The sequence below is a fragment of the Pseudomonas lactucae genome, assembly GCF_016937615.1.
Lineage (GTDB): Bacteria > Pseudomonadota > Gammaproteobacteria > Pseudomonadales > Pseudomonadaceae > Aquipseudomonas > Aquipseudomonas lactucae.
Genome location: NZ_JAFHKI010000088.1, coordinates 1 through 57,671, shown reverse-complemented (window position 1 = coordinate 57,671; position 57,671 = coordinate 1). Strand labels below are relative to the sequence as shown.

41 protein-coding genes, 1 other RNA gene, 9 pseudogenes and 1 riboswitch are annotated in these 57,671 nt (G+C 61.7%); of the genes and pseudogenes, 17 read left to right on the top strand and 34 right to left on the bottom strand.

The window, feature by feature from the left end:
• The 4 genes and pseudogenes from JWR98_RS16880 to JWR98_RS16865 form a co-directional block, all read right to left on the bottom strand.
• Window positions 1–866 (bottom strand): annotated as a pseudogene (locus tag JWR98_RS16880) (efflux RND transporter periplasmic adaptor subunit).
• A gap of 10 nt (window positions 867–876) precedes the next feature.
• Window positions 877–1,077 (bottom strand): DUF1656 domain-containing protein, encoded by a 201-nt coding sequence (locus JWR98_RS16875; protein ID WP_003171907.1) that lies wholly within the window; start codon window positions 1,075–1,077, stop codon window positions 877–879.
• A complete protein-coding gene (locus JWR98_RS16870; RefSeq protein ID WP_205490593.1) occupies window positions 1,067–3,244 on the bottom strand; it encodes an FUSC family protein in 2,178 nt (725 codons plus the stop codon). The genes JWR98_RS16875 and JWR98_RS16870 overlap by 11 nt, the downstream gene beginning before the upstream one ends.
• Before the next feature lie 10 nt (window positions 3,245–3,254).
• Window positions 3,255–4,766 carry an efflux transporter outer membrane subunit gene (locus JWR98_RS16865; protein ID WP_205490590.1) on the bottom strand — a complete coding sequence of 504 codons (1,512 nt, stop codon included), beginning with the start codon at window positions 4,764–4,766 and terminating at the stop codon, window positions 3,255–3,257.
• Window positions 4,767–4,948: 182 nt separating this feature from the next.
• Here JWR98_RS16865 and JWR98_RS16860 point away from each other — a divergent pair, with 182 nt between their 5' ends.
• The 5 genes from JWR98_RS16860 to JWR98_RS16840 all read left to right on the top strand — a co-directional run bounded on the left by JWR98_RS16860 (window position 4,949) and on the right by JWR98_RS16840 (window position 9,366).
• Complete coding sequence (locus JWR98_RS16860) at window positions 4,949–5,917, top strand: LysR family transcriptional regulator (RefSeq protein WP_078731632.1); 969 nt, start codon at window positions 4,949–4,951, stop codon at window positions 5,915–5,917.
• Between the two features lie 112 nt (window positions 5,918–6,029).
• Complete coding sequence (locus JWR98_RS16855) at window positions 6,030–7,004, top strand: 2-hydroxyacid dehydrogenase (protein ID WP_205490588.1); 975 nt, start codon at window positions 6,030–6,032, stop codon at window positions 7,002–7,004.
• A gap of 119 nt (window positions 7,005–7,123) precedes the next feature.
• On the top strand, window positions 7,124–8,026 hold the full coding sequence (locus JWR98_RS16850; RefSeq protein ID WP_078731630.1) for a chemotaxis protein CheV: 903 nt from the start codon (window positions 7,124–7,126) through the stop codon (window positions 8,024–8,026).
• A 3-nt stretch (window positions 8,027–8,029) separates the two neighbouring features.
• Window positions 8,030–8,512 (top strand): GNAT family N-acetyltransferase, encoded by a 483-nt coding sequence (locus JWR98_RS16845; protein ID WP_078731629.1) that lies wholly within the window; start codon window positions 8,030–8,032, stop codon window positions 8,510–8,512.
• A gap of 110 nt (window positions 8,513–8,622) precedes the next feature.
• A complete protein-coding gene (locus tag JWR98_RS16840; protein WP_205490586.1) occupies window positions 8,623–9,366 on the top strand; it encodes a YkgJ family cysteine cluster protein in 744 nt (247 codons plus the stop codon).
• Between the two features lie 5 nt (window positions 9,367–9,371).
• Here JWR98_RS16840 and JWR98_RS16835 read toward each other — a convergent pair whose 3' ends face one another.
• Both JWR98_RS16835 and JWR98_RS16830 read right to left on the bottom strand, forming a co-directional pair.
• Window positions 9,372–10,151 (bottom strand): transporter substrate-binding domain-containing protein, encoded by a 780-nt coding sequence (locus tag JWR98_RS16835; RefSeq protein ID WP_078731627.1) that lies wholly within the window; start codon window positions 10,149–10,151, stop codon window positions 9,372–9,374.
• Between the two features lie 166 nt (window positions 10,152–10,317).
• Entirely contained in the window at window positions 10,318–10,551 is a 234-nt protein-coding gene (locus JWR98_RS16830) for a hypothetical protein (protein ID WP_078731626.1), read from the bottom strand.
• Between the two features lie 216 nt (window positions 10,552–10,767).
• On the opposite strand from JWR98_RS16830, the gene JWR98_RS16825 reads away from it, so the two are divergent.
• The 5 genes and pseudogenes from JWR98_RS16825 to JWR98_RS16805 all read left to right on the top strand — a co-directional run bounded on the left by JWR98_RS16825 (window position 10,768) and on the right by JWR98_RS16805 (window position 18,718).
• Window positions 10,768–11,934 (top strand): efflux RND transporter periplasmic adaptor subunit, encoded by a 1,167-nt coding sequence (locus JWR98_RS16825; protein ID WP_078731625.1) that lies wholly within the window; start codon window positions 10,768–10,770, stop codon window positions 11,932–11,934.
• Window positions 11,931–15,019: pseudogene (locus JWR98_RS16820) on the top strand (multidrug efflux RND transporter permease subunit). Before JWR98_RS16825 ends, JWR98_RS16820 begins: the two are co-directional and overlap by 4 nt.
• 9 nt (window positions 15,020–15,028) lie before the next feature.
• Window positions 15,029–15,706 (top strand): heavy metal response regulator transcription factor, encoded by a 678-nt coding sequence (locus JWR98_RS16815; protein ID WP_003171890.1) that lies wholly within the window; start codon window positions 15,029–15,031, stop codon window positions 15,704–15,706.
• Entirely contained in the window at window positions 15,696–17,060 is a 1,365-nt protein-coding gene (locus tag JWR98_RS16810; RefSeq protein WP_205490584.1) for a heavy metal sensor histidine kinase, read from the top strand. Before JWR98_RS16815 ends, JWR98_RS16810 begins: the two co-directional genes overlap by 11 nt.
• Window positions 17,061–17,224: 164 nt before the next feature.
• Window positions 17,225–18,718, top strand: coding sequence for a sensor domain-containing diguanylate cyclase (locus JWR98_RS16805; protein WP_078731623.1), 1,494 nt, complete (start codon window positions 17,225–17,227; stop codon window positions 18,716–18,718).
• A gap of 108 nt (window positions 18,719–18,826) precedes the next feature.
• Here the strand turns inward: JWR98_RS16805 and lpxC are convergent.
• The 18 genes and pseudogenes from lpxC to rsmI all read right to left on the bottom strand — a co-directional run bounded on the left by lpxC (window position 18,827) and on the right by rsmI (window position 38,362).
• Window positions 18,827–19,737: pseudogene (gene lpxC, locus JWR98_RS16800) on the bottom strand (UDP-3-O-acyl-N-acetylglucosamine deacetylase).
• A 112-nt stretch (window positions 19,738–19,849) separates the two neighbouring features.
• Window positions 19,850–21,055 carry a cell division protein FtsZ gene (gene ftsZ / locus JWR98_RS16795; protein WP_017526184.1) on the bottom strand — a complete coding sequence of 402 codons (1,206 nt, stop codon included), beginning with the start codon at window positions 21,053–21,055 and terminating at the stop codon, window positions 19,850–19,852.
• 74 nt (window positions 21,056–21,129) lie between these two features.
• Entirely contained in the window at window positions 21,130–22,392 is a 1,263-nt protein-coding gene (ftsA, locus tag JWR98_RS16790) for a cell division protein FtsA (RefSeq protein WP_003171883.1), read from the bottom strand.
• Window positions 22,393–22,407: 15 nt separating this feature from the next.
• Complete coding sequence (locus JWR98_RS16785; protein ID WP_003171882.1) at window positions 22,408–23,277, bottom strand: cell division protein FtsQ/DivIB; 870 nt, start codon at window positions 23,275–23,277, stop codon at window positions 22,408–22,410.
• A gap of 3 nt (window positions 23,278–23,280) precedes the next feature.
• On the bottom strand, window positions 23,281–24,249 hold the full coding sequence (locus JWR98_RS16780) for a D-alanine--D-alanine ligase (protein WP_078731622.1): 969 nt from the start codon (window positions 24,247–24,249) through the stop codon (window positions 23,281–23,283).
• Window positions 24,246–25,691, bottom strand: coding sequence for a UDP-N-acetylmuramate--L-alanine ligase (gene murC / locus JWR98_RS16775; protein WP_078731621.1), 1,446 nt, complete (start codon window positions 25,689–25,691; stop codon window positions 24,246–24,248). The genes JWR98_RS16780 and murC overlap by 4 nt, the downstream gene beginning before the upstream one ends.
• Window positions 25,684–26,754 (bottom strand): undecaprenyldiphospho-muramoylpentapeptide beta-N-acetylglucosaminyltransferase, encoded by a 1,071-nt coding sequence (gene murG / locus JWR98_RS16770; protein ID WP_003171878.1) that lies wholly within the window; start codon window positions 26,752–26,754, stop codon window positions 25,684–25,686. Before murG ends, murC begins: the two co-directional genes overlap by 8 nt.
• Entirely contained in the window at window positions 26,744–27,967 is a 1,224-nt protein-coding gene (gene ftsW / locus JWR98_RS16765) for a putative lipid II flippase FtsW (RefSeq protein WP_003171877.1), read from the bottom strand. Before ftsW ends, murG begins: the two co-directional genes overlap by 11 nt.
• Window positions 27,964–29,309: pseudogene (gene murD, locus JWR98_RS16760) on the bottom strand (UDP-N-acetylmuramoyl-L-alanine--D-glutamate ligase). The gene ftsW and the pseudogene murD overlap by 4 nt, the downstream one beginning before the upstream one ends.
• A gap of 6 nt (window positions 29,310–29,315) precedes the next feature.
• Window positions 29,316–30,398, bottom strand: a complete 1,083-nt coding sequence (mraY, locus tag JWR98_RS16755; RefSeq protein WP_003171875.1) for a phospho-N-acetylmuramoyl-pentapeptide-transferase — start codon at window positions 30,396–30,398, stop codon at window positions 29,316–29,318.
• Window positions 30,398–31,768, bottom strand: a complete 1,371-nt coding sequence (locus JWR98_RS16750; protein ID WP_205490582.1) for a UDP-N-acetylmuramoyl-tripeptide--D-alanyl-D-alanine ligase — start codon at window positions 31,766–31,768, stop codon at window positions 30,398–30,400. Before JWR98_RS16750 ends, mraY begins: the two co-directional genes overlap by 1 nt.
• Window positions 31,761–33,224 carry a UDP-N-acetylmuramoyl-L-alanyl-D-glutamate--2,6-diaminopimelate ligase gene (gene murE / locus JWR98_RS16745; protein WP_078731616.1) on the bottom strand — a complete coding sequence of 488 codons (1,464 nt, stop codon included), beginning with the start codon at window positions 33,222–33,224 and terminating at the stop codon, window positions 31,761–31,763. The genes JWR98_RS16750 and murE overlap by 8 nt, the downstream gene beginning before the upstream one ends.
• Complete coding sequence (locus tag JWR98_RS16740; protein WP_179119883.1) at window positions 33,224–34,966, bottom strand: peptidoglycan D,D-transpeptidase FtsI family protein; 1,743 nt, start codon at window positions 34,964–34,966, stop codon at window positions 33,224–33,226. The genes murE and JWR98_RS16740 overlap by 1 nt, the downstream gene beginning before the upstream one ends.
• Window positions 34,966–35,259 carry a cell division protein FtsL gene (gene ftsL / locus JWR98_RS16735; RefSeq protein WP_003171871.1) on the bottom strand — a complete coding sequence of 98 codons (294 nt, stop codon included), beginning with the start codon at window positions 35,257–35,259 and terminating at the stop codon, window positions 34,966–34,968. Before ftsL ends, JWR98_RS16740 begins: the two co-directional genes overlap by 1 nt.
• A pseudogene (gene rsmH, locus JWR98_RS16730) lies at window positions 35,256–36,202 on the bottom strand (16S rRNA (cytosine(1402)-N(4))-methyltransferase RsmH). The gene ftsL and the pseudogene rsmH overlap by 4 nt, the downstream one beginning before the upstream one ends.
• Window positions 36,199–36,654: a division/cell wall cluster transcriptional repressor MraZ gene (gene mraZ / locus JWR98_RS16725; protein WP_003171868.1), complete on the bottom strand. Its 456-nt coding sequence runs from the start codon at window positions 36,652–36,654 to the stop codon at window positions 36,199–36,201. Before mraZ ends, rsmH begins: the two are co-directional and overlap by 4 nt.
• A gap of 352 nt (window positions 36,655–37,006) precedes the next feature.
• Window positions 37,007–37,360, bottom strand: an RNA gene (gene rnpB / locus JWR98_RS16720) — RNase P RNA component class A.
• A 96-nt stretch (window positions 37,361–37,456) separates the two neighbouring features.
• Complete coding sequence (gene rsmI, locus JWR98_RS16715) at window positions 37,457–38,362, bottom strand: 16S rRNA (cytidine(1402)-2'-O)-methyltransferase (RefSeq protein ID WP_179119880.1); 906 nt, start codon at window positions 38,360–38,362, stop codon at window positions 37,457–37,459.
• A 176-nt stretch (window positions 38,363–38,538) separates the two neighbouring features.
• Between rsmI and JWR98_RS16710 the strand changes: the two genes are divergently transcribed.
• The 4 genes from JWR98_RS16710 (at window position 38,539) to JWR98_RS16695 (ending at window position 41,985) form a co-directional block, all read left to right on the top strand.
• Window positions 38,539–40,350 carry a penicillin-binding protein activator gene (locus JWR98_RS16710; RefSeq protein ID WP_205490580.1) on the top strand — a complete coding sequence of 604 codons (1,812 nt, stop codon included), beginning with the start codon at window positions 38,539–38,541 and terminating at the stop codon, window positions 40,348–40,350.
• The gene (locus JWR98_RS16705) at window positions 40,350–40,721 is read left to right on the top strand and encodes a YraN family protein (RefSeq protein WP_003171864.1); all 372 of its coding nucleotides are present in this window, start codon (window positions 40,350–40,352) and stop codon (window positions 40,719–40,721) included. Before JWR98_RS16710 ends, JWR98_RS16705 begins: the two co-directional genes overlap by 1 nt.
• 92 nt (window positions 40,722–40,813) lie before the next feature.
• Window positions 40,814–41,407, top strand: coding sequence for a phosphoheptose isomerase (locus JWR98_RS16700; protein WP_003171862.1), 594 nt, complete (start codon window positions 40,814–40,816; stop codon window positions 41,405–41,407).
• On the top strand, window positions 41,404–41,985 hold the full coding sequence (locus tag JWR98_RS16695; RefSeq protein ID WP_078731612.1) for a BON domain-containing protein: 582 nt from the start codon (window positions 41,404–41,406) through the stop codon (window positions 41,983–41,985). The genes JWR98_RS16700 and JWR98_RS16695 overlap by 4 nt, the downstream gene beginning before the upstream one ends.
• Window positions 41,986–42,055: 70 nt before the next feature.
• Here JWR98_RS16695 and JWR98_RS16690 read toward each other — a convergent pair whose 3' ends face one another.
• The 7 genes and pseudogenes from JWR98_RS16690 to JWR98_RS16660 all read right to left on the bottom strand — a co-directional run bounded on the left by JWR98_RS16690 (window position 42,056) and on the right by JWR98_RS16660 (window position 52,916).
• The gene (locus JWR98_RS16690; RefSeq protein ID WP_078731611.1) at window positions 42,056–42,826 is read right to left on the bottom strand and encodes a YiaD family glycine zipper/OmpA-like lipoprotein; all 771 of its coding nucleotides are present in this window, start codon (window positions 42,824–42,826) and stop codon (window positions 42,056–42,058) included.
• A 211-nt stretch (window positions 42,827–43,037) separates the two neighbouring features.
• Window positions 43,038–43,682: an MBL fold metallo-hydrolase gene (locus tag JWR98_RS16685; RefSeq protein ID WP_078731610.1), complete on the bottom strand. Its 645-nt coding sequence runs from the start codon at window positions 43,680–43,682 to the stop codon at window positions 43,038–43,040.
• A gap of 144 nt (window positions 43,683–43,826) precedes the next feature.
• Window positions 43,827–46,556, bottom strand: a complete 2,730-nt coding sequence (locus tag JWR98_RS16680) for a winged helix-turn-helix domain-containing protein (RefSeq protein WP_205490578.1) — start codon at window positions 46,554–46,556, stop codon at window positions 43,827–43,829.
• Window positions 46,557–46,798: 242 nt separating this feature from the next.
• Window positions 46,799–48,162 (bottom strand): annotated as a pseudogene (locus JWR98_RS16675) (DUF1329 domain-containing protein).
• Window positions 48,163–48,205: 43 nt separating this feature from the next.
• The gene (locus JWR98_RS16670; RefSeq protein WP_078731607.1) at window positions 48,206–50,065 is read right to left on the bottom strand and encodes a DUF1302 domain-containing protein; all 1,860 of its coding nucleotides are present in this window, start codon (window positions 50,063–50,065) and stop codon (window positions 48,206–48,208) included.
• Between the two features lie 331 nt (window positions 50,066–50,396).
• Window positions 50,397–52,079 (bottom strand): fatty acid--CoA ligase, encoded by a 1,683-nt coding sequence (locus JWR98_RS16665; protein WP_205490577.1) that lies wholly within the window; start codon window positions 52,077–52,079, stop codon window positions 50,397–50,399.
• A gap of 204 nt (window positions 52,080–52,283) precedes the next feature.
• A complete protein-coding gene (locus JWR98_RS16660) occupies window positions 52,284–52,916 on the bottom strand; it encodes a LysE family translocator (protein WP_078731605.1) in 633 nt (210 codons plus the stop codon).
• An 85-nt stretch (window positions 52,917–53,001) separates the two neighbouring features.
• On the opposite strand from JWR98_RS16660, the gene JWR98_RS16655 reads away from it, so the two are divergent.
• The 3 genes from JWR98_RS16655 to JWR98_RS16645 all read left to right on the top strand — a co-directional run bounded on the left by JWR98_RS16655 (window position 53,002) and on the right by JWR98_RS16645 (window position 55,841).
• Complete coding sequence (locus JWR98_RS16655; RefSeq protein ID WP_205490575.1) at window positions 53,002–53,967, top strand: 2-hydroxyacid dehydrogenase; 966 nt, start codon at window positions 53,002–53,004, stop codon at window positions 53,965–53,967.
• Between the two features lie 30 nt (window positions 53,968–53,997).
• Window positions 53,998–54,996, top strand: coding sequence for a class I SAM-dependent methyltransferase (locus JWR98_RS16650; RefSeq protein ID WP_078731603.1), 999 nt, complete (start codon window positions 53,998–54,000; stop codon window positions 54,994–54,996).
• 50 nt (window positions 54,997–55,046) lie between these two features.
• Window positions 55,047–55,168, top strand: a riboswitch (yybP-ykoY riboswitch).
• An 88-nt stretch (window positions 55,169–55,256) separates the two neighbouring features.
• Window positions 55,257–55,841, top strand: a complete 585-nt coding sequence (locus tag JWR98_RS16645) for a TMEM165/GDT1 family protein (protein ID WP_005784895.1) — start codon at window positions 55,257–55,259, stop codon at window positions 55,839–55,841.
• Between the two features lie 142 nt (window positions 55,842–55,983).
• Here JWR98_RS16645 and JWR98_RS16640 read toward each other — a convergent pair.
• The 3 pseudogenes from JWR98_RS16640 to JWR98_RS16630 form a co-directional block, all read right to left on the bottom strand.
• A pseudogene (locus tag JWR98_RS16640) lies at window positions 55,984–56,801 on the bottom strand (M48 family metallopeptidase).
• 126 nt (window positions 56,802–56,927) lie between these two features.
• Window positions 56,928–57,549, bottom strand: a pseudogene (locus JWR98_RS16635) (SOS response-associated peptidase).
• 36 nt (window positions 57,550–57,585) lie between these two features.
• Window positions 57,586–57,671: pseudogene (locus JWR98_RS16630) on the bottom strand (putative signal transducing protein); the annotation flags it as partial.

Here is a 57,671-nt window from a genome sequence, read left to right as displayed (position 1 = left end):
TCAAATGTGGGAGGGGGCCTGGTCAACGATCACCGTGCAAGTAATCCCCGCCGCCAACAACACCCCGTCCGGCACCTCATCAATATGAATCCGCACCGGCACCCGCTGGGCCAATCTCACCCAGTTGAAGGTCGGGTTCACATCCGCAATCAACTCGCGGCTCTGCGGGTTATCGCGGTCGTAGATGCCACGGGAAATGCTTTCCACATGTCCCTTGAGTGTCTCACCGCTCATCAATTGCATATCGGCTTTATCGCCGACCTTCACATGGGGCAACTTGGTCTCTTCAAAGAAGCCATAGACCCAGAACGAGTTCATATCCACCACGGCCATCTTGGCTTCGCCGATGCGCGCGTAGTCACCGCGATGCACGTTGAGGTTGGTGACATAACCGTCTACCGCCGCCAGCACTTGCGTGCGTTTCAGGTTGAGTTCGGCGGCTTCCAACTCGGCCAGTGCGTGCTGGTAATCCGCCTGGGCCGAGTCGGCGATGTTGCTCGCGTCGTCGCGGTTTTCCCTGGAGATCACCAGGGCATCGAGGTCGGCGCGGCGGTGGGCGTTGAGTTTGCGCATTTCCCAGGTGGCCTTGCGTGAAGCGACCAACGACTGCGCCTGTTTGACAGCGATGCGGTAGTGCTCGGGGTCGATCTGCATCAGCAGGTCGCCCTTTTTTACCAACTGGTTATCGCGCACCGGCACGTCAACCACCACGCCGGTGACGTCGCCGCCACGTTGATGATATCGGCGCGCACGCGGCCGTCGCGAGTCCAGGGCGTCTCCATGTAGTGCACCCACAACGTGCGGCCAATCCAGATCGCCAGGGCCAGTACAAGCAAGGTGGCGAGCAGGCTGAAAAACTTTTTCATCGGGGCATTCTCAACGGTAGACGCTCAGCGCCAGGGCGCCGAACAGGCAAACGAACAAACTCAGGCGCAGCAACGCCGGGTGCCAGAAAAAACGGTACAGGTCGAACCCGGCCAGGAAACGGTCCAGCGCCCAGGCCAGCACTGCGGCGATCAGGAACATCAGGGTCATGGTCGGCATGTACAGGCCGTGGAACGCGATTTCACGGGGCATGCGGGGCTCCTTTGAGGGCCGCCAACGGCGATTGCGGATCGAGCAACGAGGTGCGGATAAAGTGCAGGTAGCTCTTCACCCGGCGCAGGGCCGAGGTGTCGAAGTGCGGGGCGAAGGGTTCGTCGGTGGCTTGCACGCGGCTGATCGCATGGTCGACGGCGATCAGCCCACGCTCCAGATTGCTGGCGCTGGGTTGCAGGAACAGCCGCACCAATGAACGGCCCATCACCCGGATCGCCTGGCGCCACGGCTGGGATTGGGCATAGGCCGGATGCACCGGCAAGATCGCCTGTTCCTTGCGCAACTCGATGATCGCGTGGCCGACTTCCAGCACCACGAACATCCAGCGCAACAGGTCGCGCTGCACCTGCGGCTGGCCGACGGCGAGGCCGTAGGCCTGGTGCAGCAGATCACGGGTACGGCTCTCGAAGCTCGACGTCAGGCCCTTGAGCTTGCCGCTGATCGCGTACACCACTTGCTCGCGCAGGTCCTGCTCCAGGCGGCGCCACAACCAGCGGCTGTTGGGCGGCAGGATGATCGCGCCGGCGGCTGCGCACACCAGCATGCCGAGGACCATGGCGATGTAGTCGTTGATAAAGGCGTAGGGGTTGTAGACCGTCAGGTTGTCCGGCACTGAACCGGTGCTGAAGAAGATCAACAGGCCCACGCCGACACCGGCGTATTGCGGGCGCGACGCGAGGAAAGCACCGAGGATGATCACCGGCGCGAGCATCACGCACAGCAATGGGAAACCGTCGATCAACGGAAACACGAAGAACATCTCGACAAAGCCCACCAGCGCACCGATCAAGGTGCCGCAGGCCATCTGGAACGCCATGCGCTTGGGGTTGGGCGTGGCGGCGGACAGACCGACGGTGGCGGCGGCGATCAACGTCATGGTGGCGCCGCTGGGCCAGGCCGTGGCCACCCAGTAACTGCCGAGCACGATCAGGATAAACGACGCACGAATGCCCGAAGCGGCACAGGCCAGCCAGTTGGTTTTTGGTGTGTAGGGCTCGTCCCAATCTTCCCGCGCGTGGGAGTGATCGGCCAGGGAGGCGTGGGTTTGCGCGTAGTTGTGCAGGTCATCGACAAAGCGGTACAGCAACTCGTAGGCGGTATGAAAATCCAGTTGCTCGGCGTCGCTGGGGTTGCCCTGCTGGAAGGCCGTGCGCAGGCTGCGCACCGTAGCGGGCAGGCCGTCCTTATAGGCGCTGAGTTGGCTGACCAACCGCGCGGCGTCGGGGCTGGTGAGCGCGCGGCCGGAAAAACCGTCGAGCACTTCGGCCAGGTCTTGCAGGCCCGGTTTGATCGCGGCAACCACATGATCAGCCGCGTCGCTGCGCAGCCGTTCCAGCAACTGGTGCAGGGCATTGAAGCGTGTGGTGATGCTCATGAATTCGCTGTTGAGGCGACTGAGCCGCCCGTTGCGCCGCCGCATGTGCGGGTCTTCGAACACGGTGATGCTGCGCAGCCCTTCCAGGCCCACGGCTTCGGCGATAAAGCGCACGTTGCTGGCCTCGAACCCTTCGCGCTGGCTGCGACCGCGCAGGCCGTCGGTGACGAACAACGCGAACACGCCAAAGCGCTGGTACAAGGCGTTGCGCATGGCGGCGCTGGCGGTTTGCGGCAGGATCGCCGCGCTGACCAGCGTTGCGCAGAGGATCCCCAGGGAGATTTCCAGCACGCGCCACACCGCCGCCATGAACGCGCCGTCCGGATGGGCCAGCGCCGGCAAACCGACCATCGCCGCCGTATACCCGGCCAGCACAAAACCATAGGCGCGAAAGTTGCGGTTACGCGTGGCGCCGGCCGTGCAAATGCCCACCCAGATCGCCAGCGCGCCAAGGAACAATTCGGTGTTCTGCGCAAACAAGGCGATCAGCAACACCATCACCGCCGAGCCCGCCAGGGTACCGAGGAAGCGATAAAAACTCTTGGCGAACACCTGGCCGCTTTGCGGCTGCATCACGATAAACACGGTGATCATTGCCGTGCGCGGTTGCGGCAGTTCCAGGCGCATGGCCAACCACAGGGTGAGAAACGCCGCGATCAGCACCTTGAAGATATACAACCAGGTCACGCCGTCGCTGCGTGCCCAGTCGAAAAAACCACGGCGCCACTCAAGGGCATACAGCCAGCGCAGCGGTGCAGGCAAGGGCGTCATCGCAACCTACTCAGTGATCGAACACGGCCAGCGCCGCCGGGGTTTTGCTCGGAAGGGTCCGGGCATCTTGGGGTACGTCCCTGCCGGCATCGAGGCCGCCGCCCAAGGCCGTCACCAGTTCGGCATGCACACTCAGGAGCGCCGCCTGTACCTGCTGTTCGATCTGTTGTTGGCGAAACAGCAGGGTCTGGGCGTTGAGCACATTCAGGTAATCGGTGAGGCCGCGCTGGTAGGCGACCGTCGCGATGTCATAGGTTTTCTGCGCCGAGGCCACCGACTGCGCGGCGAACAACGATTGCTTGTCCATCGATTCGCGGCGGATCAACTGGTCGCTGATGCCCTTGAGCGCATTGACCAGGGTCTGGTTGTAGCGCGCCACGGCGAGGTCATAGCCCGCGCTGGCTTCACCCAGCTCAGCCCGCAGACGGCCGCCGTCGAAGATCGGCAAGGTAATCGCCGGGCCGACGCTGTAGTTGAATTTTTTGCCCGCCAGAAACGCCAGCATGCCGCCGCCGGTGGCCATATAGCCGAGGCTGCCGACCAGATCGACGTTGGGGTAGAACCCTGCATGAGCCACGTCGATTCCGCGCGCCTGGGCCGCGACTTGCCAGCGGCTGGCGACCACGTCCGGGCGCTGGCCGAGCAATTGCGCGGGCAAGGTCGCCGGCAGTTTCAATGGCGCGGCCAGAGACAGGCTCGGGCGTTGCAGCTGCGCGCCCTGCCCCGGCCCTTTGCCCGCCAATGCGGCCAACTGGTTGCGGCTCAGGGCGATGGCTTCGTCGAGGGCGTCCAGTTGGCGATGGGTCTCCGGCAACGGGGTTTCGGCCTGGCTCACGTCCAAATGCGTGCCGATGCCGGCGTTCAGGCGTTTGTTGGCCAGATCGAGGATCTGCTGTTGCTGGGCGAGCGTCGCGGCGACGATATCGCGGTTGGCGTAGTGTAACGACAGCTGGATATAGGCGCGCACGACGTTGTTCTGCAGTTCGAGCTGGGCCTGGCGCGCGTCGGCGACGCTCATGTGCGCCAGGTCCACGGCACGCTCGGTGGCGTTGCGTTCGCGGCCCCACAGGTCGAGCGCGTAGCTCAGGCCCAACGACGAATTGTTGTCCCAGGTGTTGGCACCGCTCAATTCGCCGGGGCCGTAGAACTGATCCTTGGGCCAGTTGTGGCGCTTGAGGGTGGTGTCGCTGTTGATCTGCAACGACTCGGCCGACTCGGTAACCCCGGCCATGGCCCGCGCTTCACGCACCCGCGCGGCGGCCATGGCCATGCTCGGGCTGTCGCGGGTGGCCAGCTCGACCCAGCGGTCGAGTTGCGGGTCGCCGTAGGCTTGCCACCACTGGGCGGTGGGCCAATGGGCATCCTGGGCGGCGCTCTGGATGGCTTCGTCGGTGGCCAGGGTATTGGCGTTGAGGGCCTGGCCCTGGGGGGCGATTCCTCCGGTTCCGATGCAGCCGCTGATAGCTAACGTTAAAGCCCAAACACTGAGAGTCTTCAGCTCTCTGCTGATGCGACGCGGCACGGCAAGCGAATTCCTGAGGTGGTGATGCACGGTAGGTGGCGCAATTCTAGGCGGCGGCATGGGGCACGATAAGCAGGTATTCCTGTGATTCTTTATTACCGTTCAGGCGATAATCCATTGGTAGGGATCACTGGTCGGCGTAACTTTCTGTCACAATTTGCTATCTCCCCAGAGAACACTCCATGGACACCTTGCAAAACATGCGCGCCTTCAGTTGTGTGGCCGACGCCGGCAGCTTCACCGCCGCCGCCGCGCAACTGGACACCACCACGGCCAACGTCTCGCGCGCGGTCTCCAATCTGGAGGCCCATCTGCAAACCCGCTTGCTCAACCGCACCACCCGGCGCATTGCCCTCACCGAGGCGGGTAAACGCTACCTGCTGCGCTGTGAACAGATCCTCGCCTACGTCGAAGAAGCCGAAGCCGAGGCCAGCGACGCCCACGCACGCCCCGCCGGGCAGTTGAAAGTGCACACCATGACCGGCATCGGCCAGCACTTCGTGATCGACGCTATCGCTCGCTACCGCCGTACCCACCCGGACGTGACCTTCGACCTGACCCTGGCCAACCGCGTGCCGGACCTGCTCGACGAGGGCTACGACGTGTCCATCGTGCTGGCCAGCGAGCTGCCGGATTCGGGCTTCGTCTCCCAGCGCCTGGGTATCACCTACAGCATCGCCTGCGCCTCGCCGGATTACGTCAAGGCCAAGGGCTGCGCGCACCGTCCCCATGACCTGCTCAACCATGCCTGCCTGCGCCTGGTCAGCCCGGTGGTTCAGTTGGACAAGTGGACCTTCAACGGCCCCGAAGGCCAGGAGAGCGTGGCGATCAACACCTCGCCCTTCCTGGTGAACTCGGCGGACGCGATGAAAACCGCGATCACCAGCGGCATGGGCGTCGGCCTGTTGCCGGTGTATGCAGCCATCGAAGGCCTGCGCAACGGCACGCTGGTGCGGGTGATGCCCAACTACCGCTCCCAGGAGCTGAACCTGTATGCCATCTACCCGTCACGCCAGTACCTGGATGCGAAGATCAAGACCTGGGTGGAATACCTGCGCGGTTCGTTGCCGGAAATTCTGGCGGCGCATCAGGCGGAGTTGGTGGCGTATGAATTGAGCGGCAGTTTGGGTGGGGCGCGGTTGTCGAACTGACTGATGTCTACCAGACGATAGAGATCAAATGTGGGAGGGGCAGTGTCCTGACAATTGTCGGCAGGAATGTTAGCGTGCTTGGCATTCTTCCGTAGTCGATGAGCCGCCTGCCATGAAAAAGACTGTCCTCGCCTTCAGCCGTATCACTCCGCCAATGATCGAACGCCTGCAACAGGATTTCGAGGTGATCGCGCCCAACCCCAAGCTGGGTGACATCAATGCGCAGTTCAACGAAGCCCTGCCCCACGCCCATGGCCTGATTGGCGTGGGACGCAAGCTGGGCCGGGCGCAACTCGAAGGCGCGAGCAAACTGGAGGTGGTGTCCAGCGTATCGGTGGGCTACGACAACTACGACGTGCCGTACTTCAACGAGCGCGGGATCATGCTCACCAACACCCCGGATGTGCTCACCGAAAGCACCGCCGACCTGGCCTTTGCCCTGCTGATGAGCAGCGCACGGCGGGTGGCGGAGTTGGATGCCTGGACCAAAGCCGGCCAGTGGAAAGCCAGTGTCGGTGCGCCGTTGTTTGGCAGCGATGTGCATGGCAAGACCCTGGGCATCGTCGGCCTGGGCAATATTGGCGCGGCCGTGGCCCGTCGTGGGCGCCTGGGCTTCAACATGCCGATCCTGTACAGCGGCAACAGCCGCAAGGTCGAGCTTGAGCAGGAACTGGGCGCGCAGTTTCACAGCCTGGAGCAGTTGCTGGCCGAGGCGGATTTCGTCTGCCTGGTGGTACCTTTGAGTGACAAGACCCGCCACCTGATCAGCACCCGTGAGTTGGCGCTGATGAAGTCCAGCGCGATCCTGATCAACATCTCCCGCGGCCCGGTGATAGACGAACCGGCGCTGATCCAGGCCCTGCAAAACCAGACCATTCGTGGCGCCGGGCTGGATGTGTATGAGCAGGAGCCATTGGCCGAGTCGCCACTGTTCCAACTGAGCAATGCCGTGACCCTGCCGCATATCGGCTCGGCGACCCACGAAACCCGTGAAGCCATGGCCAACCGCGCCCTGGACAACCTGCGCAGCGCCCTGCTGGGCCAACGCCCGCAGGACCTGGTGAACCCGCAGGTGTGGAAGGGCTGACACACACTCAATGTGGGAGGGGCTGGCCAAGTCCGACACAAAATCCGGTTAAAGCCTGGCTCTCCCAAGTCGATAACCTTCCATAGAAGATCGTCATCCCTGATCCACAGAAGGTTCTTATGCCCACCACTAAAGCCCGCGCAGACTCACTCTCGCTTCTGCTCTTTACCTTGCGCAGCGGCAAGCTGATGGCCATCAACCTGCTGAAAGTCAGCGAAATCATCCCCTGCCCGCCGCTGACCAAGCTGCCGGAGTCGCACCCCCACGTCAAAGGTATCGCCACCTTGCGCGGTAACTCGTTGGCGGTAATCGACCTGAGTCGCGCCCTGGGGGAAATGCCCCTGGAAGACCCGGATGGCGGTTGCCTGATCGTCACCGACGTGAGCCGTTCCAAACAGGGCCTGCATGTGCAGGCGGTGAGCAAGATCGTGCACTGCCTGACCACCGATATCCGCCCACCGCCCTACGGTTCCGGCGGCAACCGCGCGTTTATCACCGGGGTGACCCAGGTCGAGGGCGGGCTGGTGCAGGTGCTGGATATCGAAAAGGTCATCCATGGCATCGCCCCGGCACCGGTTGAAGTGGCGCCGACCGACCTGACCATGGAAGAAGCGGAAGTCTTGGGCCACGCGCGGATTCTGGTGGTAGACGACAGCCAGGTCGCCCTGCAGCAATCGGTGCACACCCTGCGCAACCTCGGCCTGACGTGCCATACCGCGCGCAGTGCCAAGGAAGCCATTGATGTGCTGCTGGAGTTGCAAGGCACGGCCGAGGAAATCAACGTGGTGGTGTCGGACATCGAGATGTCCGAGATGGACGGTTACGCCCTCACCCGCACCTTGCGTGAAACCCCGGACTTCCAACATCTCTATGTGCTGCTGCACACCTCCCTGGACAGCGCGATGAACAGCGAAAAAGCGCGCCTGGCCGGGGCCAACTCGGTGCTGACCAAATTCTCCTCGCCGGAATTGACCAAGTGCCTGGTGATCGCCGCCCAAAGCGTCGCGCAACAAAGGCGGTAAGGGTTGGCCGAGTATTACCAGCTGCTGCGCCGTCACCTGACCGGCAGCCTGCCTGCGCCGCAGTGGCCGGCCAATACCCAGCTGGATCAGTATCGCGACGACCTCGCCCCAGCGATTCATGCCGTGTTGCGCATGACCCAGGAGCAGGGTGGCGGCCGGGTGCCCAGCCTGCAAACCTGGCAGCGACAGTTCACGACCGATGCCGAGTTCGACCCCAGGCTATGCCTGGTGGCCAGCAACGACGAGGGCATCCTTGGCGTGGCGCAGTGCTGGACCAGCGCGTTTATCAAGAACCTGTCCGTGCACCCCTGTGCCCAGGGCCAGGGGTTGGGCCGAGCCTTGTTGCTGCAGTGCTTCCAGGTGTTCAAGCAGCGCGGCGAACCCTATGTGGATCTCAAGGTGCTGGAAAGCAACCTGCGCGCCCGGCATCTGTACGAAAGCGCAGGCATGGTGTTTGTGCTGCGCGATGTCGTCGCCGAGGACTGACGGACGCTGGCGCATAACTTGCTTCCAACAGAGGAGCAAGGGTGCAAAGAGGTGAAAACCCGTCACCCATGCTGCATGCCCTCTGACCTAGCCTGGTGACAGATCTGCCAATGAAAACTCACTTTTCCTGCGTCGGTTGCGGCAAATGCTGCAGCGACCACCATGTGCCCCTGACCCTCGACGAAGCCCGTATGTGGGCGGCGGACGGCGGTAATGTCATCGTGCTGGTGGAGGGGTTCCTGGGCAATGGCCTGGGCCTGCCGGTGCAACAGCGCGAGCACGCCGAACGCCGTTCGGTGGTGGTGCCCAGTGGCAGCGCCGAGGCCTTCGTGGCGATCACCTTTGCCGCGTACAACGCCGGTCGCTGCCGGAATCTTGACGAAGACAACCTGTGCCGCATCTATGAGCGCCGCCCGCTGGTGTGCCGGATCTACCCGATGGAGATCAATCCGCATATTCCCTTGAACCCCGCCGCCAAGGACTGCCCAGCCGAGTCCTGGGAACAGGGCCCGGCGCTGATCGTGGGTGGCGAGTTGGTGGACCTGGAACTGACGGAGCTGATCCGCCGCTCGCGCCAGGCCGACCGGGATGACGTGCAGACCAAAGAAGCGGTGTGCGCCTTGCTGGGTATTCGCACCACGGCACTCAAGGGTGACGGGTTTACCGCGTACCTGCCGGACATGGGCGCGTTCACCCAGGCCATTGAGCTGGCGGTTGAGCGGCCGTCCATGGCCAGCGAGTGGGTGTTTCATGTATCGGGCATGGACATCGCCGAACAGTTGCTGGACGCCGGGGCGCAGATTGCCACCGAGGTGCCGGCCAACTATGCGTTTATCCCGCTCAGGGCTGCCTGAGTCGATTACGTCTCGGGCGCGACGTCCAGCCGGTAAGGCTGGATGATCCGCTGGTACTCACCGTTCTGCATCAACTGTTCCAGGGCACTATTGAGTGCGGTACGCAGCGCCGTATCCGACTTGCGCACCGCGATCGCCACACCATCGCCCAACAGCGCCGCCGTGACGGGCTCGCCTACAAAATCGAAATCCTGGCCGGCCTCGGTGTCGAGCAGGGCTTGTCGAATTTCCACGGTGCCCTGCAAGGTTGCATCGATCTCGCCGGCGACCAGACTGCGGACCAGATCGTCATTGAGCCAGAAGCTCTTGACGATGACGCCCCTGGGCGCCCACTTCGAGTGGGCAAAGGCTTCGCGATTGCTGCCCAGCAAAACACCGACCCGCTTGCCCTTGAGCGACTTTGCGCTGGGCAACAGGCCGGATCGGCGGCGAGCCACCAGGCGCGTGGTGAAGGGGTAGAGGTTATCGGTGAAGCTTGCCCAGCGTCGCCGTTCGGACGTGGGCGCCATGCCCATGATCGCGTCGAACCTGTGGGCTTCAAGGGCGCGAAAATCTTCGACCTGCACCTGGTCGACCCAGGTGCAACGCCAATTCAGTTGCGCACACAGGGCGTGACCCAACTCGATGTTCAAGCCAACCAACTGCCCTTGCGGGTTGCGGCTCTGGAAGGGCGGGAAAAGCGCCGCGACGCCGAAACGGATTTCACCCTGGGGGTGTTCATCCGCCGCAACAGTGCCAACCGAAAGCAAGAGGGCAAGCGCTACACCGATGTGTATCAGGGCCATAGGAAACGTCCTTTTCCGCAGAGACAAGCTTCACCACGCCCTACCCGGCAATCAGCAGGACAGAGCAGCAACGCAGCAAGCTTTCAAGAAACGGTCGTACGCATACAATAAGAAGATTCAGCAGATGCTGTAGGCAACAGTCGATACAGACTTCGCCCTATTAATCTCAGCGTTTACCCATCGAACGACGTGTGCCGGGTGGCGGCATGCCCGGCGACTGGGTGTGGCCGTTCTTCGCGCCGTTTTTGTACCAAGGCTGCCCCGCCCCCTTGGCGCTGGCCAACTCACCCGGCTTGAACGGAAACTTGAACGCTGGGATTTCGGCTTTTTCAACGCCATCAGGGCTGGCCGGATCGACGATGTCGGTCGCTTCAACAGAGGGGTGTGTCGGGGAAGTCATAGGGGCTCCGGTGCAGCTATTTGTGTGAAAGCGCGAGTATAGCGAGGCCGGGGCGCCAAGCGGTAAGCTTCAAGCGGCAAGTTAAGAGCGCTAGCTGTCCGCTCTGTCAGTTTGGCGTCACGCTCCTGACCGAATCACAGCGCTATAAAGCTTCTATCCTCCTCCAACTTGCAGCTTGCAGCTTAAAACCTGCAACTGCGCCTGCGGCGCCGACCTATGCCTATTCAACGCAAAACCGTCCTGATCGTGGGTGTCCTCGTGGTGCTAGCGGTTGCTGCCTGGGCGCTGACCCGACCGCCCAAGGCCAGGCTGGCGGCGCCCGTCGCGATCCCGGTGCGCGTGGTGAGCGTGGCGCAGCAGGACATTCCACGCTTTGTCAGCGGCATCGGCACGGTGTTGTCGCTGCACAGTGTGGTGATTCGTCCGCAGGTCGACGGCATCCTCACCCAGGTACTGGTCAAGGAAGGCCAATTGGTCAAGGCCGGCGACCTGCTGGCCAGCATCGATGACCGTTCGATTCGCGCCAGCCTTGACCAGGCCAAGGCGCAATTGGGCGAGAGCCAGGCGCAATTGCAAGTGGCGCTGGTCAACCTCAAGCGCTACAAGCAATTGAGCGTCGACGACGGCGTGTCCAAGCAGACCTACGACCAACAACAAGCCTTGGTCAACCAGCTCAAGGCCACCGCCCAGGGCAACCAGGCCGCTATCGATGCGGCCAAGGTGCAACTGTCCTACACGCAAATTCGCTCACCGGTCAGTGGCCGCGTCGGTATTCGCAACGTGGACGAAGGAAACTTCCTGCGCACCAGCGATGCCCAGGGTTTGTTCTCCGTGACCCAGATCGACCCGATCGCCGTCGAATTCTCGCTGCCGCAACAGATGCTGCCGACCCTGCAAGGCCTGATCGCCGCGCCCACACGGGCCAGTGTCGACGCGTACCTGGGCGCCGACACCGACGGCCAGACCGGCGACCTGCTGGGCGAAGGCCACTTGAGCCTGATCGACAACCAGATCAGCTCCACCACCGGCACCCTGCGCGCCAAGGCCGAGTTCAACAATGCTGCGCAACGCCTGTGGCCGGGGCAACTGGTGACCATCAAGATCCAGACCGCCTTCGACAAGAACGCCTTGGTGGTGCCGCCGACGGTGGTACAACGCGGCCTGGATTCGCACTTTGTATACCGGGTCAACGCTGACAAGGTCGAGGTGGTACCGGTGCAGGTGACCTATCAGGACAGCGACGTGAACATCATCAAGGGCGTGCAGGCCGGGGATGTACTGGTCAGCGATGGTCAGTCGCGGCTCAAGGCCGGTGCGCAGGTGCAGGTGCTCAAGGAACCGCCGCAGGTGATCCAGACCGTCGATGCCAAGGTGCAGCCGTGAGCCGCTCGCCGTCGGCCTGGTGCGTCGATCACCCGGTCGCCACCCTGTTGCTGACCTTTGCCCTGGTACTGCTCGGGATGATCGCCTTCCCGCGCCTGGCCATCGCGCCACTGCCGGAAGCGGAATTTCCCACCATACAGGTCACCGCCACGCTGCCCGGCGCCAGCCCCGACACCATGGCGTCCTCGGTGGCAACGCCCTTGGAGGTGCAATTCAGCGCTATCCCCGGCATGACCCAAATGACCTCCAGCAGCGCCTTGGGCTCCAGCCAGTTGACCCTGCAATTCACCCTCAACAAGAGCATCGACACCGCCGCCCAGGAAGTACAGGCGGCAATCAATACGGCGTCCGGCAAACTGCCCAGCGACATGCCGAGCCTACCGACCTGGAAGAAGGTCAACCCGGCGGACAGCCCGGTGCTGATCCTCAGCGTCAGTTCCGACAGCATGCCCAGCACCGAGCTGAGCGACTACGTGGAAACACTGCTGGCCCGACAGATCAGCCAGATCGACGGCGTAGGCCAGATCAACATCACCGGTCAGCAGCGTCCGGCCATCCGCGTGCAAGCCTCCGCCGACAAACTCGCCGCCATCGGCCTGACCCTCGCCGATCTGCGCCTGAGCATCCAGCAATCGAGCCTCAACCTGGCCAAGGGTGCGATCTATGGTGAGAACAGCGTGTCGACCCTGTCGACCAACGACCAGCTGTTTAAAGCGCAGGATTACGCGCAACTGATCGTGTCCTACAAAGATGGCGCGCCGGTTCAACTGCGCGACATCGCCAAAGTCATCAACGGCTCGGAAAATGCCTACGTACAGGCCTGGTCCGGCGACACGCCGGGGGTCAACCTGGTGATTTCGCGCCAGCCCGGCGCCAACATCGTCGAAACGGTCGACCGTATTCAAGCTGAGCTCCCACGCTTGCAAGCCATGCTGCCGGCCTCGGTGCAGGTCAGCGTATTGACCGACCGCACCAAGACGATCCGTGCCTCATTGCATGAAGTGGAAGTCACCTTGCTGATCGCGATTTTGCTGGTGGTGGCGGTGATGGCGCTGTTCCTGCGCCAGCTGTCGGCGACGCTGATTGTGTCCAGCGTGCTCGGCGTGTCGCTGGTAGCCAGTTTTGCACTGATGTACGTGATGGGTTTCAGCCTGAACAACCTGACCCTGGTCGCGATCGTGATCGCCGTCGGCTTTGTGGTGGACGACGCCATCGTGGTGGTGGAGAACATCCACCGGCATCTGGAGGCGGGGCTCGACAAACGCGAAGCGGCGATCAAGGGCGCCGGCGAGATTGGTTTTACCGTGGTCTCGATCAGCTTCTCGCTGGTGGCGGCGTTTATCCCGCTGCTGTTTATGGGCGGCGTGGTCGGGCGCTTGTTCAAGGAATTTGCGCTGACGGCGACCTCGACCATCCTGATTTCGGTAGTGGTGTCCCTGACCCTGGCGCCGACACTGGCCGCGCTGTTCATGCGTGCGCCGAGCCATCGCGCCCACGACAAACCCGGCTTCAGTGAACGCCTGCTGGCCGGTTACGCACGCAACCTGCGCCGTGCGCTGGCCCATCAACGCAGCATGGCCGTCATCTTCATCGTGACGTTGGCCCTGGCCGTGGTCGGCTACGTGTTTATTCCCAAGGGGTTCTTTCCGGTGCAAGACACCGGCTTCGTGCTCGGCACCAGCGAAGCGGCGGCTGACGTGTCGTACCCGGACATGGTCGCCAAGCACAAGGCCCTGGCCGAGATCATCAAGGACGACCCGGCGGTGCAGGCGTTTTCCCATTCGGTGGGGGTGACCGGCAGCAACCAGACCATCGCCAACGGCCGCTTCTGGATCGCCTTGAAAGACCGCGGTGATCGCGATGTGTCCGCCAGCCAGTTTATCGACCGCATTCGCCCGAAACTGGCGAAGGTGCCCGGCATCGTGCTGTATCTGCGCGCGGGCCAGGACATCAACCTCAGCTCCGGCCCCAGCCGTGCGCAGTACCAGTACGTACTCAAGAGCAACGACGGCCGACGCTCAATACCTGGACCCAGCGCCTCACCGAAAAACTGCGCGCCAACCCGGCGTTTCGCGACCTGTCCAACGACCTGCAACTGGGTGGCAGCATCACCCACATCAGCATCGACCGGCAGGCCGCCGCGCGCTTCGGCCTGACCGCCACCGATGTCGACCAGGCCCTGTACGATGCCTTCGGCCAACGCCAGATCAACGAGTTCCAGACCGAGATCAACCAGTACCAAGTGGTGCTGGAACTGGACACTCAACAGCGCGGCAAGGTCGAGAGCCTGAACTACTTCTACCTGCGCTCACCGCTCACCAACGAGATGGTGCCGCTGTCGGCCCTGGCCAAGGTCGACCCGCCCACCGTGGGGCCGTTGTCCATCAGCCACGATGGCATGTTCCCGGCCGCCAACCTGTCGTTCAACCTCGCCCCCGGCGTGGCGTTGGGCGATGCGGTGGTCATGCTCAACCAGGCCAAGAACGACATCGGCATGCCGTCCACCCTTATCGGCAATTTCCAGGGCGCGGCCCAGGCGTTCCAGAGCTCGCTGTCCAGCCAGCCGTGGCTGATCCTCGCGGCGTTGGTGGCGGTTTACATCATCCTGGGGGTGCTGTACGAGAGCTTCGTGCACCCGTTGACGATCATTTCCACCTTGCCCTCGGCGGGTTTGGGCGCACTGATCATGCTGTGGCTGATGGGCCAGGATTTTTCGATCATGGCGCTGATCGGCCTGGTGCTGCTGATCGGCATCGTCAAGAAGAACGGCATCCTGATGATCGACTTTGCTCTGGAGGCACAACGTGTTCGCGGATTGGCGCCGGAAGAAGCGATCTACGAAGCCTGCGTGACACGGTTCCGGCCGATCATCATGACCACCCTCGCCGCCCTGCTCGGCGCCGTGCCGCTGATGCTCGGCAGTGGCCCTGGCGCGGAGCTGCGCCAGCCGCTGGGTATTGCGGTGGTCGGCGGCTTGCTGGTGAGCCAGGCACTGACGTTGTTCACCACGCCGGTCATATACTTGTACCTCGAGCGTTTTTTCCACCGGCCCACACCCACGCCTGCGTTGGCGACCACAGATTGAGGCGGTGTCATGCGCATCCTGATTGTTGAAGATGAAGAGAAAACCGCGGACTACCTGCATCGCGGCCTGACGGAACAGGGCTACACCGTCGACGTGGCACGCGAAGGCGTCGAGGGGCTGCACCTGGCGCTGGAAAACGATTATGCGGTGATCGTGCTGGATGTGATGCTGCCCGGCCTCGACGGCTTTGGCGTGCTGCGCGCCTTGCGCGCGCGCAAGCAGACGCCGGTGATCATGCTCACCGCTCGCGAACGTGTGGAAGACCGCATCCGCGGCCTGCGCGAAGGCGCCGACGATTACCTGGGCAAGCCGTTTTCGTTCCTGGAACTGGTGGCGCGCCTGCAAGCCCTCACGCGCCGCAGCGGCGGGCATGAGCCGGTGCAAGTCACGGTGGCCGACCTGTGGATCGACCTGATCAGCCGCAAGGCCAGCCGCAACGGGGTGCGCCTGGACCTGACGGCCAAGGAATTCTCGCTGCTCAGCGTATTGGCGCGGCGCCAGGGTGAAATCCTGTCGAAGACGGCGATTGCGGAGATGGTCTGGGACATCAATTTCGACAGCGACGCCAATGTGGTCGAGGTGGCGATCAAACGCCTGCGCGCCAAGCTGGACGGCCCGTTCGAACACAAACTGCTGCACACCATTCGTGGCATGGGCTATGTGCTGGAGAACCGTAGTGTCGGCTAATTCCATCGCCCTGCGCCTGAGCGGCATGTTCACCCTGGTGGCGCTGCTGATCTTTGTGTTGATCGGCGGCGTACTCTATCAGCAGGTAGACCGCGGCCTGGGCCTGTTGCCGGGGGCGGAATTGGACGCGCGCTACAGTGTGCTGGAGTCTTCGGTGAATCGCTTTGGTACACCGGACCATTGGGTAAAGATCAAGGCCAAGCTCAAGCTGTTGGGCGAGGAAGACAAACGCATCCGCTTCTGGGTAGTCAGCAGCGACCCGAACTACGAATACGGTGAGCCGGACGCGCAGATCCGTGCCTTTGCCCAGGGCCCCACGGGTAAACGCGACTTGCGCCTGCCCGGCCACGCTGACCCGTTCAAGGTGCTGGTGAGCCAGTTTCCGGCCAAGGAGCAACGCCCGCCGCTGCGTTTCATGATTGCCATCGACACCGAAAATTTCCGGGCGACCCAGCACCATCTGCTGATGGCGCTGGTCAGCCTGGCGTTGGTTGGCGTGGTGTTGGCGGCACTGCTGGGTTTCTGGGTCTCGCGCCTGGGCCTCAAGCCGCTGGAAAAGCTCTCCGAGGAAGCGCAAAAACTTGCCCCGCCCAAACTCTCCAGGCGCCTGCAACTGTCGCCGCTGCCGCCGGAGCTCAAGCAATTCGTCAACTCGTTCAATGCCACTCTCGACCGCGTTGAGCAGGCCTATTCGCGTCTTGAATCCTTCAATGCCGACGTCGCCCATGAGCTACGCTCGCCGCTGACCAACCTGATCGGCCAGACCCAAGTGGCCCTGACCCGTGGGCGGTCCGCCGAACACTATCTGGAGGTGCTGGAATCCAACCTGGAAGAGCTGGAACGCCTGCGCTCGATCATCAACGACATGTTGTTCCTCGCCAGCGCCGACCAGGGCAGCAAGGCCACCAAGTTGAGCGAAAGCTCGCTGGCTGATGAAGTCGCGACCACCCTCGACTACCTGGACTTTATCCTGGAAGACGCTCAGGTCCAGGTGCAGGTCCACGGCGATGCCCAGGTGCAGATCGAAAAAGCCCACCTGCGCCGCGCGCTGATCAACCTGCTGAGCAATGCCGTGCAGCACACGGCGCCGGGGCAGGTGATCGAAGTCAACATTCAGGTGCTGGAACACCAGGTGGCGATCGACGTAACCAACCCTGGCGAGGCGATTGCCAGCGAGCATCTGCCACGGCTGTTTGAGCGTTTCTATCGGGTGGATGCGTCGCGCAGCAACAGCGGGGCCAATCATGGGTTGGGGCTGGCGATCGTCAAGGCAGTGGCGTTGATGCATGGTGGCGATGTGTTCGTACGCAGTGACAGCCGGGGCAATACCTTTGGCATCACCCTGCCTTTGTAATCACTTCGGTCAAGTATGAAGCCGAAGTTCAGGCTGTTGCGAATCGCTATCATCCACTATCCGTTTGAGGTGTTCCAAGGCACTGATCTTTCTTTTTAACCCACTATTTAAATTTCAGCGGGTAGAACTAAACTGCCAGCATTCACACCGCTGAAGTCCGCCTGATGAGTCAACGCCGTCGTCATACCCCTTCTGCACACCCCGAGCTGCTACTGATGTTCGGCAGTGGCCTGACCGTTGTCCTGATCGTGATCATTGTCGCGGCATTATTGATTCGCGAACACGCCAGCACCCTGCAGGCGGCCACGCGCTCGACCGGCAACATCGCCCAGTTGATCAATGCCGACGTGCTGCGCAACGTTGAGCTGTACGACCTGGCCCTCAAAGGGCTGATCGCGGCCAGACAACGCGAAGACCTGTCCCAGGTCACACCGACTATCCAGCATCTGGTGCAGTTCGACTTATCCACCGCTGCGCCATTCAAAGGCGAAGTGCTGATGCTGGACGCCGGTGGCAATGTCATCGCCGACTCATCGACTCTCAAGCCCACGCCGCGCAACTTTGCCGACCGTGACTATTTTCAGGCGCATGTCAGCGATCCCGAGTCGGGCTTGTTTATCAGTCGGCCATTTAAAGTCCACTGCGAGTGCGACCAGATATGGCGCATGGCATTCAGCCGACGCGTCTCAGGCCCCAACGGCGAGTTCGTCGGCGTGGCGGTGGCGACCATGCGCCTGGCGTATTTCGACCAGCTGTTCAGCACCCTGACAATCGGCAACAGCAGCAGCGTCAACCTGCTCAACAACCGGGGCATCCTGCTCGCCCAACAGCCGCTGCTCGAACGCGACATGATCGACAAGGATTTGAGCGAGCGACCGAACTTCAAGCGCATCCTGCGTGAAGGGATCGGCAGCTTTCAGGCCATCTCCGCCATCAGCGGCAAGGAACGCTTGTATACCTTCACCAACGTCGGAGAGCTGCCGCTGATTGTGGTGGTGGCGTTGTCCAGCGACGATGTCTTCGCCCCCTGGAGACGTGCGGCGATGCTGACCAGCGGCGCTACCGGCATCCTGTGTATCGGCCTGCTATGGCTCACCTGGATGTTACGTCGCGAACTGCGGCGCCGCTTTCGCGCCGAACGGGTGCTGTCGGAACTGGCAGCCACCGACGCCCTGACCGGCCTGGCCAACCGACGCATCCTCGACGAGCGCCTGCGTCTGGAATGGGACCGTGCCCAACGCTCGACGGAGCCGCTGACGCTGCTGATGATAGATGTGGACCACTTCAAGGCGTTCAACGATCGCCATGGTCATCAAGGCGGTGACGAGGCATTGCGCACCGTCGCCCAGGTGATCGGCAGCAACATCCGCCGCCCCGCCGACCTGGCGGCGCGGTACGGCGGGGAAGAGTTCGCGGTGGTGCTGCCGCATACCGATACCAAGGGTGCCCTGCTCATCGCCGAACATATCCGCAGCAGCGTCGAGCGTCTGCCACGGGTAGCCGGGGATGAACGGCCGATCACCGTCAGCATTGGCTTGAGCACGTGGCACAAACGCAGCCGCCTGTCGCTGGAAGCATTGCTGTTGAGCGCGGACCAGGCGCTGTATGAGGCCAAGCGTGCAGGGCGTAACCGGATAGTGAATGCCATCCAGCCGTAGCAGATGCGCCGCGAAAGGGGCGTAATCGTTCACGATAAGCACGACTTTGCGGATAAAAAAAGGCCACCCGAAGGCAGCCTTTAAAAACTAAAGAAAGAGAGTTGTGACTTACACCGCCGCAACGGGACGCATGTAAGAGATCGGTGCGGTGCTGGCATCTTCGAAGGTCACGACTTCCCAAGCGTCTGTTTGCTCAATCAACTTGCGCAACAGCTGGTTGTTAAGGGCGTGGCCCGACTTGAAGCCTTTGAACTCGCCTATCAGGCTATTGCCCAGCAGGTAGAGGTCACCGATTGCATCGAGGATCTTGTGCTTCACGAATTCGTCTTCATAGCGAAGGCCGTCTTCGTTCAGTACACCATCCGCGTCGACCACAATGGCGTTTTCAACGCTGCCGCCGAGTGCGAGGTTGTGCTTGCGCAGGTACTCGATGTCACTCATGAAACCAAAGGTACGGGCGCGGCTGACTTCTTTTACGAACGAAGTGCTGGAAAAATCCACGCTTGCACTTTGGGTGCGGTCACGGAATACCGGGTGATCGAAATCGATCTCAAAGCTCACTTTAAAACCTTCGAACGGGACGAAGGTGGCGCGCTTGTCGCCGTCTTCTACTGTCACTTCCCGCAGAATGCGAATGAACTTCTTGGCTGCGTCCTGTTCTTCCAGGCCGGCAGATTGAATCAGGAATACGAAGGGTCCAGCGCTGCCATCCATGATAGGGACTTCGGACGCGGAGAGCTCGACGTAGGCGTTATCGATGCCCAAACCGCCATGGCCGAGAGCAAGTGCTCCACCGTGTCCACCTTGACGTCACCGTTGACCAATGTGGTCGACATAGTGGTTTCGCCAACGTTTTCCGCGCGAGCAGGAATCTGCACCACAGGGTCAAGGTCGGCACGCACAAACACGATGCCGGTGTCGACAGGTGCAGGCTTGAGGGTCAGGTAGACCTTTTCCCCGGAGTGCAGACCTACACCTGTGGCACGAATAATATTCTTCAGGGTGCGTTGTTTAATCATGGCTTGGACCGCTTCAGCGCAAATTGCGAACTGGTATCAACAAAGGCTGGCGATAATAGCAGACCAGACCTTTGCTGAACACCAATCACCTTCATAGCCCTGATACATTCCATCAATCGGCCTGACGACGCAGGAATGCCGGGATGTCCAGGTAGTCCAGATCGTCTTGCGGATTCGGGCTACGGGACGCCGCAGCACCGGCCTGAGCCTGATTGCGCATCACGGTCGGACGGTCCAGGTCACGGTAGTTGACCGACGGCAGTTCCTGGCGCGAAGGCGCTGGAGCGGCAGCCGCTTGGCTCGCGTGGCTGGCTTGGCTGTTATGCAGCGTGTTGTCGATGACCTTCACAGGCTTCTCGATTTTTGCGCCCAGGCCGGTGGCAACCACGGTCACGTGCAGCTCGTCGCGCATGTCCGGATCGATCACGGTACCGACTTTGACCATGGCGTGCTCGGAAGCGAAGGCTTCGATGATGCTACCCACGTCGGAGTACTCACCCAGGGACAGGTCGGGACCTGCGGTGATATTCACCAGGATGCCGCGCGCGCCTTGCAGGTTCACGTCTTCGAGCAACGGGTTGCGGATGGCCGCTTCGGTGGCTTCGCGTGCACGGTTCGGACCGCTGGCGCAGCCGGTGCCCATCATCGCCATGCCCATTTCGCTCATCACGGTACGTACGTCGGCAAAGTCGACGTTGATCATGCCCGGACGCTTGATGATGTCGGAGATACCGCGAACGGCACCGGCCAGTACATCGTCAGCCTTGGCGAATGCGGACAGCAGGCTCGCATCCTTGCCCAGGATGGTCAGCAGTTTCTCGTTGGGGATGGTGATCAACGAGTCGACGCTTTCAGACAGCAGACGGATACCTTCGTCGGCGATCTGCATGCGCTTGCGGCCTTCGAACGGGAACGGACGGGTCACGACCGCGACCGTCAGGATGCCCATTTCCTTGGCCACTTCGGCAATGATCGGCGCAGCACCGGTACCGGTACCGCCGCCCATGCCGGTGGTGATGAACACCATGTTGGTGCCCTGCAGCACTTCGGCAATACGCTCGCGGTCTTCCAGGGCGGCTTGACGGCCGACTTCCGGATTGGCGCCGGCGCCGAGGCCCTTGGTCACCGCGGTGCCCAATTGCAGGATGGTTCGTGCGCCGATGCTTTTCAGCGCCTGGGCATCAGTGTTGGCGCAGATGAATTCAACGCCTTCAATGTTGCTCTTGACCATATGGTTGACAGCGTTGCCGCCGCCACCGCCGACACCGATCACTTTGATGACCGGGCTGGCGGGGATGTTGTCTACGAGTTCGAACATGTTCCCTCTCCTTTCGTTTTCTCTAGTTTTTTCGCCTACTGCTTCTTTCGGTGTTGCGGTGTCGCGGTAAATCTTTAGAAATTGCCTTTTACCCAAGCCTGCAACCGCTCGAACAATGGCGCTTTGGCTTCATCGTCGCTGCGGTAGCTGTCACGGTGGCTCGGGCTCGACAGGGAAATGCCGTCGGTCTGCTTTTGCAGGCCGTACAACAGCAAGCCCACGCCGGTGGAATAAATCGGGTTGCGCACCACATCGCCCAACCCCTTGACGCCATGAGGCACGCCCAGGCGCACCGGCATGTGGAAGATTTCCTCGGCCAGTTCGACCGCGCCTTCCATCTTCGAGGTGCCACCGGTCAGCACGATGCCGGCCGGGATCAAATCTTCGTAACCGCTGCGACGCAGTTCAGCCTGGATCAGGGTGAACAGCTCGTCGTAGCGCGGCTCGACCACTTCGGCCAGGGCCTGGCGCGACAGTTCGCGCGGTGGACGGTCGCCCACGCTCGGCACTTTGATGGTTTCACCGGCACCGGCCAACTTGGCCAGGGCGCAGGCGTAGCGGATCTTGATTTCTTCGGCGTACTGGGTCGGTGTGCGCAACGCCATGGCGATGTCGTTGGTCACCTGGTCGCCTGCAATCGGGATCACGGCGGTGTGACGGATCGCACCCTCGGTGAAGATCGCGATGTCGGTGGTGCCGCCGCCGATGTCGACCAGGCACACGCCCAGTTCTTTTTCGTCGTCGGTCAGTACCGAATACGCGGAAGCAAGCTGCTCCAGAATGATGTCGTCGATTTCCAGGCCGCAGCGGCGCACGCATTTTTCAATGTTCTGTGCGGCGTTGACGGCGCAGGTCACCACGTGGACCTTGGCTTCCAGGCGCACGCCCGACATGCCCAGCGGCTCGCGAACACCTTCCTGGTTATCGATCACGTAGTCCTGCGGCAGGGTGTGCAGCACGCGTTGGTCAGCCGGAATCGCCACGGCCTGGGCAGCATCGAGGACGCGCTCAAGGTCGGCCGAGCTGACTTCACGGTCGCGGATCGCCACGATGCCGTGGGAGTTCAGGCTGCGGATATGGTTGCCCGCCACGCCGACGAACGCCGAGTGGATCCGGCAACCGGCCATCAGCTGCGCTTCTTCGATGGCGCGCTGGATCGATTGCACGGTGGACTCGATGTTCACCACCACGCCCTTCTTCAGGCCCCGGGACGGATGCGTGCCAATACCGACGATTTCGATCGTGCCGTCTTCCCCGACCTCGCCGACCAGCGCCACCACCTTGGAGGTGCCGATATCGAGACCGACGATCATTTTGCCGCTTTGCACGTTTGCCATGGGTCCTGCCTCTTCTTAATTCTTCGCGACAGCGGGCTGCGCTGCCGTGGGCGCAGCCGGTTCACGCCAGCCGACGGCAAGGCCGTTGGCGTAACGCAGGTCGACGCTCGCAATGTTCGTAATCTGTTCTTTCAAGGTCTTGTCATAGATGGCGATGAAGCGGCGCATCTTTTCCACCAAGCGGTCGCGTCCCAGCAACAACTGGATACCCGGGCCGGAACTGCCTGCCCCGGTCGTCAAAAACCAGCTGCCCCGTTCACGCAGTTCCAGGCGTGCAATGGAGAAGCCCAGTGGCCGCAGCATCTGACTCAAGGCCTGGTACTGCTGCATCACTTGCTGTTGCGCCCGCTGCGGCCCGAACAGCTGCGGCAGGTGCTCGTAGTTGGCCAGTTCACGCGGGGTGAACGCCTGGCCCTGGTTGTTCAACAGCGCTTCATCGCCCCAACGGGCCACGGGCAGTTGTTCTTCCAGGCGGATCGTCACCTGGTCGGGCCATACGCGGCGCACTTCGGCATGGGCGATCCACGGCATCTGTTCCAGCTCCGAGCGCATACCGGCCAGGTCGATGGTAAAGAAGCTCGCGGCCAGGTACGGGCCGATGCGCTGCTGTACCGCCTGCTGGCTGATGTAGCTCAAGTCGCCCTGCACGCTGATCTTGGTGATCGGCCGGTCGGCGTACGGCAACAGACGCTGCGCGCCTTCATACGTGCCGAAGCCCAACACCACCAGCAACACCGGCCAGAACAGCGCCTTGAGGAAACCAAAGTTGGCTTTCGGCAGGCGCGCCGACATCGGCTCTTTAGCCACCATTCGGCTGGCACCCCGTGGCACCGGCTTGCGGCTCGGTGCTTGGGGGGGCTGATGACGAAGCGATGCGCCTTTCATGTCTTAGCCTCGTTTCCTTTCTTCACCGGCGACGCTTGCCGCCAGGATCGCCAGCACCAGTTGCTGGAAATCCAGACCGGCGGCGCGAGCGGCCATCGGGACCAGGCTGTGGTCGGTCATGCCCGGTGCGGTGTTGACTTCCAGGAACCAGAAATTCCCCTGGTCATCCTGCATCACGTCTGCCCGTGCCCAACCGGCGATACCCAGCGCCTCACAGGCTTTCGCCGTGAGGTCCATCAATTCCTGTTCCTTGGTTGCGTCAAGGCCACATGGGATCCGGTACTGGGTATCGGAGGCCACATACTTGGCGTCGTAATCGTAAAAAGTGTGGGGCGTGCCCAATGCGATGGGCGGCAATACCTGGCCACGCAGGGTGGCGATGGTGTACTCGGGACCCTGGATCCACTGTTCCACCAACACTTGCGAATCGTAGGTACTTGCCGCTTTCCATGCGTCGATCAATTCGGCGGCCGAGTTCACTTTGGCCATGCCGATACTGGAGCCTTCATGGGCTGGTTTGACGATCAAAGGCAGGCCCAGTTCCTTGGCCGCAGAAATACAATCGTCTTCGCTGCACAGCACGCTGTGACGCGGGGTGGGAATCCCCAGGCTGTGCCACACCTGCTTGGTGCGCAACTTGTCCATCGCCAATGCCGAGGCAAGGATGCCGCTGCCGGTGTAAGGGATGCCGGCGCACTCCAGCAGGCCCTGCATGCTGCCGTCTTCACCGCCACGGCCGTGAAGAATGATGAAGGCGCGGTCGATCTTCTCGGCCTGCAAGCGCGCCAGGAAGTCATCGCCCACGTCGATACCGAACGCATTCACGCCGGCGCTTTGCAGCGCCGCGAGCACGGCATTGCCGGACTTGAGCGACACTTCGCGCTCGGCGCTCTTGCCGCCGAACAACACGGCCACGCGGCCGAATTCGGCAGGCGCAATCGTAGAAAACAGAGAGGCGTAGTCAGTGGTCATTTCGACGCCCCCTTCTTGACCGCAAACAGCGGGCTCGCCAGCAATTTGGGGGCAAGGCCGCCTATATCACCGGCGCCCTGACACAGCAGAATGTCCCCGGCACGCAGCAGCGGCTTGACGATTGGCGCCAGGTCGACACCGCGCTCGATGTAGATCGGGTCCAACTGACCACGCTGACGGATGCTGTTGCACAACTTGCGGCTGTCGGCGCCCGGGATCGGTTCTTCACCGGCGGGGTAGACTTCCATCAGCAGCAGTACGTTGGCATCGGCCAGTACATTGACGAAATCGTCGTACAAGTCGCGGGTGCGGCTGTAGCGATGTGGCTGGTACACCATCACCAGACGGCGCTCCGGCCAGCCGCCACGCACGGCCTTGATTACGGCGGCGACCTCGGTCGGGTGGTGACCGTAGTCGTCCACCAGCATCACGTCACCGCCGTCTACCGGCAGTTGGCCGTAGACCTGGAAGCGACGGCCGACACCGGCAAAGCGCGACAGGCCTTCGACGATGGCTTCATCGCTGACGCCTTCGTCGGTGGCGATGCAGATGGTTGCCAGGGAGTTCAATACGTTGTGGTTGCCCGGCATGTTCACCGACACATCCAGCGGCTCGCGATCGGGACGCAGCACGGTGAAATAGGTTTGCATGCCTTCCTGGCGCACATTGATCGCACGCACGTCAGCGTCCTCGCTGAAGCCGTAGGTCACGGTCGGGCGTTTGACCTGCGGCAGGATCTCGCGCACCACCGGGTCGTCCAGGCACACCACGGCCAACCCATAGAACGGCAGGTTGTGCAGGAACTCGACGAAGGTTTTCTTCAACTTGTTGAAGTCGCCGTCGTAGGTCGCCATGTGGTCGGCGTCGATGTTGGTGACCACGGCTACCAGCGGTTGCAGGTGCAGGAAGCTCGCATCGCTTTCGTCGGCTTCGGCGATCAGGTAGCGGCTGGTGCCCAGTTGGGCATTGGTACCGGCTGCATTCAGGCGGCCACCGATCACGAAAGTCGGGTCCAGGCCACCGGCGGCGAACACCGAGGCGATCAGGCTGGTAGTGGTGGTTTTGCCGTGAGTACCGGCGACGGCAATGCCGTGGCGATAGCGCATCAGCTCGGCCAGCATTTCGGCGCGCGGTACCACGGGAATACGGCGCTCAAGAGCGGTGGCCACTTCAGGGTTGGAGGTGTTCACGGCGCTGGACACCACCAGCACGTCGGCCTCGGCGGCGTTCTCGGCGCGGTGGCCGATGAAAATCTGTGCGCCAAAGGACTTCAAGCGCTCGGTGACCGGCGAATCCTTCAAGTCCGAACCGGAGACCTGGTAGCCCAGGTTCAGCAGTACTTCGGCAATACCGCACATGCCCACGCCGCCGATCCCGACGAAGTGGATGCGACGGATACGGCGCATTTCCGGTTGTGGCATGGCTTTCTGATTCTCAACCATGGGCCACCTCCAGGCAGATATCGACCACGGTGCGGGTTGCGTCAGGTTTGGCCAGGCGGCTTGCGGTGCTCGCCATGCGGTTGAGTCGTTCGGGTTGCATCAAAACCTCGGTCAGGCGTGCGGCCAAATCGGCGGCGCCAGTCGTTCTTTGCGGCAGCAGGAAGGCAGCGCCCTCCCCGGCCAAATATTCGGCGTTGCGGGTCTGGTGATCGTCGATCGCATGGGGCAAAGGCACCAGCAACGACGGCAGACCGGCGGCGGCCAGTTCACTGACGGTCAGCGCACCAGCGCGACAGACCACCAGGTCGGCCCAGCCATAGGCTTGGGCCATGTCTTTGATGAAAGGCTGTACGTTCGCCTCGACACCGGCGTCGCGGTAACGCGTGGCGGTGACTTCATCGTGGTTCTTGCCGGCCTGGTGGAAGATTTCCGGGCGCACTTCCTGAGGAAGTTGCGCCACCGCTTCCGGCAGCAACTTGTTCAACGGCTCCGCGCCCAGGCTTCCGCCCAGGATCAGCAGATGCGCCTTGCGCCCGGCCAGGGCCTGACGCGCGATATCCATGAACAGTTCGGTGCGCACCGGGTTGCCGGTGGTGCGACGTTTGCTCGATGCACCGAAGGTGTTCGGGAACGCTTCACACACCCGCGCGGCCAAGGGCACCAGCAAACGGTTGGCGGTACCGGCGACGGCGTTCTGTTCGTGCACGATCACCGGCACACCGGCGAGCCTGGCGGCGACGCCACCGGGGCCGGTCACATAACCACCAAAACCGAGTACGCACACCGGCTTCACGTCACGGATGACCTTGCGCGCCTGCCATACGGCCTTGAGCAACACGAACGGCGCCTTGAGCAGGGACAATTTGCCCTTGCCGCGCAGACCGGTGACGTTGATCAGATGCAGCGGCAAACCGGCGGCCGGCACCAATTCGTTTTCAATGCCACGCGGCGTTCCCAACCAGTGCACGGTGTAACCACGGTTCTGGAACTCACGGGCACAGGCCAGGGCCGGGAACACATGCCCCCCGGTGCCGCCGGCCATGATCAGCACATTAGCGCCCATGGGTCGGCTCCTCGGCGAAGTCGCTTTCGCTGAACTCCATCTCTTCGCTGCCCAGGTGGGTTCGACTCTCCCACTCGATGCGCAGCAACAAGCCCAGACAGGCGCAGCAAATCACCAACGAACTGCCGCCGTAGCTGAGGAACGGCAATGTCAGGCCTTTGGTCGGCAGCAGCCCGACGTTCACGCCGATGTTGATCAGGAACTGGCCGATCCACAGGAACGACAAGCCATAGGCCACATACGCGGCGAAATATTGCTTGGCCTTCTCGGCCCACAAGCCGATGTACATGCCGCGCACGCAAACGAATACGAACAGGGCCACGGTGCACAGCGAACCCACCACGCCCAGTTCTTCGGCAAGCACCGAGAACACGAAGTCGGTGTGCGCTTCGGGCAGGTAGAACTGCTTCTGCACGCTGTTGCCCAGGCCCACGCCCAGCCACTCGCCGCGACCGAAGGCAATCAAGGCCTGGGTCAGTTGATAGCCTGACCCGAACTGATCGGACCAAGGGTCGGTAAAGGTGATAAGACGCGCCATCCGGTAGGGTTGCGCCTGCACCAGAACAGTCACCGCGGCCACCGCCAGCACCACCATCAAGGTGAACCGGAACAAGCCGACGCCGCCGAGAAACAACATCGCCGCCGCAGCGCCCATCATGACCACGGTGGCGCCGAAGTCGGGTTCCATCAGCAACAGGCCGGCCATGGGCAGCAGCACGATGAACGGTTTGAAGAAGCCCATCCAGCTTTCGCGCACTTCTTTCTGGCGACGGACCAGGTAACCGGCCAGGTAAATCACCACGAATACCTTGGCGATTTCCGACGGTTGCACGTTGAACGCACCGAAGCCGATCCAGCGCATGGAGCCGTTCACTTCGCGGCCGATGCCCGGCAGGATCACCATGACCAGCAAGCCGAACGCACCGATCAGCATCAGCCAACCCAGGCGTTGCCAGGTGGCGATGGGGATCATCATGGTAACGATGCATGTGCCCAGGCCGATGATCAGGTACACCAGGTGACGGATCATCATGTACAGGGTGTTGCCCGACTGCACGGCGGCCACTTCTGAGGACGCCGAGGTGATCATCACCAGGCCCAGGCCCAGCAACGCGAGGCAACCGGCGAGCATCGGGAAGTCGAGGTCGATACCGCGCCCGGTGATGATCGGCGACGGGTACGGCTTGATGATGTTTCTGAAGTCGATACTCATGCCAAGGCCTCCACGGCGCGGGCGAACAGCTGGCCGCGCTCTTCGTAGTTCTTGAACATGTCGAAACTGGCGCACGCCGGCGACAGCAGCACCGCATCGCCCGGCTGGGCAAGGGCTTTGCACTGGGCGATCGCGTCGTCCAGGGACGTGGCGCGCACTTGCGGCACGGCATCACCCAGGGCAGCGGCGATCAAATCAGCATCGCGGCCCATCAACACCACGGCGCGGCAATGCGCGGCAACGGGCGCTTTAAGGTCTTTAAAGTCGGCCCCCTTGCCATCGCCACCGGCGATCAGCACCAGCTTGCCGTCGATATCGGCGCCCAGGCCTTCGATAGCGGCCAATGCCGCGCCGACGTTGGTGGCCTTGGAGTCGTTGTAATAGCTGACGCCGTCCAGGTCGCGCACCCATTGGCAACGGTGTTCAAGGCCGCCGAAGGTGCGCAGGCTCGACAGCATGGCGTCGAACGGCAAGCCGACCGCATGCCCCAACGCCAACGCGGCCAGGGCGTTGGACTGGTTATGGGCGCCACGAATTTTCAGCTCGCGCACCGGCATCAGGTTCTGGAATTCGAAGGCCAGGTATTTCTCGCCGTTTTCTTCGCGGATGCCGAAGGCCTTGAAGTCAGGTTTGCCCAGGCCGAAGGTCCAGCAGGGCATGCCCTCGCCGATCAGCGGACGGCTCAGGGCATCCTGGCGGTTGACCACAAACTGCTTGGCGCCGCGGAAGATCCGGTGCTTGGCCAGGTGATACGCAGGCAGGCCGCTGTAGCGGTCCATGTGGTCTTCACTGACGTTCAACACGGTGGCCACTTCAGCGCCCAGGTCGTGGGTGGTTTCCAGCTGGAAGCTCGACAGCTCCATCACGTACAGCTCGACCTCATTGCTGAGCAGGTCCAGTGCTGGCGTGCCGAGGTTGCCGCCCACGGCCACGCGTTTGCCGGCCGCCACGGCCATCTCGCCAACCAGGGTGGTCACGGTGCTTTTTGCGTTGGAACCGCTGATGGCCACGATCGGCGCCTTCGCGTGACGCGCAAACAGGTCGATATCGCCCGACAGCTTCACGCCACGCGCCGCAGCGGCTTGCAGGGCCGGTGTCGCCAGGGCCAGGCCAGGGCTCACGTAAAGCTCATCGGCGCGGCATAGAAACTCGACATCCAACTCGCCACAACGCACTTCCACGTGCGGGTAGTCACGGCGCAGCGTGACCAGCTCCGGTGGATTTTCCCGCGTATCGGCCACGGCAAACGACGTGCCCCGTTCGCCAGGAAGCGAACCAGGGACATGCCGCTCTTGCCGAGGCCGACAACGATGCGGAAGTGGTCTGAAGCGATCAGGGACACTCGTTTCTACCTCAGTTTCAGGGTGGCAAGGCCGACCAGGACCAGAATCACGGTGATGATCCAGAAACGGACAATCACGCGTGGCTCGGGCCAGCCCTTGAGTTCAAAGTGGTGGTGGATCGGCGCCATGCGGAACACGCGGCGCCCGGTCAACTTGAAGGACGCCACCTGGATGACCACCGACAGGGTTTCCATCACGAACACACCGCCCATGATGAACAACACGATTTCCTGACGAACGATCACCGCGATGGTGCCCAGGGCCGCGCCCAGCGCCAGCGCGCCGACGTCACCCATGAAGACTTGTGCCGGGTAGGTGTTGAACCACAGGAATCCCAGGCCGGCACCGATCAGCGCGCCGCAGAACACGATCAGCTCGCCCGCGCCCGGCACGTAAGGAATCAGCAGGTATTCGGCGAATTTCACGTTACCCGACAGGTAGCAGAAGATACCGAGCGCACCGCCCACCATCACCGTCGGCATGATCGCCAGGCCGTCGAGGCCGTCGGTCAGGTTCACCGCGTTGCTGGAGCCGACGATCACGAAATAGGTCAGCACCACGAAGCCAATACCCAGTGGAATACTGGCGTCCTTGAGCATCGGGATGATCAAGGTGGTTTCCACCGCGCTTGGCGCCGTGGTGTAGAGGAAAATCGCGGCGGCAAGGCCGAACACGGACTGCCAGAAATACTTCCAGCGACTCGGCAACCCCTTGGAGTTCTTCTCGATCACCTTGCGGTAGTCATCGACCCAACCGATGGCGCCGAACAACAGCGTCACCAGCAGGACCACCCACACGTAACGGTTATGCAGATCGGCCCACAGCAAGGTGCTGATGCCGATGGACGACAGGATCAGCGCGCCGCCCATGGTCGGGGTACCGGACTTGGACAGGTGCGACTGCGGGCCGTCATTACGAACCGATTGACCAATTTGCAGGTTCTGCAGGGTGCGGATCATCCACGGCCCTAAAAACAGCGACAGCGACAGCGCGGTCAGTACACCCAGGATCCCGCGCAGGGTCAGGTACTGAAAGACCGCAAAGCCTTTGTGGAACTGTTGCAGATACTCAGCCAGCAGCAGCAGCATTAATGTTTCTCCGTACTTGAGCCACACAAGGCTACGACGACGTTTTCCATCACCGCGCTGCGCGATCCCTTGATCAAAATGGTTGTGTGTTTATCGTGTTCGGCCGCCGTCAGCGCCTGGATCAGCTCGGCCTGGGTGGCGAAGTGCTGCGCACCGGGGCCAAAGGCATTCACGGCGTAGGCCATGTTCGGGCCGACGGCGTAGAGCGCGTCGACTTTACCGGCGGCATACGCGCCGACTTCGCGGTGGCCTTGCTCCGCCCATTCGCCCAACTCGCCGATATCGCCCAGGACCAGCACCTTGCGGCCGTCGAAGCCTTTAAGCAGATCGACGGCGGCATTGATAGAGGACGGGTTGGCGTTGTAGGTGTCATCGATCACGCGCATGCCGTTGGTCGCCAACTGCGCGACGGTGCGGCCCTTGACCGGCTGCACCGCCCCCAGGCCAGTGGCGATACCGAACAGCGACACGCCCAGGGCGTGGGCGGCGGCGGCGGCGGCCAGGGCGTTGGCAACGTTATGGTTGCCGAGCAGGTTCAGTTGCACCGGCTCGCTACCCTGCGGGGTGTGCAGGGTGAACGACGGACAGCCACGGGCATCGACAGTGATGTCGGATGCATGGAAATCGGCGGCAGCGTTCAGCACGGCAAACGTCAGGATCTTGCGACCGGCGGCGCGGGCACGCCAGGTCTCGAAGGCCTTGTCGTCGAGATTCAATACCGCAGTACCCGAAGCATCGAGGCCTTCAAGGATTTCGCCCTTGGCTTCGACGATCTTTTCCGGGCCGCCGAACTCACCCACGTGGGCGGTACCGGCGTTGTTGATAATCGCCACGTGAGGCTTGGTCAACGCCACGGTATAGGCGATTTCACCGATACGCGACGCCCCCAGCTCGATCACGGCCGCCGTGTGTTCCGGGGCCAGTTCGAGCAGGGTCAGCGGCGCGCCGAAATCGTTGTTCAGGTTGCCACGGGTCGCCAGCACCGGACCACGGGTACGCAGTACACCGGCGAGCAGTTCCTTGACTGTGGTCTTGCCGCTGGAGCCGGTGACGGCTGCAACCGGCTTATCGAACGCGGCGCGGTTCAGCGCACCCAGTTGGCCCAGGGCCAGGCGGGTATCGGCGACCAGCAACTGCGGCAAGGTCGACTCAGGTACTTCACACTGCACCAATGCGCCGACGGCGCCTTTGGCGGCGACATCATTAAGGTAGTCGTGGCCGTCGAAGCGCGGCCCGGTCAAGGCGACAAACAATTGCCCCGGCTTGATCGCGCGGCTGTCGATACTCACGCCGTCGAAGCGGCAATCGCTCGACAGGACGCGGGCCGACAGGGCCTGGGACAGTTCGCTGAACGTCATGGCCTTAAGCATGGGCAACCTCCCAGGCGGTCAGGGCATGATCGGCCTCGACCAGATCGGAAAAGGCGTGACGCTCGCCGTTGATTTCCTGGTAGTCCTCGTGACCTTTACCGGCCAACACCACCACGTCGTCAGCACTGGCGCTGGCGATCAATTGGGCAATGGCGGCACCGCGACCGGCAACAAAGGCGGCCTTGGACGCGTCTTTGAAGCCTGCGCGGATATCGTCGAAAATCTGGCCCGGGTCTTCAGTACGCGGGTTGTCATCGGTGACCAGCACGCCATCGGCCAGGCGCTCGACGATCTCGGCCATCAACGGGCGCTTGCCGCGATCGCGATCACCGCCGCAACCGAACAGGCACAGCAGCTTGCCTTTGGCGTGAGGGCGCAGGGCTTCGAGGACTTTTTCCAGGGCATCCGGGGTGTGGGCATAATCGACCACCACCAGCGGCTGCTCACCGCCGCCCAGGCGTTGCATGCGGCCGGCCGGGCCTTCGAGCTTGGGCAATACCTTGAGAATTTCGTCGAGGGCGTAGTCCAGGCCAAGCAAGGCGCCGATGGCGGCGAGCACGTTGCTCAGGTTGAAACGACCGAGCAAGGTGCTGCGCAGGTGGTGCTCGCCTTGTGGCGTCACCAGGGTGGCGCGCACGCCTTCGTCGTTGAACTGGGCTTCGCGGCAATACAGGTACGCGCTGGAATCCTGCAGGCTGTAGCTGATCAGGCGCGACTCGCTGTCTTGGGCGGCCAGGTGGCGACCGAACTCATCGTCCAGGTTCACCACCCGGCACTTGAGGTCATTCCAGGCAAAAAGCTTGGCCTTGGCGGCGGCATACGCCTCCATGGTGCCGTGGTAATCCAGGTGATCGCGGGACAGGTTGGTCATCACTGCCACGTCAAATGCCAGTGCGGTGACGCGGCCCTGGTCCAGACCGTGGGACGACACTTCCATGGCAACCGCCTTGGCACCGGCCTTCTTCAGGTCAGCCAGGGTCGCTTGCACGGCAATCGGGTTCGGCGTGGTGTGCAGGCCGCTTTGCAGCGCGCCGTAGAAACCGGTGCCCAGGGTGCCGACGATGCCGCAATGCTGGCCCAGCAGATCGAGGGCCTGGGCGACCAATTGGGTCACGCTGGTCTTGCCGTTGGTGCCCGTCACGCCCACCAGGTTGAGGTGGCGGCTCGGTTCGCCATAGAAGCGCCCGGCGATATCGGACAGTTGCTTGGCCAGCCCCTTGACCGGAATCAGCGGCACGTCGGTGATCGGCAGCACGGTGGCGCCGTCCACTTCATAAGCCACGGCCGCCGCGCCACGCTGCAAGGCATCGGCGATGTGCGCACGGCCATCGAACTTACCGCCCGGCACGGCCAGGAACAGGTCACCGGCGCGCACATTACGGCTGTCCAGGGTCAGCTCGCGAATCAGCAGATCGCGGCCGGCATGGGCAAAAATCTTGTTCAGGCTAAGAGACATCAGCCGCGCCCTCCATTGGCTTTGACAACAGCGGCCGGTGGCCCGGCGTTCGCTTGTTGGGTCGGCGGCAGGTTGTCCGGCGTGATGTTCATCAGGCGCAGGGTGCCGGACATCACTTTGCTGAACACCGGCGCCGATACCAGGCCGCCGAAGTAACCGGCCTTGCTCGGTTCGTCGATCACCACGACGATGGCATAGCGCGGGTCGCTCATCGGGCCGAAGCCGGCGAACAGCGAACGGTATGAGTTTTCGGCATAACCCTTGGTGCCCACCGAGGTTTTACGCGCGGTACCGGACTTGCCTGCCACGTGATACGCCGGCACCTGGGCGCGGAACACACCGCGCGGTGCTTCGATCACTTGTTGCAGCATGCCTTGCATGGTCTTGGCGACGTTTTCCGGAATCACCTGGGTGGCTTTCGGCGCTTCGTCGACGTGGATCAGGCTCAACGGCACCATGCGGCCATTGTTGGCCAATACCGAGAAGGCGTGCGCCAGTTGGATCGCGGTCACCGACAGGCCGTAACCGTAGGAAAGCGTGGCGGTCTCGGCTTTTTTCCAGTCGCGGTAGTTCGGCAGGTTGCCGACGCGCTCACCTGGGAAATCCAGGCCGGTGGGTTGGCCCAGGCCGATTTTCTGCGCCAGGTGGTAGATGGTCTCGCCGCCGATATCGAAGGCGACCTTGCTCATGCCCACGTTACTGGAGTTGATCAGGATACCTGTCAGATCCAGTACCGGACCTTCGGTGCGCGACACGTCTCGAATGGTGTATTTGCCCAACTGTAAGGTGCCTGGATACACCTCGACCTTGTCGCTGGGTTTCCAGCGTCCGGTTTCGAGAGCGGCACTCATGGAGATGGCTTTCATGGTCGAACCCGGCTCGAACACGTCGATCATGGCGCGGTTGCGCATCATCGCCGGTTGCAGGTTGCGACGGTTGTTCGGGTTATAGGTCGGCTGGTTGACCATGGCGAGAATCTCGCCGGTCTTGACGTCCATGATCACCAGGCTGCCGGCCTTGGCGCCGTTCTCGATGATCGCGTTGCGCAGCTCGCGGTTGGCCAGGTACTGCAGGCGCAGGTCAATCGACAACGCCAAGGGCTTGCCGGCCTTGGCGTTTTTGGTGACCTGGACATCCTTGATCAGTCTGCCGCGCCGATCCTTGATGACTTGTCGTTTGCCGGGAACGCCGGCCAGCCATTCATCGTAGGCCAGCTCCACACCTTCGCGACCGTGATCGTCGATGTCGGTAAAGCCCACCATATGCGCCGTGGTCTCGCCGGCCGGGTAGAAACGACGAAATTCCTCGATGCCATAGACACCGGGGACTTTAAGGTCGAGCACCTGCTGGCCTTGTTCGGGGGTGAGGCCACGAACCAGGTAAATGAATTCTTTATTGGCCTGGGCTTCAAGACGTTCGGCCAAGGCTTTAGGGTCTTGCCCCAGGGCTGCGGCGAGCGCCGGCCAGCGATCCTTGGCCACCTGCAATTCCTTGGCGTTTGCCCACAGGGTAGTGACCGGTGTGCTGACGGCCAGAGGCTCGCCATTACGATCGGTAATCAGGCCGCGATGCGCAGGAATCTGGATATGACGCAGGCTGCGCGCATCGCCTTGACCGATCAGGAAGTCACGGTCGACCACCTGCAGGTCGAAGATGCGCCAGACGATCGCGCCCACCATCAAGGCCAGCAAGCCGAGCATCAAGCGGAAGCGCCAAGGGTAGAGTGCCCCTTCGAGTTTCATCATGGCGCCACCATCCGAACTTCGGCCGCGCCCGGAATGTGCATTTTCAGCTGCTCGGTGGCCAGCACTTCGATACGGCTATGGGCCGTCCAGGTGCTTTGTTCCAGAATCAAGCGACCCCACTCGGCCTGCGCCTTGTCACGCACGCTCAACTCCCCGTACAGGGTGTTAAGCAACTGGCGATTCCAGTGGGCGCTGTAGGACACCGCGATCGCGGACACCAGCACGCCGATAAACAGCAGCAACATGAAGAAGCTGCCGCCCGGGAGGGGCTTGGCGAACAGCTTGCTCACCGCAACTTCTCCGCGACACGCATGACGGCACTGCGCGAGCGTGGGTTGGCCTTGAGTTCAGCTTCAGAGGCGAACTGCGCTTTGCCATGGATCTTGATTTTTGGCACAAAGGCTTCGAAACGTACCGGCAGGTTGCGGGGCAGGTTGTCGGATTCGCCCTTGACCAGGCGACGCATGAACAGCTTGACGATCCGGTCTTCCAGGGAATGGAAGCTGATCACCACCAGACGACCGCCCACTTCCAAGGCCTCCAGCGCAGCCTCAAGGCCGGCTTCCAGATCACCTAATTCGTTGTTGACGTGAATGCGCAGGCCCTGGAACGCGCGGGTCGCCGGGTTCTTGCCCTTTTCCCAGGCGGGGTTGGCAACCTTGAGCACTTCGGCCAGGTCGGCGGTGCGCTCGAACGGCTGGAGCTCGCGGCGCTCGACCACGGCACGGGCCATGCGCCCGGCAAAGCGCTCTTCACCGTACTCTTTGAACACACGGGCAATTTCTTCCACCGGCGCGGTGGCGATGAATTGTGCGGCGCTGACCCCACGGGTAGGGTCCATGCGCATGTCGAGGGGGCCGTCGTTCATGAAACTGAAGCCGCGCTCCGGATCATCGAGCTGTGGCGACGACACGCCGAGGTCGAGCAGAACCCCGGCCACCTTGCCTGCCATGCCGCGCTCGGCCACTTCGGCGCCCAGCTCGGCAAAGCTGCGCTGCACAACGACAAAGCGGCCGTCTTCGGCCGCCAGCGCTTGCCCGGTGGCAATCGCTTGAGGGTCTTTGTCAAACCCGAGAAGTTTGCCGCCGGCCCGAGCTGGCTGAGTATCAACCGGCTGTGCCCACCCCTGCCGAAGGTACCGTCCAGATAGCAGCCATCCGCGCGTACGGCGAGAGCCTCAACGGCTTCGTCAAGCAGTACGGTGATGTGGTTAAAGCCGCTATCAATAGTCACAGGATCAAATCACGCAGTTCATCAGGCATGGCGCCCGGTTGTTGAATAGCAGCCAGGTCAGCTGCCGAAACAGCATCCCAGGCATCTTCGTCCCACAATTGGAACTTGTTCAGTTGGCCGACCAGCATTGCGCGCTTATCCAGCTTGGCGTACTCGCGCAGACGCGGCGGCACCAGGAAACGACCGCTGCCATCGAGTTCGAGGTCGACGGCATTACCGATCAGCAAACGCTGCAGGCGGCGGTTTTCTTCACGCAATGAAGGCAGGGCGCGCAACTTGGTTTCAATCAACTCCCACTCATCGAGGGGGTAAACACATAAACAAGGGTCAACGGCATCGATCGTGATGATCAACTGTCCGGAACTTCGCGAAATCAGCTCGTCACGATACCGGCTCGGCATGGCGAGACGGCCTTTTGCATCGAGACTGATAGCGTTAGCTCCGCGAAACACAGATGCGTTTCTCCAAATTTTAGCGTTTTACGTCAAAAAAACCCACTTTGTGCCACTTTCCGCCACTTGCGCACACTATAGGAATGCGCCCACCACACCGTCAAGGCACGGATTCAAGGAAAAGCCTTACAGAACGGAGATTTAGGAGCGTAAAAGGAGGAGAAACCGGAGTTCGGCGAGGTTTTTGACTCAGCAAGCGCTGACAGCTCAAAGAGCTGCGACTTAAAGTTAAAGTGATTTATTAAGAGTAAGATTTTTTTGGTATTACGAAGACGCATCTGCCATTGATTTGGCAGGGAGGGATTCTTGCGTTACTACCGGTTTTCTGCCAGAGGCCTGACAGAAGAAAAAGGTGGAGAGTCGATCTGTAAGCCGGGTTCTGTCTTGAACAGTCATTCGTCTACGATGGCCATCACTGGACATCTTTAGCAACCTACCCGGTCCCAGCGCGGGCCACGCCTTGGGACCCTATTTGGTCTTGCTCCAAGTGGGGTTTACCTAGCCACGAACTGTTGCCAGTCGTGCGGTGCGCTCTTACCGCACCTTTTCACCCTTACCGGCACCGAAGCGCTTAGGCGGTTATTTTCTGTGGCACTTTCCGTAGGCTCACGCCTCCCAGGCATTACCTGGCACTTCGCCCTATGGAGCCCGGACTTTCCTCCCCCCCCTAATTTTCATAGAGGGCAGCGACTGTCCAATCGACTCTCCGCCGCGCAGGTTAACGGCACGGCGGTCTCAGGACAAGTATTAAAAGTGGGCCATTGCTATCACGTTCAGACGAAATACCGGTTCAAACCCGGAACTATTCGGCTTTCTGCTTATCCAGCGCCACCTGATACAACACGTTCTTGCGCACGCCGGTTATCTCCGCAGCCAGGGCGGCCGCGCGTTTGAGCGGCATTTCCTTGAGCAGCAGGTCCAGCACGCGCATGGCCTCGCTGCCGACGGCATCTTCAGCCTCTGGCGCGGTCCAGCCCGCCACCAATACCACGCACTCACCGCGCTGCTGATTGCTGTCACCCTCGACAAACGCACGCAGCTCTTCAAGCGGCAAGCCTTTGAGCGTTTCAAAAGTCTTGGTCAGTTCACGCGCCAGCAACGCCAAGCGCTCGCCACCGAAAACCAGCTCCATGTCCTGCAGGCATTCCAGGATACGGTGCGGGGCTTCATAGAAGATAAGCGTGCGCGGCTCTTCCTTTACCGCCTGCAGACGGGCACGCCGTCCCACCGCCTTGGCCGGCAGGAAACCTTCGAAAATAAAACGATCGGAGGGCAGCCCCGCCGCCGACAATGCCGCGATCAGCGCGCACGCACCCGGAACAGGCACTACATTGATACCCGCCGCCCGCGCCTGGCGCACCAGGTGGTAGCCGGGATCGGAAATCAGCGGCGTCCCCGCGTCGGAGATCAGCGCCACATCGTCGCCGGCCAGCAGCCGAACGATAAAACGACTGCCCTCTTCGCGCTCGTTATGCTCGTGGCATGCCGCTAATGGGGTGCTGATACCAAAATGCTGCATCAACCGTTGGGAGTGTCGCGTGTCTTCCGCCGCGATCAATTTGACCTCGCGCAGCACTTTCAGCGCTCGGGCACTGATGTCGTCCAGGTTGCCAATGGGCGTCGCCACGACAAAAAGCGAGCCTGCAGTGGAATTCAAAGGACCTGGAGCAGTCAAAACGCACACCTCGATGATTGGCAAAAGCCACATTGTAGCGCGTAGACGCGTTTAAAATATGCCATCACGGCCGATACCCTTTCAGCCGTTGATCACCCATAGCAACATTTGCACGACCTAAATCGACGGTTTCACACCAGTAACATCGCGCCTGGGCCAGTGCTTGGGTACACTTCCACGCTAATTTGATCGGTATCAGGAACACTTACATGATCGCTTGCCTGCGGCTGCTCTCCGCCCTCTGCCTCGCTGCCTTGCTGGCCGCCTGCGCCAGCTCGCCCTCGTCCAGCCTTGGCGACCTTCCACGGACCCCGGATGCCAGTATCGAGCAACTGCTCGAACAGGCCGCCACCGCCAAGACGCCAGAAAAGGCCGCATTGCTGCGCCTGAGTGCGGCTGACATGGCCTACCGCCAGAACAACCCTGGCCGCTCGTCGCAGATTCTTGCGCAAGTGCCCCTGGATGCCCTCAAGCCTGCCGCGCAGATATTCGCCAGCACGCTCGCCGCCGAATTGGCCATGGGTCGTAACCAGCCGAAGGCGGCGTTGACCGCCTTGAACCACCCGAGTCTGCAGAGCCTCAAGGAGCTGCCGGCAGAACAGCAGATCCGGACCGGCACCGTGCACGCCCGCGCTTATGAAGCCGATGGCCAGATCCTGGCCGCGGCTCGCGAGCGTGTCGCCATGGCACCATTGCTGACAGGTGATGCCGCCAAGAGCAATCACGAAGCCATCTGGACCTTGATTGCCGCCTTGCCTGCCGAACAGTTGCAGACCAGTGGCAACCCTGTGCTGGACGGCTGGATCACCCTGGCCCAGGCGGTCAAGGGCGCCGGCACGCTGGAGCAGCAACAAGCGGCCATCGACACCTGGCGCGCGCAGAACCCTGGGCACCCTGCGGCGGTGCAACTGCCGACTCCGCTGACCAAGCTCAAGGAACTGGCCAGCCAGCCGCTGAACAAGATCGCCTTGTTGCTGCCACAGGACGGCCCCCTCGCCTCCGTCGGCAAGGCGCTGCGCGAAGGCTTCATGGCCGCCCACTACCAGGCCGAACAAGCCGGGCAAAAGCCGCCGGTCATCGAGTTCTATGACAGCTCGCGCCTGACCTCCATCGACGAATTCTACGCCAAGGCCCAGGCCGCCGGCGTGCAGTTGGTGGTCGGCCCACTGGAGAAACCGCTGGTCAAGCAACTCAGCGCACGCGCCCAATTGCCGATCACGACCCTGGCGCTGAACTACAGCGAAACGGATCAAGGCCCGGCCCAATTGTTCCAGTTCGGTCTGGCCGCCGAGGACGAAGCCCGTGAAGTGTCACGCCGAGCCCGCGCCGACGGCCTGCACCGCGCCGCTGCCATGGTGCCGCGTGGTGAATGGGGTGAGCGTGTCTACAAAGCTTTCCGCCAGGATTGGGAAGCCAATGGCGGCACCGTCATGGGTGTCGAGTATGTCGACCAGCCGGTGGCCCTGGCCCAGCAGATCGCAGACCTGTTCCAACTGCGCAAGAGCGAAGGCCGCGCCAAAAGCCTGCAAAGCACCGTCGGTACCGACGTAGCGGCACAACCGTCGCGTCGCCAGGACATCGAGTTCATCTTCCTGGCCGTCACCCCGCAACTGGCCCAGCAGATCAAGCCGACCCTGAACTTCCAGTACGCCGGTGATGTGCCGGTGTATGCGACATCCCATGTCTTCAGTGCCAGCGGTGATCGCAACCAGTACCTGGACATGACCAACGTGATGTTCTGCGAAACCCCTTGGCTGCTCAATACCACCGACCCGCTGCGCAACCAGGTCGCTGCACAATGGCCTCAAGCCAATGGCAGCCTTGGCCGGCTGTACGCGATGGGCGTCGATGCCTACCGCCTGGCGCCACGCCTGGGCCAGCTCAAGGCACTGCCGGACACACGCGTTGATGGCCTCTCGGGCAACCTGGGCATCAGCGCCAACCAGCGTGTTGACCGCCAGATGCCATGGGCGAAGTTTGTCGGTGGCGAGATCCAGCGCCTGCCGGACACCCCGCGCTGATGCCCGAGCGGTCCAGCGCGCAAAGCGGCAAGGACGCCGAACAACAAGCGCTGCAACACTTGCAGCAACAGGGTCTGCGCCTCCTGGCGCAGAACTGGTTGTGCAAACGCGGCGAGCTTGATCTGGTCATGCTTGACGGCGATACAGTAGTATTCGTCGAAGTCCGCTACAGAAAACACGCACAATGGGGTGGCGCGCTCGCCAGTATCGACGGGCGCAAGCGTCAGAAGCTGATACTCGCCGCGCAGTTTTTCCTGCAAAAAGAGTCTCGCTGGGCCGATTCCCCCTGCCGTTTCGATGTGGTTGCCATGGACAGCACCCCGTCAGGCACAGCTGATCTGACTTGGCTCAAAGATGCCTTCGACAGCTGATTCGCCGGACATTTTCACCACACACTTTTGCTCTTTGCTTTGCGGGCTGCACATTCCTGTGCCAAATAGCCGCGCTACTTAAGGTCACACAGATGGACATGCAATCCCGAATTCGCCAGCTATTCCAGGCCAGCATCGACACCAAGCAACAGGCGATGGACGTACTTGCACCGCACATCGAGCAAGCCAGCCAAGTCATGGTCAACGCCTTGCTCAACGAAGGCAAAATGCTTTCCTGCGGCAACGGCGGTTCGGCCGGCGACGCCCAGCATTTTTCCTCCGAGCTGCTCAATCGCTTCGAGCGTGAACGCCCGAGCCTGCCGGCCATTGCCTTGACCACCGATTCGTCGACGATCACCTCGATCGCCAACGACTACAGCTACAACGAAATTTTCTCCAAACAGATCCGCGCCTTGGGCCAACCGGGCGATGTGCTGCTGGCGATTTCCACCAGCGGCAATTCGGCGAACATTATTCAAGCGATCCAGGCCGCACATGATCGCGAAATGATTGTCGTAGCATTGACCGGACGCGACGGCGGCGGCATGGCCTCGCTGCTGCTGCCCGAAGATGTGGAGATTCGCGTCCCGGCCAATGTCACTGCACGTATTCAGGAAGTCCACCTGCTGACGATCCACTGCCTGTGCGATCTGATCGACAGCCAACTGTTCGGGAGTGAAGAATGACCGTTAACCGCCTCAGTCTCATGGCCATTACGCTGTGCCTTGCCATCAGCGGCTGCAGCACGGCAATCACCGCGACGCGTGACTCCCCTATTCAGGACGACAAGGGCACCCGTACCTTCGGCAGCAAGATCGACGACTCGTTGATCGAAACCAAGGTTGAAGTCAACGTTGCCAAGGCCGCCACGGATTTGGGCAACGGTGCTTCGCGCATCGTCGTGACCAGCTTCAACGGTGTGGTGCTGCTGGCTGGCCAGACACCACGCGCCGACCTCAAGGCCCAGGCCGAACAAGCCGCCTCGGCCGTGCAGCGGGTCAAGAAGGTCCATAACGAATTACAGGTCATGGAGCCGATCACCCTGCTGGCCATCAGCAACGATGCCTTGCTGACGACCAAGATCAAGGCGCAGATGCTGACCGACAATGCGATTCCCGGCTCGCGCATCAAGGTCGTGACCGATAACGGCATCGTTTACCTGATGGGCCTGCTGACCCAGGCCGAAGCCACTCGCGCCGCCAACCTGGTACAGGGCGTGTCCGGCGTGCAGAAGATCGTGAAGGTGTTCGAATACATCGATTGATGTAACCGACAGCCACAAAAAAAAGGGCGCCGTGCATTGACTGCACGGCGCCCTTTTTAGTGGCCAGGGTTTATTGGTACTGCTGGTATGGATTGCCCTGGAACTGGTTGTTTTGCTGAGGTGCCTGCTGCTGGCCCGACGGCTGGCCGTACTGCTGGCCTGGGATCGGGCCGAGGTTGACCTCTACGCGACGGTTCTGCGCACGACCGTTGACGTCGGCATTGCTGGCAATCGGGTTATCCGGGCCGGCACCACGGGCGCTCAGGTTGGTCGGGCTCACGCCTTGGGAAGTCAGGTAGTTGGCCACGCTCTGGGCGCGACGCTGGGACAGGTCCATGTTCAATTGGCGACTGCCGGTGCTGTCGGTGTAGCCAACGATCTGGATCGTATTCTGGTTGAACTGCTTGAGGGAGTTGGCCAGATTGTTCAGCGGCTGGTAGAAGCTGCTGGAGATTGCGTCCGAATTGGTAGCGAAGGTGATGTTACCCGGCATGATCAGCTTGATCTGGTCACCCTGGCGCTGCACTTCCACACCGGTATTGGCCATGCTTTCACGCAGTTTCTTCTCTTGCTGATCGGCGTAGTAGCCATAACCGGCAGCGCCGGCACCGGCGACGACTGCGCCGATCAACGCGCCCTTGCCACGGTTGTTATGGTCGATGGCGGCACCGGCCAACGCACCGGCCAGGGCACCGAGGCCGCCGTACTTGGCGGTTTTGCTCATGCCGCTGGATTCATTATTCGCCTGTCCCTGGCTGCCGTCATAAGGATTAGGTGAAGCGCAGCCGGACAACAGGGCTACGGCGGTAGCGACAACAAGCAGACGACGCGGAGTGAACATTAAGGTGAGCTCCTACTTTTGCATTCTGTGGTGCAGAGGACAATTGGCAATGGACCTGTGCCGAGTTTGGAACGCGACAAACGGCAAAGATTCCGTTGGCGCGTCCCGAGCTGTAACAAAACATTCCGGCTTGCCGTTGCTGTAGAAACCGTAGCAGACCCACGCTGAACGCGACCTGTGTTTTTGCTACAACAGGTTGCCTGCTCGCCCTTCACGCCCGCACAAACGGGTTCTCACGCATTTCATCACCCAGCCGCGTATCGGGCCCATGCCCCGTCACCACCGTGGCGCCCTCGTCCAGTGTGTAGAGGCGCTGCTTGATCGAGCGCACGATGGTCGCCTGGTCGCCGCCCCACAGATCCGTACGTCCTACGCCACGCCGGAACAATGTGTCGCCGGCAATCAGCAGCTGGGCATCGGCAAACCAGAAACTCATCGAGCCGGGTGTGTGACCCGGTGTGTGCAACGCGACACCGCAGCCGCAGGCCAACTCTTCGTCATCTTCCAGCCAGCGGTCCGGAGACGGTACCGGCGTATAAGGCACGCGAAACATCTGGCATTGCATTTCCAGGTTGTCCCACAGAAATTGGTCGTCCTTGTGCAGGTGCAGGGCGGCGCCGGTTTTTTCTTTCAACTGACCGGAAGCGAGGAAATGATCCAGATGGGCGTGGGTATGGATGATGCTGACTACCTTCAAGCCCAAGGCGTCGAGACGGGCCAGGATCAGTTCATGGTTACCACCTGGGTCGACAACAATGGCTTTTTTGGTGATGGGATCGCCGATGATGGTGCAGTTGCACTGCAAAGGGCCGACGGGAAAGGTTTCGCGGATAAGGGCCGGCTTTGCGGTCGTCATAAATGGGCCTCTGTGCAAGTCGATTGGGTTTCCCAGGCGAATATCGCCAGAATACTTGCACTATAAAGCAGACCGAACTGCTTCGCGGTCCAGCGCGAGCAAGCTCGCTCACCACAAAAGCCGGCTCGTCACGTCCTTAAGGCGCTAACCAATCAACCTCAACTCCTGCGCCCGCGCCACCGCCTGGGTACGTCGCTCCACGCCCAGCTTGCTGTTGATATGGCTGGCGTGGGTCTTGACCGTGTGCAGGGAAATAAACAAACGGTTGCTGATTTCCTGGTTGGAACAGCCTTCGGCGATCAGTTGCAGGACGGCCAGCTCGCGCACGCTCAGGGTTTCGTGGACGGTCGAGGTCCCGATCTGCTCCCCCGCCGGCAACAGCGCCAACAGGCTTTGGTTCAGCAGGCCTTGCGGGTCTTTACTCAGTTGCTCGCGCATCCAGTCCGGGTGGCCGTCCAGCAGGCGCTGAAAGGGTTGCAGCGCCCCTCCCGCGCCAGCCTCAAGGGCTCGCGCCAATACCGGCCGAGCCTTGGCCTCCTGCCCTCCCAGCAGCAGAAGCTGCGCCAATTGAGTCAGCGCCAGCAGCGCGATCATCTGGCGCCCGCTGTGATGGGCGTGTTGCGCCAGTTCTTCAAGTCGTTGGAGTGCCGCTTCGGGCTGATGCCGGACGGCGTCGAGTGCGGCTTGTTGCAGTCCGATATGCTGCGGCAGGTGCGGGTGAAATTCTGGCGCCGCGGCGGCGTGCTCGCCATTGTAGGTCTGCCCCAGCCGCGTCAACCAGGCATCGGCCAGGTCGGTGCGGCCCTGGGCCAGCCACAGCTCGCATTTGATCAGGGTAATCATCGCCAGGTAGTAGATCGGCGGCACATCCCAGATGTGCATCAAACGCTCCGCCTCGGCCAGTTCGGCGAAGGCCGTGGGAAAGTCGCCGCGCCGCCCTTCGAAGCTGGCGATCACGCAATGGCCGATCAGCACGCTGATGTCGCGGCAGGCGCGCGCCTCGGCCAGGCCGGCACGCAGGAGGGCAAGACCGGCGTCGGACTGGTTGCGCATCAACAGCAAATAGCCTTCGTAAAGCGAGAGGCGGGCACGCACTGCATACAGCCGCTGCGGCGCCAGGCCGTGCAGGCGTTGCAGACCCTGACGCACTTCATCCAGGGCCCGCAGGATTTCACCCCGCGCCTGCAAGACCCGCGCACGGTCGTAATGGGCCAGGGCCTCGAACAGCGGGTTACCGACGCGCTGCGCCAGTTCCAGGGACTCGCGGTTCAAACCACGGGCGCGCCACAAGTCGCCATCGGCGATGGCGAGGTTGGACAGCGTCGAGAGGCAAACCAGGCGCTGGCCGTAGCGCCGCTGCGGCAGACTTTCCAGGGCTTCGCTGCAATAGCGCAAGGTCAACTCTCGGTCGCCCCGGCCCCGGGCGATGATGCCGCTCAGCGCGAGCCATTGGGCCAGCATCGACTTCTGTGCGGTAGCCGACGGCGCCGGCAGGAAGCGGCTGAGGTAGGCGGACAACTCTTGCGCCGCATCCAGCTGGCAAGCCAGCCCAAGCGCCCAGCTGTACAGCACGATCAGACGCGGCGTGCTGATCAGCAGGCTGTCGGGCAGGTCCATTTTCCAACGCAGCAGCATGCCGACGTTCTGTTCGGCCAGCAGTTGTTCTTCGGAGAGGTTTTGTACCAGGTTCGCCGCCACGTCGAGGTGGCCGGCGCGCAGTGCCTGCTCCACCGCCTCATCGATCAAGCCCTGGGCATTGAACCAGCGGCAGGCGCGCAGGTGCAAACTCGCGGCCGGCAGCACATTACTGCTGGCGCGCCGGGTACGTAGCAGGTCGGAGAATAAATGGTGATAGCGGTACCAGTGGCCCTGCTCGTCCAGCGGCACCAAAAAGACTTGATGGGCTTGCAGGTAGCGCAGGATTTCGGCGCTGTCATGGGCTTCGCGCACCGCGTCGCACAGCTCGCTGCAAAAGCGCTCCTGGGGGGCGGTGTCGAACAGGAACGCCTGCACTTCGGATGGCAGACAGTCGATCACTTCTTCGAGCAGATAGTCACGGATCAGCCCTTCCCCACCGTGCAGGCTTTGCGGCAAGGCGCCTTCACTACCGGCCTCGGAAGCCGCCAGCAACCAGAAGCGCAGGCCGGCGACCCAGCCTTCACTGCGACGGATCAGGTTGTCGAGGGCCTCGCCCTTCAGGGAGCTGCTGTGGCGGTCCAGCAGCGCCAGGGATTCGGCATGGGTGAGGCGCAGGTCCTGCTCGTGCAACTCCAGCAAATGCCGCGACAGGCGCAAGCGCGCCAGGTGCCAGTCCGGACGCTGGCGACTGGTGACCAGTACCAGCAGCCCGTCAGGCAGATGATTGAGGAAAAATTGCAGGCAACGGTCCAGCACCGGGCCCTGGGCCAGGTGATAGTCATCCAGTACCAGCAACAGCGGAGCCTGGATGGACAGGTGCTCGGTCAGCTCATCGAGCAGACCATCGAGCCATTCTTCAAAAGCAAAGGGTTGGTGACGCTGACGCATTTTCAGCAGGCCCAGGGACTGGGCGCCGACGCGTGGGAAGTACTGCTGCACGCCTTCGAGCAGGCGCTCGAGAAAACGTCCCGGGTCATTGTCCCGAGGGCTCAGACCCAACCACAGGTTTTGCCAGTGGCCCGGCAGGCTCTGGCAGAACTCCACCGCCAGCGAACTCTTGCCGAACCCCGCCGGTGCGCTGACCAGCAACAATCGCCCCTCCAGCCCGGCGCGCAGCCGTTCGCACAGCCGCGGACGCGGCACGTAGCCGTCAGGCAGCGGAGGCCTGTAGAAGCGACCTTCCAGGGTCGGGATTACCGCACTGGCAGGCCCTTGGATTCGGGACAGATCAGTCATCGCCGGGCTCTTGTAGAAGGCTGTTGTCGGCATTGCAGATGTCCGCAGACTAGCGGTAAAAGCCGCCGCTTTGTAGATCTTTGCAACATTTGCCTGAAAAAGAACTGCGACAAAAAATATCGTAACCAACAAAAAGTGGGAGAGGGCTTGCTACCGATACCGGTGGTTCAGTCAATGCCTATGCCGACTGTCACACCGGTATCGGGGGCAAACCCCCTCCCACATTGGGTTACAGCTGTCGTTTAGCGAACGCCATCCTGGCGCAGGGCCGCCGGAGTGAAGTCGCTGGTGGTGGCGGTGAAGCCGAAGTCATAGGCCTGCTTCTCTTCGTTCTTCATGCCCAGGGCAAGGTAGCGGCCGGACTGCAGGTCGTAGAGCGTTTCCAGCGCGTACCACGGCACTTGCTTGTCATAGTAGTTCTCGCCATGGGCTTCGGCGACGCGCCACAGTTGACCGCGACCGTCGTAGTGATCGATCACCGCGGCTTGCCAGGTGTCTTCGTCGATGTAGAAGTCACGCTTGGCATAGATATGACGCTGGCCTTCCTTCAAGGTGGCGACCACATGCCAGACGCGGCGCAGCTCATAACGCGTGAGGTCCTGGTTGATGTGGCCAGCCTTGATGATATCGGCGTACTTGAGCTTCGGATCGTCGATCTTGTAGCTGTTGGAGGCGATGTAGATTTCCTTCTTGCCTTCCAGTTTCCAGTCGTAGCGGTCCGGCGCACCGTTGTACATGTCGAGGTTGTCGGAGGTACGCAGGCCGTCGGCGGCGGTACCCGGACCGTCATAGGACACTTGCGGCGCACGGCGCACACGGCGCTGGCCGGCGTTGTAGACCCACGCCGAACGCGGTTCCTTAACCTGGTCCAGGGTTTCGTGCACCAGCAGCACACCGCCGGCCAGACGTGCCGGCGCGGTCACTTGCTGCTTGAAGTAGAACAGGATGTTGCCCGGATTTTTCGGGTCGAAATCCTTCATCTTGTCGCGGAACACGAACTGGTCGCGGAAGTACACCAGGCTGTAGGAACCGTTGGTTTGCGGCGTGGCCTGGGTGACCAGACGGGTCACACTGCCGCCGCGATAACGGGTGATGTGGTTCCAGATGACTTCGACCCCGCTTTTCGGGATCGGAAACGGCACGGCGGTCTCAAAGTTTTCCAGGCCGTTGCCGCCGGACACCAGGTTGGTGGTGGTGGCGTTCTTCTTGATGGAGGCAAACACCTCGGCCGGCACGGTGGCGCCGCGATGGGTCGGGTAGACCGGCATCTTGAAGGTTTCCGGGTAACGCTTGAACATCGCGTACTGCCCCGGCGCCAGCTTGTCTTTGTACTGCTCGACGTTCTGCGCGGTGATGGTGAATTGCGGTTGCTCACTGGCGTAAGGGTTGGCCAGGAAGCCTCTGGCATCCACAGCGCCGGCGTTGTCGCCATTGGCGACCATTTCGGGATGGTGCCGGCTGCGTTACCGGCCATTTCGGCGCCCATCGGCGTCAGGGTCGTGCCCAGCTTGGCGGCTTCATCCGCCGACACTGCCGCCATGACGTTGCTCGCCAGGATCGACAGCCCAAGCACACCCACGTGCAACAGACTTTTGGTTATTTTCATGTTCTGGTCTTCCTGAAATGCCTGCAACTTGGAAAAAATGTGCTTAGAAGTTGGCGCCGAAGCTCAAAGCGACGAAGTCGCGGTCATTCACGGTGCTGAATTCTCCACCGAAGAAGTTGGTGTAGTTGAGGCTGGCGGTGTAGGTGTTCTGGTATTCGGCATCCACGCCCAGGCTGACGGCCTTGCGCCCCTCTTCGAAGTTGGCGCCAGGACCCGGGGAGTAACCTTTGACGTCGTGGGACCACGCCACGTTTGGCTTGAGGTTCACACCCGAGAAGACATCCGGGTATTCCCAGATTGCACGGGCGCGGTAACCCCAGGAAGTGGCGGTGGTGAAGCCATCGTTGTTGCAGTTGGTATTGAGCCCGTTGGCGTTACCCAGGCCGGCACCGACGGCGGTCGAGTTATTGAGCGTATTACAGAAACCACCCGGCAACGTGCCTGGACCAAACACCGGGTCACGGCCATAACGTGCCTGGGATTTGCTTTCCAGACCGCCCACGTGAGTCACCCCGATCTCACCCACCGTGGTCAAACGGCTGGCGCCCATCACCTGATCGAAGAAGTGTGTGAACGTGGTCTGGAACTGGGTGACTTCCTTACGGTTGTAACCATGCAGGTCCTGACCCGGCGAGCCTTTGAGTACCGAGGCATTGCCAAAACCTGGAATCGGCGTGACGCCGGCATAAAGGATGTCGGTGGTACTCAGTTGCACCGGGGCATTTGGCCGATAGCTCAACTCACCACTCCATGCGGTACCCGTAGGCAGCGTGGTGGAGAAGCTCAAGCCGTAGAGGCGGATATCTTCCGGGTATTCGACAAAGTAGTTAGAGCTGCCTGCCACGATCACGGGGCGTAATGCCGCCAAGGGGCCCAGAGGTCGGGTGTAGGCCGACGATGGCGCACCCTGCGCACTGAAAATCGGCGCACGGCTGTGATAGTTCATGAAGTACGCGCCGAACTCGGTGTCCAGCGGTTCAAAGTTGTAGTGCATCGCTACGCCGAACTGGCCGCTGTCACGCGCATCGCGGTCGGGGCCACGGCGCACCAGCACGCCCTCTTCGTTCACATTAACCCCTACAGCATTGAGGGTTGGATAGGCCAGAGGCGAAATGCGCGAGCGCTTGCTCAAGACCCGAAGGTTGTTATCGCAACCATCAGAGATGACGTCCGGCTGCGAGAAGAACGTCCCGCAGTTATCGGTAACCGTCTGGTCCCATTCCAATTGATAAAACGCTTCGGCCGACAGGTTATCGGTCAAGGTCTGCGACACATAGAACATATTGACCGGAATCAAGCCCTCCTTGACCTCGGCACCCGGACGACGGAACGCGGACACGTCAATCGGGTTGATGGAGTTGATGCCGCCACCGATGAAGGTACTTTCGCCCCAGCTCACTACCTGCTTACCAAACCGCACGCTGCCCGGCTGATCGGCGATCGCATAGTTGTGGTAGACGAAGGCATCGAGAATTTGCCCGCCAGAGGACTTGGCGCCCTCTTTGCGGTTGTTGTCACTGATGTCTTTGAACTCACGACTTTCATCCTTGAGTTCGAAGTCATACCAGTACTTGCCACGCACAAACACGCCGGTGTCACCGTACTTCAGTTCCAGGTCGTGAATCCCCTTGAAGATCTTCGAGAACGTTTCACCGCGTTTGAAATTCAAGTGGCCGTCGTCGGAAGTCTGGGACAGACCATTGCCGCCATTGTTGGCACCGATCAGGTCCTGGTTGGGCTTGGCTGTCGACCAACTGGCGCCCACGGAAAGCGAGGAGTCAAAACTCCCCTCGATTTCACCGATATTGAAACTGACGCCGAATGCGGGCCCGGCGAGCGTAGAGGCGAGACTGACGGCCAGGGGCAGTCTTGCCCGGCGCCAGAACTGGTTTACTGAGGTCATCGACGCTACTCCATGTGCATTATTGTTATGGCAGTGAGTTCTTTCTGTGATGCTTGTAACGGCCGGAATACAACGATTCCAATGCCGTCCGGCAACTGAACCTCCATGGCCCGAAGCGACGCATCCTTGAAAAACCCATGGGCGGACTATAGCCAGCAGGGGGTACGGCTTGATCCCTCTAAAGTGTGATTTGCATCAGCGACCCGTCTGCCACAGTCCTTTCGCCATGTCGACGAAGGCCGACGCGCAGAGGATGGCTGAAAATCGGCAAATCACAAGTAAAGGCTCAAGATAGAGCATTGCCGTGCCCGAACGGGCACGGCGAAGGGCGTCAGAGGGTGGACAGGAAGGTGCTGTTGTTGGCCTGCCATTCAATGATGTCGACACGGATACGTTTTTTATCGAGCTTGCCGACGCTGGTCTTGGGAATTTCCGTAACAACGGCGATCTGGCTCGGAATCGCCCATTTACTCAAATGGCCCAATTCGACAAAAGGCTTGAGGTGCTCCTTGAGTTCGCGGGCCCCTATCACATGGCCATCATGCACCACCAACAGCGCAAACGGGCGCTCGCCCCACTGTGGATCGGCAATGCCCACCACCGCTACTTCGCGTACCGCCGGGTGACGGCTGACCAAGTCTTCGAGGGCCAGGGAAGAGATCCACTCGCCACCGGTCTTGATCACATCCTTGATGCGGTCGCGGATATCGATCACGCCGAATGCATCCAGCGTGGCCACGTCGCCGGTGTGCATCCAGCCACCCGCCCACAGCTCGGCGCCCTTTTGCGGCTCATTGAAATAACCTTCGCTGAGCCAGGGCGCGCGTAGCACCAACTCGCCCTGGGACTCACCGTCGGCGGGCAGGAAGTTGCCCTCACCGTCGACGATCGCCGCTTCGACCAACGGCCCCGGCACGCCGGCCTTGATGCGATAGGTGATGCGTTCATCCTCGCTGCCGGCCATCAACTCGTCGTTGAGGTGGGCGCAGGACACCAGCGGCCCGGTCTCGGACATGCCGTACGCAGCGGTCAGCTGAATACCTCGCGCCTTGGACGCTTCGTACAGCGACCGGTTGAGCGCGCTGCCGCCGATGACGATTTTCCAGCCGCCAAAATCCACGCCTTGGGCGGCCTTGGCGTTGAGTACCATTTGCAGGATGGTCGGCACGCAGTGCGAGAACGTAACCTTCTCCTTGCGCCACAACTGCACCAGGTATTCCGGGTCGTAGCGGCCGGGGTAGACCTGCTTCAAGCCAAGCATGGTCGCCACATACGGCAGGCCCCAGGCATGCACATGGAACATCGGCGTGATCGGCATGTACACATCGTTGGTGCCCAGCAACCGCACGCTGTCGATGCTGCCCATGATGGTCGCCACCCCGATGGTGTGCAGCACCAGTTGGCGATGGGTGAAATACACGCCCTTGGGGTTACCGGTGGTGCCGGTGGTGTAGAAGGTGGTGGCGACGGAATGCTCGTCGAAGTCCTGAAAGTCGTAGCGGGGGCTGGCCGCGGCCAGCAGGGTTTCGTACTCGCCCACCAGGTTGGGCAACTCGGCGGTTGTTGACTCACCGTCGGTGAGCAGCAGGGTCTTGTCGACGGTGGTAAGCTGCCCGGCAATCGCCTGGTAAAGCCCGACGAACTCGCTGTTGACCAGCACGAAGCGGTCCTCGGCGTGGTTCATGGTGTACAGAATCTGTTCCGGCGACAGACGCACGTTGATGGTGTGGATCACTGCGCCGATCATCGGGATGGCGAACATGCATTCCAGGTAACGATGGCTGTCCCAGTCCATCACCGCCACGGTATCACCGGCCTTGACCCCGGCCTCGCTCAACACATTGGCCAGGCGCGCGACCCGTTCGATCAGAGTCGGGTAGGTGTAGCGCAGTTTGTCGCGGTAGACGATTTCCCGGGTTTTTTCGTAGCGAGCGCCGGACATCAGCAGGCGCTTGATCAACAGCGGGTACTGGTATGCACCTTCGGCGGGGGGAATAACACGGGTCTGCAACATACGAATCCCTTTTATGACTGCACGGTCTTGGCTTGAAGACCTGCACTGTAGAGAGGTTATGGTGCAGCTAAATCAGCCGAAGGAATGATTTGCAGGGCCAAGCAAATACTAGCTTTGCGCCACTACCCTGGACTCATACAGATCCAATGTGGAAGGGGCAAGCCCCTTCCACACTTTGACCGTGCCCGCTTGAACGAGCAGCGATTATTTCATGCTGGTGAATGCCAACTTCACGCCGATGGCAATCAACACCGCGCCCATAGTCCGATCAAACCAGTGCCCCATCCGCGCAAACCCCGCTCGCACACGCTGCTGGCTGAACAGCATCGCCACTAGGCAAAACCACAACGCGGTCGCCACCGCCAGATACACGCCATAACCGGCCTGCACCGCCAGCGGCGTGTGCGGGTTGATCACCACCGTGAACAACGACAGGAAGAACAACGTCGCCTTGGGGTTCAAACCATTGGTCACAAAGCCCGCGGTAAACGCTCCGCGTGGGGTGCGCTCGCCGGCTTCACGGTGCAGCTCGCCGTCGGCGGCAGGCTTGGCCGGCTGCGCACGCAAGGCTTTGAAGCCGATGTACAACAGGTACGCCGCCGCCGCCCATTTCAGCGCGTTGAACAACACGATGGACTGGGACACGATCAGGCCGATGCCGAGCAACGAGTAACCGACGTGCAGGAAGATCGCCGAGCCCACGCCCAATGCGGTCCAGGTGCCGGCGCGACGACCGTGGGTCACGCTTTCACGCACCACCACGGCGAAATCCGGGCCGGGGCTGGCTACCGCCAACAGGTGAATCAAGGCTACGGTCAAAAACTCGGCGAGGTACATGCTCACTCCAATTACGTAACGGATTATTTCATCTGATAGGCTCGGCAGATTACGCCTTCGAATCCTGTCGCAAAAGGTACAGTTGATGACGAACAATCGCCGCGCCGTCTTCCTTGATCATCCCTCCCTGGACCTTGGGGACCTGGACCTCAGCGCGTTGCGCAGCAGCTTCAGCGACCTGCGGCTATTCGAACAGACCACGCCGCAGAACGTGATCGACCGCTTGCAAGGTGCTCACGTCGCGATCAGCAACAAGATCGTTCTCAACGCTGAAACGCTTGCGGCCTGCCCGGAACTCAAGTTGATCCTGGTGTCGGCCACCGGAACCAATAACGTTGATCTGCATGCTGCCCGCGCCCATGGCATCACCGTGAGCAACTGCCGGGGCTACGGCACGCCGTCGGTGGCGCAGCATACGATCATGCTGTTGCTGAACCTGGCGACGCGCTTGAAGGACTACCAACAGGACGTGGCCGCCGGCAAGTGGCAGCAAGCCAAGCAGTTCTGCCTGCTGGACCATCCTATCGTCGAACTGGAAGGCAAGACCCTCGGCCTGCTGGGCCACGGTGAGCTGGGCAGTGCCGTGGCACGCCTGGCCGAAGCTTTTGGCATGCGCGTGCTGCTCGGCGCCATCCCAGGGCGCCCTGCCCGCGCAGATCGCGTGCCACTGGATGAGTTGCTGGCCCAGGCCGATGCGATCACCCTGCACTGCCCGCTCAACGAACACACCCGCGATTTTATCGGCGCCCGTGAACTGGCACTGCTCAAGCCGGGCGCGTTTGTGGTCAATACGGCGCGTGGAGGATTGATCAACGAACAGGCCCTGGCTGATGCCTTGCGCAGCGGTCATCTGGGCGGCGCGGCCACTGATGTGCTGAGCGTGGAGCCGCCGGTCAACGGCAACCCGCTGCTGGCCGGCGATATCCCGCGACTGATCGTTACGCCGCACAATGCCTGGGGTAGCCGTGAAGCACGGCAGCGCATCGTCGGCCAACTGGCGGAAAACGCTAGGGGCTTTTTCAACGGTGCCCCGCTGCGTGTCGTCAGTTGATAAACTGCGCCCCTTTTCAAGGAGCAGACCATGGATCCGCGCAGTGAAGTACTGCTTCGTCAGGCCGAACTTTTTCAAGGCAATTTGCTGTTGGTGGGGTTGCCCGCCGACGATCTGCTGGGACGCCTGCCCAATGCCCATGGCTGGTGCTGGCACGCCGGTGACCAGGCGGCGCTCGATGCGCGCTTTCCGGAGCGCAGCCAGTTTGGCGTGAATGTGCCGGAGCGCAGGTTTGATAGCGCGGTGATTTTCCTGCCCAAATCCAAAGACCTCACCGACTACCTGCTCAACGCAGTGGCCGCGCGCCTGCCCGGCGCCGAGCTGTTCCTGGTGGGGGAGAAAAAAGGCGGCATCGAAAGCGCCGCCAAACAGATGATCCCCTTTGGCAAACCGCGCAAGCTCGACAACGCGCGGCATTGCCAGCTGTGGCAAGTCACCGTGGCCAACACCCCGCAAGTGGTGGCGCTGGAAAGCCTGGCGCAAGTCTTCGAGGTGCCCTTGGCCGAAGGGCCGCTCAAGGTCGTGAGTCTGCCGGGCGTGTTCAGCCATGGCCGCCTGGACCGAGGCACCGAGTTGCTGCTGGCGCATCTGGACAAACTGCCCAGCGGCCATTTGCTGGACTTCGGTTGCGGCGCCGGCGTGCTGGGGGCTGCGGTGAAACGCCGCTATCCGCACAACAGCGTGACCCTGCTCGATGTGGACGCGTTTGCCGCCGCCAGCAGCCGCTTGACCCTGGCCGCCAATGGTCTGGAAGCCGACGTGCTGACCGGTGATGGGATCGACGCTGCGCCGATGGGTTTGAATGCGATTTTGAGCAACCCACCGTTCCATGTCGGGGTACACACAGATTATTTCGCCACCGAGAACCTGCTGCGAAAAGCGGCCAAACATCTGGCAAAAGGCGGCGAACTTCGCCTGGTTGCGAATAGTTTCCTGAAGTACCAGCCACTGATAGAAGAGCACCTGGGCGTGTGTGCGGTGAAGGCCGAGGGCAATGGTTTTCGCATCTACCGCGCCAAGCGCCCCTGACGGGCGTTTGAAAAAGAGGGCTTGCCGAATGGGTTTTGCCTAGGCAGAATCCGCTCCGTCCTAGGGGAGTAGTCTCCCACGAGCGAAATGCTCGTCCGGCATACGTCAACATACTTGGTCAGCAGACCATGGCGTATGCGACCCAGGAGTCCGCACAGACGGACCGGGGTTTGACAAGACCTATGACACGCACACCTTACCCGGGGCGGGAAGGCTGTACGTGTCATAGCCGTGTCGACCCGCCCCTGGAAACCTACCTGATGCTGGATTCATTACTCGTTCCTACCGCAATAGTTGCCTTGGCCGAAATCGGCGACAAGACGCAACTGCTCGCGCTCATTCTCGCAGCTCGCTTCCGCAAGCCCTGGCCGATCATCGCCGGTATCGTTGCCGCGACATTGGCCAACCATGCGGCCGCCGGTGCCGTGGGTGCCTGGTTTGGCAGTTTCTTCTCGGATGCGGTATTGCATTGGATCCTCGCGGCGAGCTTCTGTGCCACGGCCTTGTGGACCCTGGTGCCGGACAAACTCGATGACGACGAAGCCAGCACCACACGCAAGTTCGGGCCATTCCTGACCACGCTGATTGCGTTCTTCCTCGCGGAAATCGGTGACAAGACCCAGATCGCCACGGTGATGCTGGCCGCGCAATATCCGGAGCTATGGCTGGTGATTATCGGTACCACCCTGGGCATGTTGATTGCCAACGTGCCGGTGGTTCTGGCGGGGAATTTCGCGGCGGAGAAACTGCCGCTGACGCTGATTCGTCGATTGGCGGCAACGGCGTTCTTTGTGCTGGCGATCGTGGCTGTCTACAAAGCCATGCAGAGCAGTGGCTGGATCTAAGGATCTAAGCCTGCAAACCCAATCCAATGTGGGAGGGGGCTTGCCCCCGATAGCAGTATGTCAGTCATAGATAAGCTGACTGACACTCCGTCATCGGGGGCAAGCCCCCTCCCACATTTGAATCTTCACCAGGATTTAGATATCAGGATTTTTTGGCCTGTTGGTACAGCGGCATCACCTTCGGAATCGCCGCCTGCAACGAGGCAATACGGCTGTCGGACGCCGGGTGAGTGCTCATGAATTCCGGTGGCGCGCGTCGGAAGCCTTGGCCATTTTGTTCCACAACGTGATGGCCGCGTTCGGGTTGTAGCCGGCACGGGCCGACAGCTCCAGGCCGATCAGGTCGGCTTCGTTTTCATTGCTGCGGCTGTTGGGCAAGGTCATGCCGTAGTTGGCCACGGTGTCGGCCAGCGCCAGGCTGTCCTGCCCCAGGCCGAACAACGCACCGGCGCCCTGCTTGGCCATTTCGATACCGTAGGCCTTGGACATCGCTTCACGACCGTGCTCGCGCAAGGCGTGGGCGATTTCATGCCCCATCACCGCAGCCAGTTCATCATCGGTAAGCTTGAGATTGTCGATCAACGCGCTGTACACCAGGATCTTGCCGCCAGGCCCGCAGTTGGCGTTCATCTCATCGCTCTTGATCAGGTTCACCTCCCAGTTCCATTGGGCGGCATCCGCACGGAAGGTCGGCGCCTGCGCGATCAGGCGCTTGGCGATGGCCTGCACACGCTTGGCGTTGGCGCTGGTCTTGTCCAGGACGCCTTTGCCACTGGCTTCGCCCAGGGTCTGCTGGTAGGACTGAGCATACATCTGGTCGACTTCCTGGCTCGACAGCATGCTGAACATGTATTGCTTGCGCTCAACCCCAACGGCACCGCCGCTGGTGGTGTTGACCGACTGACACCCAGCCAGCAGCATTGCCGCAGCCAGTACGCTTACCGCCAATGTTTTTTTCATCAACACTCTCTCCCTGAAAAAACGCCCTTGAAACATGGCGCGTATCGTAGGCGCTCATTTGTATCGACGCCAGATACTCCAGACGTGCAGTTGCTAATTTTCAGATACATCCGACCGTGTTCGGGCTTAAGCCGGGGTCAGGCACTCCGGGCCATTGAGCTTGGGATCGTTGACCATGTTGGCCAGGACCCGCTCACGCAATGCGACGGGCTCACTGGCCAACAGCCCCTGCAACACATGCAACGGCGTCTCGGGATCGAGCCAGGCGGCCTGCCCCGCCGCATCCAGAATCAGCGGCCGGCGCTGACTCTGTGCGGCCTGGGTCACCACCGCGGTGCTCAGCCACACCTGCTCCTGCACCGGATAGGCTTCCCAGATCGCGGCAAAAAACAAGGTGGAGCCCTCCCCCGGCGTCAGCCAGTACGGGCGCTTGCGCTGGGTGCCGCGCCATTCGTAGAACCCATTGGCGGGCAGCAGGCAACGGCGCTGGCGGAACGCCTCGCGAAACATCGGTTGTTCGGCCAGGGTTTCGGCGCGGGCATGGGCCGGGGTGCGGGACAGGTCGGTGAGCCAGGGCGGCGTGAGGCCCCAGCGGGCGCGGGCCAGGGTGCGCTGGCCCGCGCCGGCGCGCTGGATCAGCACCGAATCATTTGGGGAGATGTTCCACTGGGCCTGCTGGTCGGCCGGAAAGCCCGGCAAGGCAGCAAAGGCGGGATTCCAGCGAAACAGGGCATAAACGTCCACACATGGGGCAACACGACTCTTGGGTAAACCGACCGACAGCCTAACAGACCAGCACGTCGGGAAAGCTGTCGGGTTCATCGCCGGGCAAGGGTTGCGCGCCGATATAGGCAGTAATCAGCTCGCGGG

Coding starts and splice junctions, on each gene's coding strand:
- JWR98_RS16685 (WP_078731610.1), bottom strand. CDS start 43,682: ATGACGACCGCAAAGCCGGCCCTTATCCGCGAAACCTTTCCCGTCGGC.
- ftsA (WP_003171883.1), bottom strand. CDS start 22,392: ATGGCAAACGTGCAAAGCGGCAAAATGATCGTCGGTCTCGATATCGGC.
- JWR98_RS16840 (WP_205490586.1), top strand. CDS start 8,623: ATGAAAACTCACTTTTCCTGCGTCGGTTGCGGCAAATGCTGCAGCGAC.
- JWR98_RS16835 (WP_078731627.1), bottom strand. CDS start 10,151: ATGGCCCTGATACACATCGGTGTAGCGCTTGCCCTCTTGCTTTCGGTT.
- JWR98_RS16855 (WP_205490588.1), top strand. CDS start 6,030: ATGAAAAAGACTGTCCTCGCCTTCAGCCGTATCACTCCGCCAATGATC.
- JWR98_RS16710 (WP_205490580.1), top strand. CDS start 38,539: ATGATCGCTTGCCTGCGGCTGCTCTCCGCCCTCTGCCTCGCTGCCTTG.
- rsmI (WP_179119880.1), bottom strand. CDS start 38,362: ATGTGGCTTTTGCCAATCATCGAGGTGTGCGTTTTGACTGCTCCAGGT.
- JWR98_RS16785 (WP_003171882.1), bottom strand. CDS start 23,277: ATGAAAGGCGCATCGCTTCGTCATCAGCCCCCCCAAGCACCGAGCCGC.
- JWR98_RS16680 (WP_205490578.1), bottom strand. CDS start 46,556: ATGACTGATCTGTCCCGAATCCAAGGGCCTGCCAGTGCGGTAATCCCG.
- JWR98_RS16870 (WP_205490593.1), bottom strand. CDS start 3,244: ATGACGCCCTTGCCTGCACCGCTGCGCTGGCTGTATGCCCTTGAGTGG.
- mraY (WP_003171875.1), bottom strand. CDS start 30,398: ATGCTGCTGCTGCTGGCTGAGTATCTGCAACAGTTCCACAAAGGCTTT.
- JWR98_RS16830 (WP_078731626.1), bottom strand. CDS start 10,551: ATGACTTCCCCGACACACCCCTCTGTTGAAGCGACCGACATCGTCGAT.
- JWR98_RS16780 (WP_078731622.1), bottom strand. CDS start 24,249: ATGACCACTGACTACGCCTCTCTGTTTTCTACGATTGCGCCTGCCGAA.
- JWR98_RS16805 (WP_078731623.1), top strand. CDS start 17,225: ATGAGTCAACGCCGTCGTCATACCCCTTCTGCACACCCCGAGCTGCTA.
- JWR98_RS16660 (WP_078731605.1), bottom strand. CDS start 52,916: ATGTACCTCGCCGAGTTTTTGACCGTAGCCTTGATTCACCTGTTGGCG.
- JWR98_RS16690 (WP_078731611.1), bottom strand. CDS start 42,826: ATGTTCACTCCGCGTCGTCTGCTTGTTGTCGCTACCGCCGTAGCCCTG.
- JWR98_RS16875 (WP_003171907.1), bottom strand. CDS start 1,077: ATGCCCCGTGAAATCGCGTTCCACGGCCTGTACATGCCGACCATGACC.
- ftsW (WP_003171877.1), bottom strand. CDS start 27,967: ATGAGTATCGACTTCAGAAACATCATCAAGCCGTACCCGTCGCCGATC.
- JWR98_RS16670 (WP_078731607.1), bottom strand. CDS start 50,065: ATGACCTCAGTAAACCAGTTCTGGCGCCGGGCAAGACTGCCCCTGGCC.
- JWR98_RS16825 (WP_078731625.1), top strand. CDS start 10,768: ATGCCTATTCAACGCAAAACCGTCCTGATCGTGGGTGTCCTCGTGGTG.
- JWR98_RS16695 (WP_078731612.1), top strand. CDS start 41,404: ATGACCGTTAACCGCCTCAGTCTCATGGCCATTACGCTGTGCCTTGCC.
- JWR98_RS16705 (WP_003171864.1), top strand. CDS start 40,350: ATGCCCGAGCGGTCCAGCGCGCAAAGCGGCAAGGACGCCGAACAACAA.
- JWR98_RS16850 (WP_078731630.1), top strand. CDS start 7,124: ATGCCCACCACTAAAGCCCGCGCAGACTCACTCTCGCTTCTGCTCTTT.
- murC (WP_078731621.1), bottom strand. CDS start 25,691: ATGGTTGAGAATCAGAAAGCCATGCCACAACCGGAAATGCGCCGTATC.
- JWR98_RS16860 (WP_078731632.1), top strand. CDS start 4,949: ATGGACACCTTGCAAAACATGCGCGCCTTCAGTTGTGTGGCCGACGCC.
- JWR98_RS16665 (WP_205490577.1), bottom strand. CDS start 52,079: ATGTTGCAGACCCGTGTTATTCCCCCCGCCGAAGGTGCATACCAGTAC.
- murE (WP_078731616.1), bottom strand. CDS start 33,224: ATGTCTCTTAGCCTGAACAAGATTTTTGCCCATGCCGGCCGCGATCTG.
- JWR98_RS16750 (WP_205490582.1), bottom strand. CDS start 31,768: ATGCTTAAGGCCATGACGTTCAGCGAACTGTCCCAGGCCCTGTCGGCC.
- murG (WP_003171878.1), bottom strand. CDS start 26,754: ATGGGCGCTAATGTGCTGATCATGGCCGGCGGCACCGGGGGGCATGTG.
- JWR98_RS16815 (WP_003171890.1), top strand. CDS start 15,029: ATGCGCATCCTGATTGTTGAAGATGAAGAGAAAACCGCGGACTACCTG.
- JWR98_RS16645 (WP_005784895.1), top strand. CDS start 55,257: ATGCTGGATTCATTACTCGTTCCTACCGCAATAGTTGCCTTGGCCGAA.
- ftsZ (WP_017526184.1), bottom strand. CDS start 21,055: ATGTTCGAACTCGTAGACAACATCCCCGCCAGCCCGGTCATCAAAGTG.
- JWR98_RS16740 (WP_179119883.1), bottom strand. CDS start 34,966: ATGAAACTCGAAGGGGCACTCTACCCTTGGCGCTTCCGCTTGATGCTC.
- JWR98_RS16655 (WP_205490575.1), top strand. CDS start 53,002: ATGACGAACAATCGCCGCGCCGTCTTCCTTGATCATCCCTCCCTGGAC.
- JWR98_RS16650 (WP_078731603.1), top strand. CDS start 53,998: ATGGATCCGCGCAGTGAAGTACTGCTTCGTCAGGCCGAACTTTTTCAA.
- JWR98_RS16700 (WP_003171862.1), top strand. CDS start 40,814: ATGGACATGCAATCCCGAATTCGCCAGCTATTCCAGGCCAGCATCGAC.